At 68.8% G+C, this 55711-nt stretch carries 56 protein-coding genes and 1 riboswitch (2 of these 57 cut by a window edge); of the genes, 22 read left to right on the forward strand and 34 right to left on the reverse strand.

Annotated elements, in window-relative coordinates; all coding sequences use genetic code 11:
- The 3 genes in view from sdhA to sdhC are tightly spaced (at most 55 nt apart) and all read right to left on the reverse strand, a layout consistent with a single transcriptional unit that may run on beyond the window.
- Window positions 1-1445, reverse strand: the 5' portion of a protein-coding gene (sdhA, locus tag HUN08_RS05590) for a succinate dehydrogenase flavoprotein subunit (protein WP_124248150.1). It extends 310 nt beyond the left edge of the window; the window shows 1445 of its 1755 coding nt (coding positions 1-1445); its start codon is at window positions 1443-1445; its stop codon lies beyond the left edge, outside the window.
- Window positions 1446-1500: 55 nt separating this feature from the next.
- Complete coding sequence (locus HUN08_RS05595; protein WP_124248149.1) at window positions 1501-1941, reverse strand: succinate dehydrogenase hydrophobic membrane anchor subunit; 441 nt, start codon at window positions 1939-1941, stop codon at window positions 1501-1503.
- Between the two features lie 11 nt (window positions 1942-1952).
- On the reverse strand, window positions 1953-2357 hold the full coding sequence (gene sdhC, locus HUN08_RS05600; protein ID WP_124248148.1) for a succinate dehydrogenase, cytochrome b556 subunit: 405 nt from the start codon (window positions 2355-2357) through the stop codon (window positions 1953-1955).
- A gap of 258 nt (window positions 2358-2615) precedes the next feature.
- Here sdhC and HUN08_RS05605 point away from each other — a divergent pair, with 258 nt between their 5' ends.
- Window positions 2616-3767, forward strand: a complete 1152-nt coding sequence (locus HUN08_RS05605; protein ID WP_124248147.1) for an adenosine deaminase — start codon at window positions 2616-2618, stop codon at window positions 3765-3767.
- A 275-nt stretch (window positions 3768-4042) separates the two neighbouring features.
- On the opposite strand, the gene HUN08_RS05610 is transcribed toward HUN08_RS05605, so the two are convergent.
- Entirely contained in the window at window positions 4043-5344 is a 1302-nt protein-coding gene (locus tag HUN08_RS05610) for a primosomal protein (protein WP_124248146.1), read from the reverse strand.
- A gap of 115 nt (window positions 5345-5459) precedes the next feature.
- Between HUN08_RS05610 and HUN08_RS05615 the strand changes: the two genes are divergently transcribed.
- Window positions 5460-6674: an AI-2E family transporter gene (locus HUN08_RS05615; RefSeq protein ID WP_124248145.1), complete on the forward strand. Its 1215-nt coding sequence runs from the start codon at window positions 5460-5462 to the stop codon at window positions 6672-6674.
- 73 nt (window positions 6675-6747) lie between these two features.
- The gene (locus HUN08_RS05620; RefSeq protein ID WP_124248144.1) at window positions 6748-7233 is read left to right on the forward strand and encodes a DUF2613 family protein; all 486 of its coding nucleotides are present in this window, start codon (window positions 6748-6750) and stop codon (window positions 7231-7233) included.
- Window positions 7234-7252: 19 nt separating this feature from the next.
- Here HUN08_RS05620 and HUN08_RS05625 read toward each other — a convergent pair whose 3' ends face one another.
- The 5 genes from HUN08_RS05625 to HUN08_RS05645 form a co-directional block, all read right to left on the reverse strand.
- Window positions 7253-8227 carry a C40 family peptidase gene (locus HUN08_RS05625; RefSeq protein WP_124248143.1) on the reverse strand — a complete coding sequence of 325 codons (975 nt, stop codon included), beginning with the start codon at window positions 8225-8227 and terminating at the stop codon, window positions 7253-7255.
- A 1-nt stretch (window position 8228) separates the two neighbouring features.
- On the reverse strand, window positions 8229-8525 hold the full coding sequence (locus tag HUN08_RS05630; RefSeq protein ID WP_124248142.1) for a type VII secretion target: 297 nt from the start codon (window positions 8523-8525) through the stop codon (window positions 8229-8231).
- Between the two features lie 80 nt (window positions 8526-8605).
- Window positions 8606-9265 (reverse strand): hypothetical protein, encoded by a 660-nt coding sequence (locus HUN08_RS05635; RefSeq protein WP_124248141.1) that lies wholly within the window; start codon window positions 9263-9265, stop codon window positions 8606-8608.
- Between the two features lie 29 nt (window positions 9266-9294).
- On the reverse strand, window positions 9295-10830 hold the full coding sequence (locus HUN08_RS05640) for a phospho-sugar mutase (RefSeq protein ID WP_124248140.1): 1536 nt from the start codon (window positions 10828-10830) through the stop codon (window positions 9295-9297).
- A complete protein-coding gene (locus tag HUN08_RS05645) occupies window positions 10820-11656 on the reverse strand; it encodes a purine-nucleoside phosphorylase (protein ID WP_124248139.1) in 837 nt (278 codons plus the stop codon). The genes HUN08_RS05640 and HUN08_RS05645 overlap by 11 nt, the downstream gene beginning before the upstream one ends.
- 73 nt (window positions 11657-11729) lie before the next feature.
- Here HUN08_RS05645 and HUN08_RS05650 point away from each other — a divergent pair, with 73 nt between their 5' ends.
- The gene (locus HUN08_RS05650) at window positions 11730-12437 is read left to right on the forward strand and encodes an enoyl-CoA hydratase/isomerase family protein (RefSeq protein ID WP_124248138.1); all 708 of its coding nucleotides are present in this window, start codon (window positions 11730-11732) and stop codon (window positions 12435-12437) included.
- A 78-nt stretch (window positions 12438-12515) separates the two neighbouring features.
- On the opposite strand, the gene HUN08_RS05655 is transcribed toward HUN08_RS05650, so the two are convergent.
- Window positions 12516-13007: a gamma-glutamylcyclotransferase gene (locus tag HUN08_RS05655; protein ID WP_124248137.1), complete on the reverse strand. Its 492-nt coding sequence runs from the start codon at window positions 13005-13007 to the stop codon at window positions 12516-12518.
- A gap of 189 nt (window positions 13008-13196) precedes the next feature.
- Here HUN08_RS05655 and HUN08_RS05660 point away from each other — a divergent pair, with 189 nt between their 5' ends.
- Window positions 13197-14594: an NAD(P)H-quinone dehydrogenase gene (locus HUN08_RS05660; RefSeq protein WP_124248136.1), complete on the forward strand. Its 1398-nt coding sequence runs from the start codon at window positions 13197-13199 to the stop codon at window positions 14592-14594.
- Window positions 14595-14679: 85 nt separating this feature from the next.
- On the opposite strand, the gene HUN08_RS05665 is transcribed toward HUN08_RS05660, so the two are convergent.
- Window positions 14680-15153 (reverse strand): anthrone oxygenase family protein, encoded by a 474-nt coding sequence (locus HUN08_RS05665; RefSeq protein ID WP_124248135.1) that lies wholly within the window; start codon window positions 15151-15153, stop codon window positions 14680-14682.
- 55 nt (window positions 15154-15208) lie between these two features.
- Between HUN08_RS05665 and HUN08_RS05670 the strand changes: the two genes are divergently transcribed.
- Window positions 15209-15778 carry a TetR/AcrR family transcriptional regulator gene (locus HUN08_RS05670; RefSeq protein ID WP_124248134.1) on the forward strand — a complete coding sequence of 190 codons (570 nt, stop codon included), beginning with the start codon at window positions 15209-15211 and terminating at the stop codon, window positions 15776-15778.
- Window positions 15779-15792: 14 nt separating this feature from the next.
- Here HUN08_RS05670 and HUN08_RS05675 read toward each other — a convergent pair whose 3' ends face one another.
- From HUN08_RS05675 to HUN08_RS05685, 3 genes are read right to left on the reverse strand one after another with little or no spacing between them, the layout of a single operon-like run.
- Entirely contained in the window at window positions 15793-16311 is a 519-nt protein-coding gene (locus tag HUN08_RS05675) for a glycine cleavage system protein R (protein ID WP_124248133.1), read from the reverse strand.
- A 22-nt stretch (window positions 16312-16333) separates the two neighbouring features.
- Window positions 16334-16828 carry an SRPBCC domain-containing protein gene (locus HUN08_RS05680; RefSeq protein ID WP_124248132.1) on the reverse strand — a complete coding sequence of 165 codons (495 nt, stop codon included), beginning with the start codon at window positions 16826-16828 and terminating at the stop codon, window positions 16334-16336.
- Between the two features lie 5 nt (window positions 16829-16833).
- A complete protein-coding gene (locus tag HUN08_RS05685) occupies window positions 16834-17205 on the reverse strand; it encodes a helix-turn-helix transcriptional regulator (RefSeq protein WP_124248131.1) in 372 nt (123 codons plus the stop codon).
- A 154-nt stretch (window positions 17206-17359) separates the two neighbouring features.
- On the opposite strand from HUN08_RS05685, the gene HUN08_RS18355 reads away from it, so the two are divergent.
- The gene (locus HUN08_RS18355) at window positions 17360-17494 is read left to right on the forward strand and encodes a hypothetical protein (protein WP_301546909.1); all 135 of its coding nucleotides are present in this window, start codon (window positions 17360-17362) and stop codon (window positions 17492-17494) included.
- 106 nt (window positions 17495-17600) lie between these two features.
- On the opposite strand, the gene HUN08_RS18510 is transcribed toward HUN08_RS18355, so the two are convergent.
- Window positions 17601-18212 carry a DUF3558 family protein gene (locus HUN08_RS18510; protein WP_124248130.1) on the reverse strand — a complete coding sequence of 204 codons (612 nt, stop codon included), beginning with the start codon at window positions 18210-18212 and terminating at the stop codon, window positions 17601-17603.
- Between the two features lie 476 nt (window positions 18213-18688).
- Here HUN08_RS18510 and HUN08_RS05695 point away from each other — a divergent pair, with 476 nt between their 5' ends.
- Complete coding sequence (locus HUN08_RS05695; RefSeq protein ID WP_124248129.1) at window positions 18689-19891, forward strand: hypothetical protein; 1203 nt, start codon at window positions 18689-18691, stop codon at window positions 19889-19891.
- A gap of 14 nt (window positions 19892-19905) precedes the next feature.
- Here HUN08_RS05695 and glpK read toward each other — a convergent pair whose 3' ends face one another.
- Entirely contained in the window at window positions 19906-21414 is a 1509-nt protein-coding gene (gene glpK / locus HUN08_RS05700; RefSeq protein ID WP_301546910.1) for a glycerol kinase GlpK, read from the reverse strand.
- A 35-nt stretch (window positions 21415-21449) separates the two neighbouring features.
- Between glpK and glpD the strand changes: the two genes are divergently transcribed.
- The gene (glpD, locus tag HUN08_RS05705) at window positions 21450-23192 is read left to right on the forward strand and encodes a glycerol-3-phosphate dehydrogenase (protein WP_124248127.1); all 1743 of its coding nucleotides are present in this window, start codon (window positions 21450-21452) and stop codon (window positions 23190-23192) included.
- Window positions 23193-23270: 78 nt separating this feature from the next.
- Window positions 23271-23705 carry a pyridoxamine 5'-phosphate oxidase family protein gene (locus HUN08_RS05710; protein WP_124248126.1) on the forward strand — a complete coding sequence of 145 codons (435 nt, stop codon included), beginning with the start codon at window positions 23271-23273 and terminating at the stop codon, window positions 23703-23705.
- On the opposite strand, the gene HUN08_RS05715 is transcribed toward HUN08_RS05710, so the two are convergent.
- The 4 genes from HUN08_RS05715 to HUN08_RS05730 are packed head-to-tail and all read right to left on the reverse strand — an operon-like array spanning window position 23684 to window position 29906.
- A complete protein-coding gene (locus HUN08_RS05715; RefSeq protein ID WP_124248125.1) occupies window positions 23684-24490 on the reverse strand; it encodes a DNA-formamidopyrimidine glycosylase family protein in 807 nt (268 codons plus the stop codon). The genes HUN08_RS05710 and HUN08_RS05715 overlap by 22 nt on opposite strands.
- Before the next feature lie 18 nt (window positions 24491-24508).
- Window positions 24509-24901, reverse strand: coding sequence for a type II toxin-antitoxin system VapC family toxin (locus tag HUN08_RS05720; protein ID WP_124248124.1), 393 nt, complete (start codon window positions 24899-24901; stop codon window positions 24509-24511).
- Entirely contained in the window at window positions 24898-25143 is a 246-nt protein-coding gene (locus HUN08_RS05725) for a hypothetical protein (protein ID WP_124248123.1), read from the reverse strand. The genes HUN08_RS05720 and HUN08_RS05725 overlap by 4 nt, the downstream gene beginning before the upstream one ends.
- 38 nt (window positions 25144-25181) lie before the next feature.
- Entirely contained in the window at window positions 25182-29906 is a 4725-nt protein-coding gene (locus tag HUN08_RS05730) for an ATP-dependent helicase (protein WP_129624363.1), read from the reverse strand.
- Between the two features lie 45 nt (window positions 29907-29951).
- Window positions 29952-30094: riboswitch (cobalamin riboswitch) on the forward strand.
- 30 nt (window positions 30095-30124) lie between these two features.
- Between HUN08_RS05730 and HUN08_RS05735 the strand changes: the two genes are divergently transcribed.
- The 3 genes from HUN08_RS05735 to HUN08_RS05745 are packed head-to-tail and all read left to right on the forward strand — an operon-like array spanning window position 30125 to window position 31671.
- Complete coding sequence (locus tag HUN08_RS05735; RefSeq protein ID WP_124248121.1) at window positions 30125-30340, forward strand: CbtB-domain containing protein; 216 nt, start codon at window positions 30125-30127, stop codon at window positions 30338-30340.
- Window positions 30341-30359: 19 nt separating this feature from the next.
- Window positions 30360-31187, forward strand: coding sequence for a CbtA family protein (locus HUN08_RS05740; protein ID WP_124248120.1), 828 nt, complete (start codon window positions 30360-30362; stop codon window positions 31185-31187).
- Complete coding sequence (locus HUN08_RS05745; RefSeq protein ID WP_124248119.1) at window positions 31168-31671, forward strand: histidine phosphatase family protein; 504 nt, start codon at window positions 31168-31170, stop codon at window positions 31669-31671. Before HUN08_RS05740 ends, HUN08_RS05745 begins: the two co-directional genes overlap by 20 nt.
- A gap of 3 nt (window positions 31672-31674) precedes the next feature.
- Here the strand turns inward: HUN08_RS05745 and HUN08_RS05750 are convergent, their stop codons facing one another.
- From HUN08_RS05750 to HUN08_RS05770, 5 genes are all read right to left on the reverse strand, one after another.
- The gene (locus tag HUN08_RS05750; protein ID WP_124248118.1) at window positions 31675-32262 is read right to left on the reverse strand and encodes a zeta toxin family protein; all 588 of its coding nucleotides are present in this window, start codon (window positions 32260-32262) and stop codon (window positions 31675-31677) included.
- Window positions 32259-32642 carry a hypothetical protein gene (locus HUN08_RS05755; RefSeq protein ID WP_124248117.1) on the reverse strand — a complete coding sequence of 128 codons (384 nt, stop codon included), beginning with the start codon at window positions 32640-32642 and terminating at the stop codon, window positions 32259-32261. Before HUN08_RS05755 ends, HUN08_RS05750 begins: the two co-directional genes overlap by 4 nt.
- 53 nt (window positions 32643-32695) lie before the next feature.
- Entirely contained in the window at window positions 32696-33112 is a 417-nt protein-coding gene (locus HUN08_RS05760; RefSeq protein ID WP_124248116.1) for a globin, read from the reverse strand.
- Window positions 33113-33191: 79 nt separating this feature from the next.
- A complete protein-coding gene (locus tag HUN08_RS05765; protein ID WP_301546968.1) occupies window positions 33192-33665 on the reverse strand; it encodes a hypothetical protein in 474 nt (157 codons plus the stop codon).
- Between the two features lie 36 nt (window positions 33666-33701).
- Complete coding sequence (locus tag HUN08_RS05770; RefSeq protein ID WP_124248114.1) at window positions 33702-34907, reverse strand: serine hydrolase; 1206 nt, start codon at window positions 34905-34907, stop codon at window positions 33702-33704.
- Window positions 34908-35003: 96 nt separating this feature from the next.
- On the opposite strand from HUN08_RS05770, the gene HUN08_RS05775 reads away from it, so the two are divergent.
- Window positions 35004-36230 (forward strand): acyl-CoA dehydrogenase family protein, encoded by a 1227-nt coding sequence (locus HUN08_RS05775; protein WP_124248113.1) that lies wholly within the window; start codon window positions 35004-35006, stop codon window positions 36228-36230.
- A gap of 30 nt (window positions 36231-36260) precedes the next feature.
- On the opposite strand, the gene HUN08_RS05780 is transcribed toward HUN08_RS05775, so the two are convergent.
- Window positions 36261-37808 carry an NAD(P)/FAD-dependent oxidoreductase gene (locus HUN08_RS05780; RefSeq protein ID WP_124248112.1) on the reverse strand — a complete coding sequence of 516 codons (1548 nt, stop codon included), beginning with the start codon at window positions 37806-37808 and terminating at the stop codon, window positions 36261-36263.
- Window positions 37809-37917: 109 nt separating this feature from the next.
- Here HUN08_RS05780 and HUN08_RS05785 point away from each other — a divergent pair, with 109 nt between their 5' ends.
- A complete protein-coding gene (locus HUN08_RS05785) occupies window positions 37918-39123 on the forward strand; it encodes a CdaR family transcriptional regulator (RefSeq protein WP_124248111.1) in 1206 nt (401 codons plus the stop codon).
- A 92-nt stretch (window positions 39124-39215) separates the two neighbouring features.
- Here the strand turns inward: HUN08_RS05785 and HUN08_RS05790 are convergent, their stop codons facing one another.
- From HUN08_RS05790 to HUN08_RS05800, 3 genes are all read right to left on the reverse strand, one after another.
- Window positions 39216-40451, reverse strand: coding sequence for a type II toxin-antitoxin system HipA family toxin (locus HUN08_RS05790; RefSeq protein ID WP_124248110.1), 1236 nt, complete (start codon window positions 40449-40451; stop codon window positions 39216-39218).
- Window positions 40448-40663: a helix-turn-helix domain-containing protein gene (locus HUN08_RS05795; protein ID WP_124248109.1), complete on the reverse strand. Its 216-nt coding sequence runs from the start codon at window positions 40661-40663 to the stop codon at window positions 40448-40450. Before HUN08_RS05795 ends, HUN08_RS05790 begins: the two co-directional genes overlap by 4 nt.
- A 150-nt stretch (window positions 40664-40813) precedes the next feature.
- Complete coding sequence (locus tag HUN08_RS05800; protein WP_124248108.1) at window positions 40814-42229, reverse strand: short-chain fatty acyl-CoA regulator family protein; 1416 nt, start codon at window positions 42227-42229, stop codon at window positions 40814-40816.
- Between the two features lie 121 nt (window positions 42230-42350).
- Between HUN08_RS05800 and prpD the strand changes: the two genes are divergently transcribed.
- Genes prpD through HUN08_RS05825 form a run of 5 tightly spaced genes read left to right on the forward strand, consistent with a single transcriptional unit; the run spans window position 42351 to window position 49869 of the window.
- Complete coding sequence (prpD, locus tag HUN08_RS05805; RefSeq protein WP_124248107.1) at window positions 42351-43853, forward strand: 2-methylcitrate dehydratase PrpD; 1503 nt, start codon at window positions 42351-42353, stop codon at window positions 43851-43853.
- The gene (gene prpB, locus HUN08_RS05810; RefSeq protein WP_124248106.1) at window positions 43853-44761 is read left to right on the forward strand and encodes a methylisocitrate lyase; all 909 of its coding nucleotides are present in this window, start codon (window positions 43853-43855) and stop codon (window positions 44759-44761) included. Before prpD ends, prpB begins: the two co-directional genes overlap by 1 nt.
- 5 nt (window positions 44762-44766) lie before the next feature.
- Complete coding sequence (locus HUN08_RS05815; RefSeq protein ID WP_124248105.1) at window positions 44767-45924, forward strand: bifunctional 2-methylcitrate synthase/citrate synthase; 1158 nt, start codon at window positions 44767-44769, stop codon at window positions 45922-45924.
- 5 nt (window positions 45925-45929) lie between these two features.
- On the forward strand, window positions 45930-49307 hold the full coding sequence (locus HUN08_RS05820; protein ID WP_124248104.1) for a pyruvate carboxylase: 3378 nt from the start codon (window positions 45930-45932) through the stop codon (window positions 49305-49307).
- A 58-nt stretch (window positions 49308-49365) separates the two neighbouring features.
- A complete protein-coding gene (locus HUN08_RS05825; RefSeq protein ID WP_124248103.1) occupies window positions 49366-49869 on the forward strand; it encodes a hypothetical protein in 504 nt (167 codons plus the stop codon).
- Window positions 49870-49907: 38 nt separating this feature from the next.
- Here the strand turns inward: HUN08_RS05825 and HUN08_RS05830 are convergent, their stop codons facing one another.
- Together HUN08_RS05830 and HUN08_RS05835 are read right to left on the reverse strand one after the other, a co-directional pair.
- Entirely contained in the window at window positions 49908-51389 is a 1482-nt protein-coding gene (locus HUN08_RS05830) for an MFS transporter (RefSeq protein ID WP_301546911.1), read from the reverse strand.
- An 83-nt stretch (window positions 51390-51472) separates the two neighbouring features.
- The gene (locus tag HUN08_RS05835; protein WP_124248102.1) at window positions 51473-51895 is read right to left on the reverse strand and encodes a hypothetical protein; all 423 of its coding nucleotides are present in this window, start codon (window positions 51893-51895) and stop codon (window positions 51473-51475) included.
- 220 nt (window positions 51896-52115) lie between these two features.
- On the opposite strand from HUN08_RS05835, the gene HUN08_RS05840 reads away from it, so the two are divergent.
- Window positions 52116-53150, forward strand: coding sequence for a DUF222 domain-containing protein (locus HUN08_RS05840; RefSeq protein WP_174900880.1), 1035 nt, complete (start codon window positions 52116-52118; stop codon window positions 53148-53150).
- Window positions 53108-53794 (forward strand): DUF222 domain-containing protein, encoded by a 687-nt coding sequence (locus HUN08_RS05845; RefSeq protein ID WP_174900881.1) that lies wholly within the window; start codon window positions 53108-53110, stop codon window positions 53792-53794. Before HUN08_RS05840 ends, HUN08_RS05845 begins: the two co-directional genes overlap by 43 nt.
- Window positions 53795-53828: 34 nt before the next feature.
- On the opposite strand, the gene HUN08_RS05850 is transcribed toward HUN08_RS05845, so the two are convergent.
- From HUN08_RS05850 to metE, 3 genes are all read right to left on the reverse strand, one after another.
- A complete protein-coding gene (locus tag HUN08_RS05850; protein ID WP_124248008.1) occupies window positions 53829-54227 on the reverse strand; it encodes a hypothetical protein in 399 nt (132 codons plus the stop codon).
- A gap of 38 nt (window positions 54228-54265) precedes the next feature.
- Window positions 54266-54697: a hypothetical protein gene (locus HUN08_RS05855; RefSeq protein ID WP_124248007.1), complete on the reverse strand. Its 432-nt coding sequence runs from the start codon at window positions 54695-54697 to the stop codon at window positions 54266-54268.
- A 175-nt stretch (window positions 54698-54872) separates the two neighbouring features.
- Window positions 54873-55711 carry the 3' end of a 5-methyltetrahydropteroyltriglutamate--homocysteine S-methyltransferase gene (gene metE, locus HUN08_RS05860; protein ID WP_124248006.1) on the reverse strand. 1483 nt of this gene lie beyond the right edge of the window, so the window shows 839 of its 2322 coding nt (coding positions 1484-2322); its start codon lies beyond the right edge, outside the window; its stop codon occupies window positions 54873-54875.

Here is a 55711-nt window from a genome sequence, read left to right on the forward strand (position 1 = left end):
ACGCCGTCGAGCGCGGTGGTCAGCGTCTCCTCGGTGCGGAACACGGAGGCGTTGTTGTCCATCAGCTGCTGCAACTCGGTGCGGATGTCGGCGACGCGCTCGTTGCCGTGCTCGGACAGCACGGTCTCGAGCCACTCGTCGACCATCTCGGTCGGGTGCTCCGGCATGTCGACGAAGTCGTGCGTGTTGGCGTACTCGGCGGCCGCGATGCCGGCGCGTCGGCCGAAGACGTTGATGTCGAGCAGCGAGTTGGTGCCCAGGCGGTTCGCGCCGTGGACCGACACGCAGGCGCACTCGCCGGCCGCGTACAGGCCGTGGACGACTTCCTCGTTGTTCGCCAGGACCTGGCCCTCGACGTTGGTCGGGATGCCGCCCATGACGTAGTGGCAGGTCGGATAGACCGGCACGTACTCGGTGACCGGGTCGACGCCGAGGTAGGTGCGGGCGAACTCGGTGATGTCGGGGAGCTTCTCGTTGAGGACGTCCTCGCCGAGGTGGGTCACGTCGATGTAGACGTAGTCCTTGTTCGGCCCGGCGCCGCGGCCCTCGAGGACTTCGAGCACCATCGAGCGGGCGACGATGTCGCGCGGGGCGAGGTCCTTGATCGTCGGGGCGTAGCGCTCCATGAAGCGCTCGCCGTCGACGTTGCGCAGGATGCCGCCCTCGCCGCGGACCGCCTCGGAGATGAGGATGCCCAGGCCGGCGAGCCCGGTCGGGTGGAACTGGTGGAACTCCATGTCCTCCAGCGGCAGTCCCTTGCGGAAGATGATGCCCATGCCGTCACCGGTCAGGGTGTGGGCGTTGGAGGTGGTCTTGTACATGCGGCCGGAGCCGCCGGTGGCGAAGATGATCGACTTCGCGTGGAAGACGTGGATCTCGCCGGTGGCCAGCTCGTAGGCGACGACGCCGGTGGCGACCTTCTCGCCGTCCTCGTTCTCCGAGAGGGTGATGTCGAGGGCGTAGAACTCGTTGAAGAACTCGACGTCGTGCTTGACGCAGTTCTGGTACAGGGTCTGCAGGATCATGTGGCCGGTGCGGTCCGCGGCGTAACAGGCGCGGCGGACCGGGCTCTTGCCGTGGTCGCGCGTGTGCCCGCCGAAGCGGCGCTGGTCGATCTTGCCCTCGGGGGTGCGGTTGAACGGAAGACCCATCTTCTCCAGGTCGATCACCGCGTCGATGGCCTCCTTGGCCATGATCTCGACGGCGTCCTGGTCGGCGAGGTAGTCGCCGCCCTTGACGGTGTCGAAGGTGTGCCACTCCCAGTTGTCCTCCTCGACGTTGGCCAGGGCGGCGCACATGCCGCCCTGTGCCGCGCCGGTGTGGCTGCGAGTCGGGTAGAGCTTGGTGAGGACCGCGGTGCGGGCGCGGGGGGCGGATTCGATGGCCGCCCGCATCCCGGCGCCGCCAGCGCCGACGATGACCACGTCGTAACGGTGTTCCTGCATGGCTGGTGGGTCTCCTTGTGACAGGGTCGCGGTTGGGCTGAGGGGTTGGCTACGGCTACTTGCCGAAGGTCAGCAGGGCGTAGGTGCCCAGGACGAGGACCAGGACCATCGACACGCCGAGCAGCAGGTTCAGCCAGAAGCGGGTGGAGTCCTTGCGGGTGTAGTCGGCGATGACGGTGCGCACACCGTTGCCGCCGTGCAGCTCGGCGAGCCACAGCATCGTCAGATCCCAGATCTGCCAGCCGGGGCTGGCCCAGCGCTGCTTGACGAAGTCGGCGCTGATGCGGTGCACGCCGCTGTCCCAGGTCAGCATGATCGCCATGTGCCCGATGACGAGGAAGATGAGCAGGATTCCGGAGAAGCGCATGAACAGCCAGGCGTACTTCTCGAAGTTCCCGCCCTTGGGCTTGCGCGGGGAGCGCGGGTTGTCCAGTGACGGCGGGCGGTCGTGGTCGGTGAGGAGCGTCTTGGCGGGCTGCGGAGCGGCGGTGGTCATCAGCTATTCCTTCAGAGCGCGTGGGTGATGAGGATTTGCAGCAGGCGCGCCGCGGCGAGGCCGAACACGACGACGAAGATGGCTACGACCACCCACAGCATCTGGCGCTGGTAGCGGGGACCCTTCGACCAGAAGTCGATGAGGATGACCCGGACGCCGTTGAAGGCGTGGAAGAGCACGCAGAACACCAGGCCGATCTCCATGAGGCCGATGATCGGAGACTTGTAGGTGTGGATGATCGCGTTGTAGTCGTCCTCGTTGATCCGGATGACCGCCGTGTCGAGCACGTGCACGAAGAGGAAGAAGAAGATCGAGACGCCCGTGATCCGCTGCAGGACCCACGCCCACATTCCCGGATCACCGCGGTACAGCGAAACTTTGCGCACCGGAGCGGGTGCCTGGGTGGGTGTGCTCATGGCGAATATGGCCTCCGACGTGGATCTGCAATGGACCAGATATCCATGACTCTAAACCCAGAAAAGAAGCGGCTGAAACCGACCCGAGGAATCTGACCGTCTAACACTCCGGAACTAAGGTTTGCCTTACCAATGCAGGTTCTGGTATTGGGTCGGAAAGTGCGCGGTCAGACTGGGTTACCAGCTGTTAACGCAATATTGCGGCCGGGATCGCAGTGTGCACAATGTCTCACCCTCGGGATGTGTCACGCTCGATAGATGACGACTCCATCCCCGCCGGTCACATCGCCACCGGCCGTGACGATCGAGGCACTGCGGCGCGCCCCCAAGGTCCTGCTTCACGATCACCTCGACGGGGGACTGCGGCCGTCGACGATCATCGACCTCGCCAGGGAATCGGGGTACGACGAGCTGCCCACCGACGACCCCGAACGGCTGCGCCGGTGGTTCGTCGACAACGCCAACGCCGGTTCGCTGGTCCGGTACCTGCGCACCTTCGGCCATACCGTTGCGGTGATGCAGACGGAGGCGGCCCTGCGCCGCGTGGCTTACGAATGCGTCGAGGATCTCGCCGCCGACGGCGTCGTCTACGCCGAGGTGCGCTTCGCGCCCGAGTTGCACTTGGAGCAGGGGCTGAGCCTCGACGACGTCGTCGCAGCGGTGCTCGCCGGATTCGCCGACGGTCAGCGTGCCGCGGCGGCCGCGGGACGTCCGATCGTCGTCGGGTGCCTGGTCACCGCGATGCGCCACGCCGCGCGCTCGACCGAGATCGCCGAACTCGCCGTCCGTTTCCGCCGCGACGGGGTGGTCGGCTTCGACATCGCCGGTGCGGAGGCGGGCAATCCGCCGACGCGGCACCTCGACGCCTTCGACTACCTGCGCGCCCAGTGCATGCGCTACACGATCCACGCGGGGGAGGCCTTCGGACTGCCGTCGATCAAGGAGGCCATCGGGTACTGCGGGGCGGACCGCCTCGGCCACGGCGTCCGGGTCATCGACGACGTCGCGCTCCCGTCCGGGGCCGATCCGGCCGACGCCTCGTTCGCCGGCGCGACGCTGGGCGACGTCGCCAACTACGTGCGCGACAAGCGGATTCCGTTGGAACTGTGCCCGTCGTCGAACGTGCAGACCGGCGCGGTGCCGGACCTGGCGTCGCATCCCTTCAACATCCTCGCCCGCCTGCGGTTCCGGGTGACGGTGAACACCGACAACCGACTCATGGGCGATACGACGATGAGCTGCGAATGCGCATTGCTGGCCGATCGATTCGGGTACGACTGGGCCGATTTCGAGCGGTTCGCCGTCAATGCGATGAAATCTGCTTTCATCCCGTTCGACGAGCGCATGACGCTGATCGACGAGGTGATCAAACCGGGCTATGCCGAATTGGTCGCCGGTTTGATCGACTAGGACTGTAAGAAGATGGGGTCTCGATACACCTTGGTCTCGATACACCTTGGTCTCGATACACCTTCTCGGCTAGCGCCTCGAAGGCACTCGACCAACGCGTCTAGCGCGGTCTCGATACACCGACTCGGCTAGCGCCTCGTCGGCACTCGACCACCGTCTACGGCACTCGACCAACGCGTCTAGCGCCTCGTCGGCACTCGACCACCGTCTACGGCACTCGACCACTGTCTCACGGCCACCTGGCTACCAGGCGAGCCTGATCGGCGTATCGCGACCTAGGACTTGCGCTCGATGCGGTCTTCGAATTCGTGGACCAAAGCGCGGAACACCTCGGACTCGTTGTCGAAGGGCGGACTCGGCGCCAGCCGCTTGGGGTCGGGGTTCGTCGCATAGTCGACGAACCAGCCCAGCGGGGTGGTCGAGCTGAGGGCCTCACCCGCGGAGTCGTCGCCGGCGTAGTCGGCGGCGTCGAGGAGCAGTTCGACGGCGAGGTCGAGCTGCTCGCCGTCGATGCGGCGCGGACCGTCGGCGATGTCCTCGGCCAAACCGGGCAGCACGTAGACGTTGTCCTCGAAGACCTCGAACTCCAGCGATCCGTCGGTGGCCGCCGCGCGGACGTCGTCGAAGGTCGACACCTTCGCCAGGTCGTGGTCGTCCTCCTCGGCGAGGAACCGGGTGATCGCCCGCACCGAGGTGAACACGTAGATCGTGCCGTTCTTGCCGAGGAAGACCGGCTCGTCGTCGAGGTAGCAGCGCAGCGACAGGTATTCGCCGTCGCCGGTGGTGATCTGGATCGGGTCGATGCCGACGTTGACCCAGAAGTCGTCCTCGTCGATATCCCCGTCGAGCAGTTCGGCCGCCTCGGTGTCGCGGTCGTCGTCGGAATCCGAGTCGACGAGGGCCGATGCCCCGTCGGCGTCCTCGCCGACCAGGTCGAGATCGTCGTCGTCGGGCTCGTCGGAGTCTTCGGCCGATGCCGCCGCGGCCAACTCGGCCTCGGCGGCCGCGACCGCCGCCTCGTCGACGTCGGGGGTGGTGACCAGTTCGTCGAGCGAGTCGATCACGTCGTCCCAGTGCTTGGCGATGAGCCGCCCGATGCGGACCCAGAGGTCCTGGCCGTCGCGGCCCACGAAGTTGCGGGTACCCGCGGTGACGGCGCCGAGGATCGGATTGCCGTTGAAGAACTTGGTGATCGGGGCGATCTCGCAGACCTCGCCCAGGATGCGGACGATTTCCAGCGCGTCCTCGAGGTCGGCGATGTTCTGCGGCGTCGGGTCCTCGGCGGCCAACTCCGGGACGCCGATCAGGTCGTAGGTGTGCCGCTTGTCCGGGACGAGTTCGTCGCCCTGCAGCTCGACGACCGTCGGCCACTCGGGATGATCGACGAGGTCGTGCTCCTCGTCGGTGCTGCGGATGTATCCGACGAGGTGGGCGACGTCGTCGAACCCGTACAGGTTCTCGCCCAGCCCGAGGAAGGCCTCCCACTCCTCGTCGTCCTCCCGCCAGCGCGGGGCCCAGAGGGTGTAGGCGTTTCCTTCGGTGAGACCCAGCTCAATGGGGACGATGTCTCCGGCCATGGGGAAAGCGTAACGAAGGCATCCCCCGGGTGCCCCACCCGGGCCGCAATCGACGTGCGACGCACATCTGCGGCGTTGCCCGGTCTGCCGCGACCCTTCTGTCTACGATTGGACGATGCTGGCGACGTTCACCCCCAACGAGCGTCGGTCGCTCGCGATCATGACGATCGTCGCGTTGGGCTTCGGCGCCTACTTCCTGCGCCACTATCTGGTCTTGATCGCGTTCGCGGCGGTGTTGGCCTACCTGTTCCAGCCGATCTACCGGTGGCTCGTCAAGCGGATGAGTTCGGGACTGGCGTCGTTTCTCACCTTGCTCAGCGCGATCCTCATCGTCGGGGTGCCGCTCGCGGGGATCTTCACGATGGCCGGCATCCAGATCGCCCAGATGGTCTCGAGCGTGCGGCAGTGGCTGGACAAGACGGACCTGACGAAAGTCGGCCAGCATCTGCTCGACTCCGTGAACGGGCTGATCGCCAAGGTGCCCTTCGTCCACGTCAAGCCGGTCTCGCTGGACACGGTCCGCGACTGGGTGTCCAACATCGCCGAGGCCGCCGGGAAGTTCGCGCTCGGCCTGGCCCGGGATTCGGCGGGCGGCCTCGCGACGACGGTGACGATGGCCATCATCTTCCTCTACGTCTTCCTGGCGCTGATGACCAACGCGTCGAAGGTCGTCGAGTTGTTCAAGGATCTCAACCCGCTCGGGCCCGAGGTATCCGACATCTACCTCGAGAAGATCGGGTCGATGGTGACCGCGACGGTTCGCGGCCAATTCGTCATCGCCTTCGTGCAGGGGCTCCTCGGCGCCATCTCGATCTATGTCGGCGGGATCCACCAAGCGTTCTTCATGTTCGTCATCTTCTTGACCGTGCTCTCGATCATTCCGCTCGGCAGCGGCATCGTCACCATGCCGCTCGGTATCGGGATGGCGTTGACCGGCAACATCGTCGGCGGCCTGTTCGTCTTCTTCTTCCACCTGATCGTCATTACCAACGTCGACAACTTCCTGCGGCCGATGCTGGTGCCCCGCAACGCACATCTGCACCCGGCGCTGATGTTGCTGGCGGTGTTCGCCGGTATGCAGATGTTCGGGTTCGCCGGCATCGTGTTCGGCCCGGTGCTGATGATCATCATCGTGACGACCGTCAACATGTACCGCTCGGTCTACAAGGGCGCCACATGGGTCGACGACTTCGAGTCGACCGGCGACGACGACGAGTCGCGCAAACCCTCGCTGTGGCAGCGCATACGTCACCGCGGCGTGGAGAAACGGGCAGATCGGACCAGTTCAGACCCTATTTCGGACATAGCGGGCGCAAGTGGTGACGGCTAGGCCAAAGCCGTTTACCCTCCGTTGCGGGGGCGGTCGGACGACCGTTGCCCCCGTCGATCCGGAGGAGAGTCCGATGATGTTCCGTTCAATCACCACCGCCGTTGCCGGTGTCGCGGTCGCCGGTGGCCTCGTCTTCGGTGTGGGGGCCGCCGCCCAGGCCGCGCCGGCGCCTTCGACGTCCAAGCAGCAGCCCGCGCCGTCGAAGCCGAAGCCGGCGCCGAAGAAGAAGGCCCCGGAGTCGAAGAAGAAGTCCCCGGAGTCCAAGGCCGCGCCGAAGCCGGAGTCCAAGACCCCGAAGAGCAAGACGAGCCCGGCGCCCAAGAGCCCGGAGTCGAAGGCCGCGCCGAAGCCGGAATCGAAGACCCCGAAGAGCAAGTCCGCTCCGGCGCCCAAGTCGTCGCCGGCCCCCAAGTCGTCGCCGAAGCCGAACGCCAAGCCGGACAACAAGACCAAGCCGAACGGCGCGACCGCCCAGTGCAAGGACGGCAGCTGGTCGACCAGTCAGCATCACTCGGGCACCTGCGCCGACCACGGCGGCGTCGCCACCTGGCTGAAGTAGTCAGCCCGGCGAACTCCGTTCACCGCGGCCGGTAGAACCCCTGGAAGCCCATTCCGAGGTTGCCGGTGCGGACCGGGTTGACCTGGACGGGATCGCCCGCCTCCACCATCAGCCCATCTCCGATGACCATCGCGACGTGTCCGTCCCACACGGCCAGGTCGCCGGGTTGGAGATGGGCTTGGTCGACCCGGACCCCGGCGTCGTCCTGGTCCTGTGCCAGCCGGGGGATCTCCAATCCGGCGCGACGATAGGCCCATTGCGTCAGCCCGCTGCAGTCGAAGCCGTTCGGAGTCGTCCCGCCCCACCGGTAGGGCACGCCGCGCTGGCTCAGCGCGGCCCGAACCGCGGTGGCCGCGCGGGCGTTGGGCGCGTACACCGTCTTCCCGTTGGGGAGGGTGACCGCGAGTGAATGGTCGGTCGGCTGCTTGCCGTCCCTGCCGTGGTCGACGAGCATGGCCGGTGGTCGAGAGTGGCGCGGAACCGGTTGGGGTGTCAGGTGTTTCGCCGTGGCGAGGAGCCTGGCCGCATCCCCGGACAACTCGTGCTGGGTCTTCGCGACGATGGCGGCACCCCGTCCTACATGGTCGAGCGCGACCGGCAGCAGCGCCATCAGCCCTTCGATGCTGTAGACGGTCGGACCGAGGGAGTTCGCCACTCGGGCAAAGGAATCCAGGAGGCGCGAGAGCTCGGTGGCAGCGTGCTTGACTCGCGCACTCGCCGTCTCGACGATCGCCGTCGCCGACGTGCCCGTCGCCGCCGACCGACGGTGTCGCCGTCCGGCCGAGCGGGCGGCAGCGGCTGCCGCGGTACCACCGTTCCCCGACCAGCCGCCCGGCAGCGACCGTGCCGTGCGCTCGGCGTCGTCGGCCGCCCGGCGGGAAGCCGTCGCGGTGCGCTCCAACGCCGATACCGGACTGTTCGGCGGGAGATCACCGGTCCCGAGCGTGGTGAGCAATGCGCGCAGCGGGGCGATCAGGGCGTCGACTCCGGTCATGTCACACCCCCAGCGCGCGGGTGGCCGCGGCGTCGGTGCCCTGGTAGGCCTCGACGCCGCTTCTCGTCGACTCGGCGATGTCGACGTGCCGGGCCGCGGTTCGGTCGAGGTGGTGTGCGCAACGGTCCAGCACCTCGGCCGTCGCGGCGAGGAATTCGGCGCCGATCAGTCCGAAGGTGGGGACGAGAGCGCCGGCGTCGCCCCGGATCGACGCGGCTCCGGCGGCCGTGCGCGCGCCGACGTCGGCGTGGTCCGAGGCGAAACGGTGTGCGGTGGGTGCGTGCAATGAGACGGTCATGTCGAATTGGACGCACCGCGACGCCCGGCGGTTCCCCAACACCGCTTCGCGTCGGCGACCGCGACGCGCCTAGCGTCTCGTCAGCGCCGCCACACGTCGATCCACGCCTCGGTGACGTCGCCGCCCGGCGTACGGATCGTCAGCGCAGATGGACCCACCTCGTAGGTGGTGTTTCCGCTGGTGAACACATAGGTCGACCCGATCATCCGCGGCCAACTCACGTCGGGCGAGGCGGAACCGTCCGCGTACCCCTTGTAGTAGAGGCCACCGGAACTCGACGCGGCCCGGCACACCACCACCTCGGAGCGATTCGTCCGGCCGATGAACACAGCCGGGTCGTCGACGTTGCACCGGGCGGTGCCGCTCAGGAAGCCCTGGCCGTCGGTCCCGGTGAAGGGCGCGGAGCCCCCGGGCGCGGGTGCGGGAGTTTGCGCGGTGACGGTCGTGGTCGTCGTCGTGGTCACGACATCCGGGCTGACTGGCGCGGCCACACTCGGCGCGGGAGTGGTGGCCTTGTCGTTCTTGCCGATCAGGACCACTCCGAGGGCGACGCCGACGACCGCCAGTGCGCCGACGAGCAGAACCGCCAGGACGATCGGCAGGGACGAGCGTGCTGCCCGCGGCGCGGGGTAGGCGTCAGCGGGCGCGCCCTGATACACCGGGCCGGTCGTGGCGCCCGGCCACTGGTCGCCGGGCATGCGCTCGGTGGGCCACTCGCTCGGCGGGTACTGGTTGGTCATGGACTGATAGTAGGGAGCAGACGCGGCGTCTAACGCACAAGTGCGTCAGCGGCCCGTCGGGCCAGGGCGTCCGCCTCCCGTCTGGTCTGTCGCCTCGTCGCCGGGTCCGGTGGGAACGGCATCACGACCTCGACGTAAACCTTCAGTTTCGGTTCGGTTCCCGAGGGGCGGACCAGCGCGCGCAGACCGGTGTCGCCGTCGGAGCCGGTGAATTCGACGGCATCGGTGCGCAGGTCGTCGTCGCGGCCGGCGTAGTCGGACAGCGCGCACTCGATGCCGGCCACGGTGCGGGTCGTCGCCCCGCGCAGCGCCGTCATCGTCTGCGCTGCGGCCGCCGGTGTCGTCAGCGGCACCGATCTTCCGACGGTGACGTGCAGCCCGTGGCGCGTCGACAGGTCGTCGAGCAGACTGCTCAGCGACCTTCCGTCGCGGCGCACCCCGGCGGCGATCTGCGCGAGAAGCACCGCGGTGCCGATGCCGTCCTTGTCGCGGATCGCGTCGGGATCGACGCAGTGACCGATCGCCTCCTCGTAGGCGTAGACCAGCGGCTCACCGGCGCGGACCAGCCACTTGAAGCCGGTCAACGTCCGCGCCGGGCGGGCGCCGGCGGCCGCCGCGACCGCGGCGGCGAGTGTGCCCGACACGATGCTGCTGGCCACCACTCCGTCGGGGACGGCGAGCCGGTGCGCGAGGATCGCACCGGTCTCGTCGCCGGTGAGCAGCCGCCATCGGCCATCCTCCGGAATGGCGATCGCACAGCGATCCGCGTCCGGGTCGAGTGCGACGGCCAGGTCGGCGTCGATCTCGGCGGCGAGCCGCAGCAGGCGGTCGGTCGCGCCCGGCTCCTCGGGATTCGGAAAGGCGACGGTGGGGAAGTCGGGATCGGGCGCGAACTGCTCGTCGACGACGTGGACATCGTCGAAACCGGCGTTGCGCAAGGCGCCGAGCGCGATCTGTCCGCCCACCCCGTGCATCGGGGTGAGGGCGATGCGCAGTGGATCGGGGGATCGTCCGAACCGCGTCAGAAGTCGGTCCAGGTAACGCGCGCGGTTGTGCCGTGCACGGGCATCGGGTGCGACCGGGCGACGGGGGATCGTCGTCGGCGCGCGGTACATCAGCTCCTCGATCTGCTGATCGGCCGGGCCGACGATCTGTGCGCCCGCGACGTCGGATCCGATTCCCGCGTACAGCTTGTACCCGTTGTCACCGGCGGGATTGTGCGACGCCGTGATCTGGACGGCGGCCGCGGCGGCCAGGTCGCGGCAGGCGAAGGCGACCAGCGGGGTGGGGGAGGTGCCGGGTAGGGCGACCACGTCGAATCCGGCGGCGGCCAGGACCTGCGTCGTCGTCGCGAAGAAGTCCTCCGAGCCGTGTCTGGCGTCGTGCCCGACGACCACCGTCGCGCTGCCGTGCCCGGCCGCGCGCAGCCATTCGCCGACCGCCCACGTGGCCCGGGCGACGAGTTCGTCGTTCATCCCACCCGGACCGGGACGAACCGGGCCGCGCAGCCCGGCGGTGCCGAAGCGCAGTTGCCCCGGTTGGCCCGGTGCGGGGTCAGGCGGCATCGAGGTGCCCGACGATCCCGGCCAGCAGATCGCCGATCCGACCGGCGGCGTCTTGTCCGGCGGCCAGCACCTCCGCATGGCTCAGCGGCTCACCGGTGATGCCGGCGGCGAGGTTGGTGACCAGGGAGATGCCGAGTACGTCCATGTCGGCGGCGCGCGCGGCGATCGTCTCGTGGACGGTGGACATACCCACCAGATCGGCGCCCATCGTCGCGAGCATCCCGATCTCCGCCGGTGTCTCGTACTGCGGTCCCCGCAACCCTGCGTACACCCCTTCGGCCAGCGGCTCGTCGTCGACGACGGCGTGGACCTCCCGCGCCAGCGCGCGCAGCCGCGGTGAATAGGCGTCGACCATGTTGACGAAGTCGGCGCCCCGCAGCGGGGACTGGCCGGTGAGGTTGATCTGGTCGCCGATGAGGACCGGGCGTCCGACGCGATAGGTGCGGTTCACCCCACCTGCGGCGTTGGTCAGGATGACGCGGCGGCATCCGGTGGCGGCCGCGGTGCGGACCGGGTGGACGACGCGGGCGAGGTCGTGGTCCTCGTAGGCGTGGATCCGACCGGCCAGCAGCAGCACCCGGTGCGCGCCGACGCGCGTCGAGAGGATCGAGCCGTCATGTCCGGCGGCACCCGGTGCGGTGAAGCCGGGGACATCGGCCATCGGGATGCGGGCATCGGGTTCGCCGAACGCGTCCACTGCCGCCGACCAACCCGACCCGAGGACGATGGCGGTGTCATGCGTCGGGCACCCGGTGGTCGTCGCGATGAATTCCGCGGCCGCGGTGGCCGCGGCCGCCGGATCGGTGGTCGGGTCGGTCAGCGTCATGCCCATCACGGTATCGGCCCCGCCCCACCCCGGTGCGCGACGGACGCAATCGGCGGGCACTAGAGTGCCTACCATGCCGTTTCTGCGTGAATCCGACGATGTGTACGAGCTCTACCTGGGCACCGAAGGCGTTGAACTCGACGAGGCCAACCCCGAGAACCGGTTCGCCCTCGGGTGGATCGACGCCGTGAACGCGGCGCTCGACGAGGTTGCCGAGGCCGGCGCGGCGTCGAAGAAGGGGCTGGTGATCACGGCGACCGGCAAGTTCTTCACCAACGGCCTCGACACCGACTACGTGTTCGCCAACGCCGACAAGCTGCCCGAATATCTCGACGCCGTCCATGCCGTCTACACCAAGGTCCTGACCCTGCCGGTGGCCACCGTGGCCGCGATCAACGGGCATGCCTTCGGTGCCGGGGCCATGCTCGCCCTGTGCGCGGACTATCGCGTGATGCGCACCGAGCGCGGCTTCTGGTCGCTGCCCGAGGCGGCGCTGAACATGCCGTTCACCGCGGGGATGGCTGCGCTGGTGCGTACGCGGCTGACCGATGCGACGGCGACCGAGGCCATGCTGACGTCGCGGCGCTACGGGGCCGACGACGCCGTCGCCACCGGGATCGTCGAGGAGGCGGTGCCGGAACAGGATCTTCTCGCCCGTGCGCGGGCCGTGGCCGCCGAGCGCTCCGCGTCAGGTGGTGCGAATCTCGCGGTCATCAAGCGCGGCCTGCGCGCCCCGCTGCTGGAGAACCTCGCCCGCAAGACGCCGGCGTCGCTGCTCTAGTCACCACAAACGTCTCGAATAAGGGGTGCCGAGGGCGATATGCCCTCGGCACCCCATATTTCGGATGAAAGTGGGAACTCAGAGCTCCGGCTCGACGTCGCCGCCCGGGCCGGGCCCGACGTTGCGCGCCTCGTGTAGGCGCAGGGCCTGGACGTAATCGGTGGGGGCGCCGGCCTTCTCGGCCGCATCGGCCATGACGCCCAGGTAGCGCGCCGACGGCAGGCCGCCCTCGAAGGCGTCGACCACGTACATCCAGGCCAGCGCGGCGCCGTCGGTGGTCTCGATGCGCGCCCGCAGCTTGCGGTGGACGCCCAGCTCGGAGCCCTCCCAGCGGTCGAGGGTGTGCACATCCTCGTCGGGGACGTCGTAGAGGACGACGAAGACGCGGGCGTCGGGGTTGACCCGGTCCTCGACGACGGTCGCCAGTGATCCCTCCCAGCCGATGTCCTCGCCGGCGAAGGTGAGCCGCCAGCCGACGAGCCACCCGGTCGCCGACATGGGGGAGTGCGGTGCCCGCATCGCCATCTGCTCGGGATCCATATTCGAGCCGTATGCGGCGTACAGCGCCACGGATTCTCCTCGGGGCGAAGTGACAACGGACTGCGCGGACGCGCGAGGTCAAGAGTAGCGCCCGGGTGCCCGGACGAGTGTCACCGCCGGTGCTTCCCGAGGTCGTCACGCGAACCGCCGGGGTCTGCGCAAGAATGATCTCAGACACCGGGCAGCCGGTGCGGCGTGCCGACAGTCAGGAGACTCGCAGTGACCAGGATCGTGATCATCGGCGGAGGACCCGCGGGATACGAGGCGGCGTTGGCCGCGGCCGCCTACGGGTCGGACACGACGATCGTCGACGCGGACGGCATCGGCGGAGCCTGCGTGCTGTACGACTGCGTCCCGTCGAAGACCTTCATCGCCTCCTCGGGCATCCGCACCGACATGCGCCGCGCCGGCGATCTCGGCGTCGACATCAGCTTCAAAGACGTCGATCTCCCGGAGATCAACCGCCGCGTCAAGGAATTGGCGTACGCCCAGTCGGCCGACATCAAGGCGAGGTTGCTCAGCGAGGGCGTGAAGATCATCCAGGGCGTCGGCGAGTTGGCCGACCCGGAGCTGGGCTCGGCGCAGCACAAGGTGCTCGCGCGCGGCGTCGACGGTTCCGAGACCGTGCTCGACGCCGAGGTCGTGCTGATCGCGACCGGTGCGCGTCCGCGGATCCTGCCCGACGCCCAGCCCGACGGCGAACGCATACTCACCTGGCGCGAACTCTACGACCTGCAGGAACTCCCGACGCACCTCATCGTCGTCGGATCGGGTGTCACCGGTGCCGAGTTCGTGCACGCCTACACCGAACTCGGCGTGAAGGTGACGCTGGTGTCGAGCCGCGACCGGGTTCTCCCCGGTTTCGACGAGGACGCCGCGCTGGTACTCGAGGACGTGCTGGCCGAGCGCGGGGTCGAGTTGATCAAGAACGCGCGTGCCGACCGCGTCACCCGCTCGGGCGACGAGGTGACCGTGGAGATGGCCGACGGGAAGACGATCACCGGGTCGCACGTGCTGATGACGGTCGGCTCGATTCCCAACACCTCCAAGTGCGGTCTGGACCGCGCCGGGGTGGCCACCGACAAGGGCGGCTACATCACCGTGGACCGCGTCTCGCGCACCTCGGTGCCCGGTGTCTATGCCGCAGGCGACTGCACCGGTCTGCTGCCGTTGGCCTCGGTCGCGGCGATGCAGGGCCGGATCGCGATGTACCACGCGCTGGGCGAGGGGGTGGCGCCGCTGCGGTTGAAGACCGTCGCGTCGGCGATCTTCACCCGGCCCGAGATCGCGAGCGTCGGCGCCTCCCAGGCCGCGATCGATTCCGGTGAGTATCCGGCGCGCACCATCATGCTGCCGCTGGCGACCAACGCCCGGGCGAAGATGACCGGGCTGCGACGCGGATTCGTGAAGATCTTCTGCCGCCCGCAGACCGGCGTGGTGATCGGCGGCGTGATCGTCGCGCCGCGCGCGTCGGAGCTGATCTTGCCGATCGCGGTGGCCGTGCAGAACAAGCTGACGGTCAGCGATATCGCCGCGACGCTCTCGGTGTACCCGTCGATGTCGGGGTCGATCACCGAGGCGGCCCGCCAACTGGTCCGTCACGACGACCTCGACTAGGACCGCACACAACGGCTACCGGTTTTCACGGTTTCTACCGTTGCTTCGGTAGAAACCGTGAAAACCGGCAGCTGCTGTGCCGACGTCAGATCAGCGCGAGCGCTACGCACAGGAGCAGGATCGCGAGGCCCTGCAGAACCGAGCGGATGGTGATGATCGACTCCCAGCGCTGTTGGAGGGCGCGGGCGTCGGCGGGAACCGTGCCGGACAGGGCCGCGTCGGTCAGCGCCTTGTTGATGGGCTTCGAGATGCGGGTGAAGAGCACGAGCCAGATCAGCAGCATCGCGAGCGCGACGGCGGCGAGGGAGCCGGCCGCCGTCGAGCCGTGCAGAAAGCCGACGGCGGCGGTCGCGGCTGACATGACGACGCCGAGTACGCCGACGACGGGCAGGCGCCGGTCGCCGTAGTAGTGGCCGCGACCGACGGCCTGGACGAGTGTGCGGTCATCGACGTCGGCGTACACGCTGCGCAGTACGACGGCGGCGAGGACGTCGGTTCCGAAGATCACCGCGATGGCCAGGATTCCGGCGGTGGCGGTGAGGGCGAAGACGAGTTCCATGATGGGTTCCTTCCGAGTTAGCAACGCTAATGGTTAGCAGTGCTAACGTATACCCATGACACCGCGAACGCAAGGCTCCGACTTCGAGGCGCGTGAGGAGCGCATCGTCGACGCGGTGCGCGACATCGCCGAGGAGGAGGGGTGGAGTGCCGTCACGGTCCGCCGCCTCGCCGACGAGATCGGGTTCAGTCAGCCGATCCTCTACAAGCACTTTCCCCGGGGGCGCGAGGAGATGGTCGAGCGCGTCGTCGTGGACGGATTCACGCGGTTGCTGGCCGAACTCAAGGTCGCGGCATCGGCGGCTCCCGATAGCCGGCTGCGACCGGTCATCGTCGCGTACCTGCGATTCGCGCGACAGAACCCGGCCGTGTACGCGGCGATGTCGACGGCCCTGACCAGCATCGAATTCGCCACCGACGAGACGCCGCGCGTGCTGCGCGACGGGTTCGAGGTGTTACGTCTCAGCGTGGGGGACGGGCCCGATTCGGTGGTGCGGGCCGAACTGCTCTGGGCGATGCTGCACGGCGTGGGCGAACTCGCCCGCCACGGGCGCCTCGACCCGGAACTCGAGGAGGCCAGGATCGACGCGATGGTGGGATTGTTCGGCCCCGCCCGGTCGCGCTGACGCGTCGGCCTGCGTCAGCCCTCGTCGATACCGAGGTCGACGAGGAGTTCGGCGGCCAGGCGCTCCAACTCCGTGCGGACGTCGACGAGATCGGTTCCGGCGGGAACCCGGACGTCGAAGTGGGCCTCGAACAACAGTCCGCCGGCCATCGGCGCCTCGCGCGTGCCGGTCGTCATGTTCTCGATGGACAGGCCGTGCGAGCCGAGGACCGTCGACAATTCGCGGACGATGCCGGGCCGGTCGTTGCCGAGCACGCCGATCGTCAGGTGGGTGACCGTCTCGTCGTCGACGACGGGGATGCCGGAGGCGGCGTGCACGGCGACGTCGAGGTCGTCGATCGCGCGGGTGGCGGCGAGCAGACCGTCGGCATCGTCTTCGGTGACGCCGACGACGACGATGCCGGCGAACTTGCCCTCGAGCTGCGCGAGCTGACTGCGCTCCCAGTTCCCGCCGTTGGCGGCGACGACATCGGCGAGCGCCGAGACGAGTCCGGGGCGATCGTCGCCGATGACGGTCAAGACCAGATGCTGCATACGGCGGATGCTACCGGCCCGATCAGCTGGACTTGAGCAACTCGTCGATCTGGTTGATGGCGGCCGTCGCGCCCTCGACCATCCCCATTTCGAGGACCTTGGCCAGCGCCTCCTCGGTGGGGTAGACGCCGACGTACTCCGCGCGCGTCCCGCCGCCGTCGACGGTGAAGCGGTAGGTGTTGGCCGAAACGGGGAGGTCCGGGTTGGGGGTGAAGTCGTCGGCGTCGAGCGCGAACCCGTCCTCGAAGGCGAAGGAATTCTTGGCGTCGACGTCGGTGATGACCCAGAAGCCGGCGAACTTCTCGCCCTCGGGGCTGGTCATGAAGTAGTGCATGCGGCCACCCGGCGTCAGCTCGTGGCGGACGAAGGTGGCGGGATAGGTCGGCGGACCCCAGACGCGTTCGAGCTGCCGGGGGTCGGCGTAGATCTCCCAGACGCGGTCGACGGGGGCGTCGAATCGGGCAGTCATGCGCAGGGTTCGGTTGTCGGGGTCCTTGGTGACGTCGATGACGGGCATGGGTCTCACTCCTCGGGGGTTGCGGACTTGATGGGGTGGTGGAGCTTCTCGGCGGCGAGCAGGTCGTCGATGCGCGACACGCGGCCGCGCCAGACCTGTTCGAGTTCGTCCAGCAGGGTGCCGACCGAACGGATCGTGGTGACGTCTCCGGATGCGAGGGCTTCGCGCCCGGAGCGCCGCTTGGTGACCAGGCCGGCCCGTTCGAGTACGGCGACGTGCTTCTGCACGGCGGCGAAACTCATGTCGTAATGCGACGCGAGTGCGCTCACCGAGTACTCGCCGGCCAGCGATCGCCGCAGGATGTCGCGGCGGGTGCGGTCGGCCAGTGCGTGGAACAGGGCGTCGACCTCGTCGTCGGAAAGGGTGGTCGTGGTCACGAGGCCAATATACAACTAAATGGTTGTAGGTTGTCAAGGGTGTGCATCCATAGCCGACGCATAGTTTGCTGCTGGCTGGTCCAAATATTGAGTTCGTAACTTTGCGAGTAACAGGTCATCCGGCCTGAGACCAACATCCGATCAGGAGGCAACCATGCCGTTCCAGCACCTCGTTCACCACCACCGTCGCCGTCACAACCAGTTCCCGCAGCCCCCGCAGCGTCGCGGCCTGGTGCGCCCGGGTCCGCAGCGTCCCGGCCCGCAGCGCCCGGGTCCGCAGCACCGCTGAGCTTGCCTCCCCGCAACAGTCGCCCCCGACGATCACTCGTCGGGGGCGACTGCTGTCTGTGGTGCTTGTGGCGATATGGGTAGCCGGGGCTACGAGGGCCGCGCGGCTAGATGGGCATCTGGGAGATCGTGGCTCGGGTAAACGCGATCGCCCGGTCGCAGATCTGCGATGTGGGCGGGGCGGGCACACGGTTGTAACTGACGATTGTGCTGACACCGGCGCGCTGACTCTGGACAGAGGTTGCGCAGGTCGAAGGGCCCATGAGATGGACTCCGATGGTGCGGCCATTGATCGTCACGTCAGGTAGCCAGGTGAAGTGAGGATGACTCGTCCGATACGCATCCAGGCTCGGGCTGTTGCCGACGATCTGAGAGACGCTCCACACAGATCCGAGTTGAGCATCGTGCCATATGCACCCCCTCGCCGTTTGCTTGTCGACTGTGGCGGCGTCACGCTTGGAAGTCGGACTCCAGCCTAGGGAAATCACTTCATTGGCTGAGACTGAGCAGGGCTCATACGAGGTGCCGTCGTTGCCAGGGTTGAGTCGGTTCGGAAAGGGAACTGAGCCAACTGGTGGTGTTGGTGCCAGGTCTTCAGGCCCTCGCGGCAGGGGGTGATCTCGCGAGCAACTTACGGTCGAGAGCGTCACGACAAGGAGGGGCACGGTCGCGATCCAGCCTGCGGCTCTATTTGCTAAGTGGCTTCGCATTGATCTCATCCTGCCCGACTATCGCTTGCCCACCAGCGCGGGATGCCTGGGCCAACTCCGCAAAGGAGGTTGCCTGGGCGTTTAGGGTGTCTCGCCAGCTTGACGGTCCCAGGAATAGTGCATTGGCGAAATCGGTGAAGACCGGAGGCGCTTCGGAACATCCATCACCCATGTAGTTCCGCGCTAGAACCCCGGAGACTGTCTCGCTACATGCCGTCAACTCGTCAGCAGCCCATTGGGCGACTCGGGCTCGTTCGGCCCAGGCATCGTCCTCGCAGCGGATCGTCGTGCAGGGCGGTGGGCTCATCGGCACCTCGTTTCTGGCTCTTGCGTCTCCGGCTCACGCGACATCTCGCCGTGGACATCTTCGTCGTGAACATCTTCTACATACTTGGACGCAGCGCAGGGCGCAACGGTTCCACCAAGCGGCGAAATAGTTTGCGGCCGGACGGAACCGATCGTCGTCCGGGTGCGTCTAAGTAGACATGGCGCGTGCGGGACGGACGCCGTGGTCGACGCTCGACGTCGGTGCGGTGGCAGACATGGTGGACTCGATGGGGGCCGAACAGGCGTCGGCCGATGTCGCCGCGCTCGAGGCCGCGGTCAAACGCGCACGGGCCGCTGCGCTGCACGTCGAGACGGTATTCGCCGTGACGGCCGACAAGTTGACCGGCATCGCGGCGACCAACAGTCAGCGCCGCGCGGCGACCCTGTCCGGTGAGATCACCGCGGCCAGCACCATCGCCGAGTCGGCGGTCATCAACCTTCGCGGCGTGGCGACTGCCCTGGCGGACGCCAAGTCGAAAGGGCCGTTGTTGCGCGAGATCGCCCGCGCGATGGCCGATCCCGACGCGGATGCCGACGATCAGGCCCGTATGCGTACGACGGTCGCGACCGCGATGAACGCTGCCTACAGCGATCCGATGCTGGCCACCGCGGCGATCCCCGACGGGCCGACCACCGTCGGCATGTCGATGATCAATCCGGCAGTGTCGCCGACCGATCCCGGGGACGGACTCGCCGGCACCCTCGGTACCGCTGGAAAGCAGGACGGGGGAGCATCCGATCCCGGCTCGCTCGGTCTGGGCGGTGGCGGACCGAGCGGGACGACGGCGAATCAGCCGTCGACCTCGGGGACCGTGCGGCCCCCGACCACGACGCCGAATCCATCCGCGGCGACTCCGGCGACGACCACCACCGCGAATCAGGCGGGCCGTCCGACAGCACCGTCGGACGACAACCGGTCCGGTCCGCCGTCCGGGGCACCCGGCACCCCGTCACCGCTTCCCGTTGGCGCGCAACCGAATCCGCGCCCAGGTGGGGAAACCCCCGGCACGGCCCCGACCGGCGCGGCTCCGACCGGATCGGGCCGGGGAATGGGCGTGCGGACGCCGGGCACCGGGGTCCGGCTGGGAACACCGTTAGCGGCACCACGACTGGCGGCCACGACGGCCACCGCGACTCCCACGACCGCGCCGATCCGACCCGGCGGTCCATCGGGGTCCCGCGGCGGCATGCCGTTCGTCCCGCGGGCGCGGCGGTCCGAGGACAAGGAGGAGCGCAAGGCCGCGGACTATCTGCGGGTGCGGGAGAACGCCGACGAACTCGTCGGCGAATGGCCGTTGGTCGGGCCGTCGGTGCTCGGCGAACCCGAGCCGGAAGGAGGCAAACCTCAGCGGACGACCTAGCGCCGAACCCGGCGTCAAGCCAGATCGAGGCTGTGTTCCACCGCTCGGTTCCACTCGGCATACAACCGGTTGCGCTCGTCGGCGGGCATCTGCGGATCCCACTGCTTGTCCATCGCCCAGTTTGCGTGGATATCGTCGGCGCTCTTCCAATAGCCGACGGCCAGCCCGGCGGCGTAGGCGGCGCCTAGTGCGGTCGTCTCGTTGACCACCGGCCGGATCACGGGCACGCCGAGCTGGTCGGCCTGGAACTGCATGAGCAGGTCGTTGACGACCATCCCGCCGTCGACCTTCAACGCGGTGAGGGTGACACCGGAATCGGCGGTCATCGCCTCGATGACCTCGCGCGTCTGATACGCGCTGGCCTCCAGCGCGGCGCGTGCGAGGTGGCCCCGGTTGACGAACCGGGTCAGTCCGACGATGACCCCCCGTGCGTCGGGGCGCCAGCGCGGGGCGAACAGCCCGGAGAAGGCCGGCACGATGTAGGCGCCGCCGTTGTCGTCGACCGACTGTGCCAGCGCTTCGACCTCGGCCGCCTCGGAGATGATCCCCAGGTTGTCGCGCAGCCACTGGATGAGCGATCCGGTGACCGCGATCGACCCCTCCAACGCGTAGCAGGCGGGGGCCCCGGCGATCTGGTAGCAGACCGTGGTGAGTAGGCCGTGGTCGGAGAAGACCGGCTCGGTGCCGGTGTTGAGCAGGAGGAAGTTGCCGGTGCCGTAGGTGTTCTTCGCCTGCCCGGGCGCCAGGCAGGCCTGACCGAACGTCGCCGCCTGCTGGTCGCCGAGGATGCCGGCCAGCGGGACACCGGCGGGCGCGCCGGGCGCCGACAGCGTGCCGTAGGCCTCGGAACTGCTGCGGATCTCGGGGAGCATCGCCATCGGGATGCCGAAGTCTGCGCAGATCTCGGCATCCCATTCCAGCGTCCGCAGGTCCATCAGCATGGTGCGCGACGCGTTCGTGACGTCGGTGATGTGCAATCCGCCGTTGACGCCACCGGTCAGGTTCCAGGCGACCCAGGAGTCCATCGTGCCGAAGCACAGCTCGCCGGCCTCGGCGCGCTCGCGCAGCCCGTCGACGTTCTCCAACAGCCACACCAACTTGGGCCCGGCGAAGTAGGTGGACAGCGGCAGGCCGGTCCGCTCGCGGTAGCGGTCGGGTCCCGCGTCGCCGGCGAGGCGCTCGCACAGGGCCGCGGTGCGGGTGTCCTGCCAGACGATCGCGTTGTGCAACGGCTCGCCGGTGGCCCGGTCCCACACGACGGTCGTCTCGCGCTGGTTGGTGATGCCGCACGCCATGATCTCGCGGGGTTTGATTTCCGCCGACGCCATGGCCGCCGCCATCGCGCGCCGGATGTTGCGCCAGATCTCCCGGGCGTCGTGCTCCACCCAGCCGGGCCGCGGGAAGATCTGCTCGTGCTCGATCTGCTCGGATCCCACGGGGCGTCCGCGATGGTCGAAAATGATCGCCCGCGACGATGTTGTTCCCTGATCGATGGACACGACATACCCGCTGCTTCTCGCCACGCCAGTCATCTTTGCACGCGGTAGGCTCGGCAACTGTGAATACCGACCCGACCGACGAGCGGCCCGAGGATCTGAGTCCCGAGTACCACGCGAAAGCGTGGGAACGGCTGGGTTCCGAGCAGTTCGACGTCGTCGTCGTCGGCGGGGGAGTCGTCGGCGTCGGGGCGGCACTCGACGCGGCGACGAGGGGTCTGCGGGTGGCCCTCGTCGAGGCCCGCGACATCGCGTCGGGGACGTCGAGCCGATCGTCGAAGATGTTCCACGGTGGTCTGCGCTACCTGGAGCAGTTGGAGTTCGGCCTGGTGCGCGAAGCCCTGCGCGAACGCGAACTCTCGCTGCGCCTGCTCGCTCCGCACCTGGTCAAGCCGCTGCCGTTCCTCTACCCGTTGACCAAGCGGGTCTGGGAGCGGCCGTACGTCACCGCGGGCCTGTTCCTCTACGACCGCATGGGCGGGGCGAAGTCGGTGCCCGGACAGAAGCAGGTGACCCGTTCCGGGGCGCTGCGGGCGGCACCGGCGCTCAAACGAAACTCCCTCGTCGGCGGGATCCGCTACTACGACACCGTCGTCGACGACGCGCGGCACAGTCTCACCGTGGCGCGCACCGCGGCCCACTACGGGGCCGTCATCCGCACGTCGACGCAGGTCGTCGACTTCCTGCGCGAGGCAGACCGGGTGAAGGGCGTGCGCGTGCGCGACTCCGACACCGGCGAGGTCACCGAGGTGCGCGCCCACTGCGTCATCAACGCCGCGGGCGTGTGGACCGACGAGGTGCAGGCCCTCTCCAAGGAGCGCGGCCACTTCCGGGTGCGCGCGTCGAAGGGCGTGCACATCGTCGTCCCGCGCGACCGGATCGTCAGCGAGACGGCCATCATCCTGCGCACCGCGAACTCGGTGCTGTTCGTCATCCCGTGGGAGACGCACTGGATCATCGGTACCACCGACACCGACTGGAACCTCGATCTCGCGCACCCGGCGGCGACGCGCAAGGACATCGACTACATCCTGGACCGGGTCAACGAGGTGCTGGTCTCGTCGCTGACGCATGAGGACATCGAAGGCGTCTACGCCGGGCTGCGGCCGCTGCTGGCCGGCGAGGACGACCAAACGTCGAGCCTCTCGCGCGAACACGCCGTCGCCACCGTCGCGCCCGGCCTCGTCTCGATCGCCGGCGGCAAGTACACGACCTATCGCGTCATGGCCGCCGACGCCGTGGACGCCTGCAACGACTTCATCCCGACGCGGGTGGCGCCGTCGATCACCGAGCGGGTCCCGCTCCTGGGCGCCGACGGGTACTACGCGCTGGTCAACCAGTGCGAGGGCCTCGGGCAGCGCTACGGGCTGCATCCGTATCGCGTGCGCCGGCTGCTCAACCGTTACGGCTCGCTCATCGACGACGTGCTGCGGTACGCCCAGGACGACCCGTCGCTGCTGGAGCCGCTCGCCGCCGCGCCGCAGTATCTGCGGGTCGAGATCGTGTACGCGGCGCGCAACGAGGGTGCCCTGCACATGGAGGACCTGCTCGCGCGGCGCACCAGGATCTCGATCGAGTACGCCCACCGCGGCGTGGACTGCGCCGCCGAGGTCGCCGCGCTCGTGGCCCCGATCCTGCGATGGGACGAGGATGCGACGGCGTTCGAGGTCGCCAACTACGTCGCCCGCGTGGAGGCGGAGATCGCCTCGCAGCAGCAACCCGACGATGCCTCGGCGGACGCGCTGCGTGTCGCGGCACCCGAGTCGCGCAAGGAGATCCTCGAGCCGGTTCCGGTGCCGCAGTAGCGGGACTTTGGACCCACTGGCCGGGCCGGTCGCGCGGGAGTAGCGTCGGCCTTCTGAAGTCCTATTCGGGAGGTCGTCATGGTCGCCGGCAGCGCAATCGAGCAACTCAGTTCCGAAGAGGCCTGGGACCTTCTGTCCACCCGCCAACTCGGCCGGATCGCCACCAGCGTCGGCGATCAACCGGAGATCTTCCCGATCAACTACTACGCGGCCGACGGCAAGATCTACTTCCGCACGGCAGCCGGCGCCAAGCTCAGCGAGATCGCCGTCAACAACCGGCTCGCCTTCGAGGCCGACGAGACACATGCCGACGGCGGTTGGAGCGTCATCGTCAAAGGGCATGCGCAGATCCTCGTCTCCACCCATGACATCGAGGAGGCCGACAAGCTGCCGCTGCGCAGCTGGGTGCCGACGCTCAAGTACGACTACGTCGTGATCACCGCCGACGACATCTCCGCGCGCCGCTTCACCTTCGGTCCAGAACCGGACCGCTACTCCGAGACGGTGAGCTGACAGGTCGGGCAGTAGAAGGTGATGCGGTCGCGATCGGCGCCGTCGACCCGCTCGATCGACGTGCCGCAGCGACGACAGGGCCGCGCGGCCCGGCCGTAGACCCAGAGGTCTTCGTGGCGACGGCCCCGGGCAGGAATCCCGGTGGTGTTGCGGACCGTGCGCAACCGGTTGTCCCACAACAACTTTCGGGCGATTGAAACCGCCTGCTCCGCGTCGACCTCGCTCATCGACGTCGACGGGTGGACCCCGAGCAGGAAGCAGATCTCGTTGCGGTAGACGTTCCCGATTCCGGCGAGATTGCGCTGGTCGAGCAGTGCTCGCGAGACGGTGAGGCCCGGGTCCCGGGCGCCGGCGTCGGCGAGGTTCGCCGCCGCGGCCGACGGATCCCACGCGGGTCCGAGCAGATCGGGGCCGAGGTGCGCCAGGGCGCGGTCGGGATCGGCGTCGACGTGCAGTTCGCGCAGCGAGAACCCGACGACGGCACCATCGTCGACGGTGAGTACCGCCCGGGCCGTATGGGCGGGCTTCGTCCACCGCTGCCCCGGAGCGAAGACCCGCCACGACCCGTCCATGCCCAGATGCGACCGGATCGCGCAGTGCCGTTCACCCGACGTGAGATCGACGACGAGGTGCTTGCCGATCGACCGCACGCCGTCGACCGACCAACCCGAGAGGTCGACGGTGGCTAACCGCGGCACGCGAAAGTCGGTGCGCGTCAACGTCTTTCCGGCCAGCACCGGTCGCAGCCGCGTGGCCAGGGCGAAGACGGTGTCACCCTCGGGCATGACTCTCCGGGTGCCGGGTCATGGGAGGAGCACCACCGTCACACCCAGCCGCGGTGCACGGGAGAGTCGTGCGTCCCGGGTGATCAGCGCGGCGTCCAGGAGGCGTGCCGTCGCTACGTAGAACGCGTCGGCGACCTGAATCGACTTGCGCAGCTGCCACGCTTCTGCGGCGATCGCCGGATCGTCGACGCGTCGGATGGGTGTGCTCCTCAGCAGGTCGACGGCATAGCCGGCCTCGTGGTCGGTGATCTGGCCGGTGCGTTCCAGTCGCCACAAGGTCGAGGTGACTTCCAGGTCGAGAATCGTCGGTGCCCACAACTCGGCGTCCTGCAACGCGGTGAGGGCGGCCGACTGGCGTTCGGTCGGCAGGACGGCGTCGACGAGCACACTCGCGTCGACGACATACCTCATGACGACGACGGTCCGGCGTCGTATTCCTCGCGCACCGCGTCCAACGCCGCGAGGGTGTCGATCGAGCGCGGCGCCCCGGCGCGGCGCGCGGCGGTCGCCCAGTCGTCGAAGAGCGGGCGGTCGAGATCGGCGCGCAAGACCCGCGTGACGTACTCGGACATGGACAGGTCGAGGCGGCGTGCACGCTCGCTGAGACGGGCGTGCAACTCGTCAGGCAGATTGCGGACCTGGAGGTTGCTCATATCATGACAATAGCATGAAGTATGCATGATTCGAGGGGCTACATCTGGCCGTAGCGCATCCGGATGCCGCGCGGGGTGGTGGAGAATCCGGCGGCCACCAGCTGTTTTCCGAATCCGGTCGTCAGGACCGGCTCCCCGTCGACGGTGTCGATGGCCAGGCGCTCGACCCGCCCGGAGCGGACCAGATCGGCGAGCGCGGCGGCGGCGCCGTCGAATGGCGCGCCGTCGGAGGCGAAGGTCAGCACGGTCTTGCCGCCGCGCTCGACGAAGCAGACCAACTCCCCGTCGACGAGCACCACGAGTGCGCCGGCCTTCCGCCCGGGGCGGTGCGCCCCGGCCTCGGTCGTCGGCCAATCCAGCGCCGCGCCATAGGGATTGGCCGGATCGGTCGCCGCCAGGACTACCGCCCGCCCGGCGCGCTCACGGGGGATCGTCGTGTGGTCGCGCAGACCGTCGACGGTGGTCGGCACGGCGAACTGGGCGCCGCCCAGGCCGTCGACGTAATAGCCGCGCCGCACCTTGCCGCTGTCCTCGAACACCGTCAGCGCACGATAGACACGCGAGAACCCGCCGGGCACCCCCTCGACGTGGACCGCCCCCTTGGTCACGACGCCGTAGCGTTCCAACAGGACCTCGCACAGGGCCGATGTCGCCGCGGTCGGATCCACCTCCACCCGGTTCAGCAGCAACCAGCGCCCGCCCAGGACCGGCGGAACGCTGGGCGCCGCAACGGGATGGGCGGACCCGGCCAGATAGGCGCCGGACAATCGGGCGCCGCGCAGCCTGGGCGGGCGCCGGGAGCGATGGCTCGGCGCGGACTTTTTCGCGGTGCCGTGCCCGGCGAGCAATGCCCGCACCGGGGAGAAACTGTCGTTGGCCACCCGCCCCGACCAGACCAGCGCCCACATCCCGTCGGTGACATCGCCAGGTGCGTCTAGTCCGTTGATCAGCTCGGGAAGGCGCAGCGCTCCGCCGCTTTCCAGCGCCCCGACGATCCCGACCATCGTCGCGGTCATCTCCACGTCGTCCGGCGGCGGGAGGGTCGCGGGCGTGAGGTCGGCGGGGTGGAAGGCCACCCAGCCGTCGGCGCTGCCGATCGCGCCGTGTCCCGACCACACGACCTCGCCGGACGACAGCAGCTCGTCGAGCATCGACGGCGAATAGTCGGGCACCCGCGCGGGCAGGATCAGCGTCTCCCATGCCGACGCCGGGATGGGGACGCCCGCGAGTTGGTCGATGACCGTCGCGACGGCCCCGGTGCCGCGGGTCTGCGGGCCCTGCCGCCGCGTGTCCCCGGCGACGACGATGTGCTGCCAGTCGAGCAGGAAACGGGCGAAGCTCGCGTGGTCGACCGGCGCGATCGCCGAGCGGGTGGCCGCCAACGATCCGCGTCGGATCTGCCCGAGGACGTCGGGATGACACCACTGGCTGCCGCTCTCGCCGGGCGCCGCGGGCACGAACTCGCCCTCGACGACCCGCCGCGACGACGCCAGGCGGGTCAGCGTATCGGTGACGACGGCCGGCGGCAGGCCGATGTTCTCGGCGGCCTGCGCGGCCGAGAACGGTCCGTGGGTCCGCGCGAACCGGGAGACCAGGTCGCCCACCGGATCGGCCACCGGCTCGGTGAACGCGACCGGCACCCCCGTCGGTAGCGCGACGCCGAGTCCGTCGCGCAGGCGTCCGGCATCCTCGACGGCGGCCCACAGCGACCGCCCGCGATGGGTGATCTCGATGACCTGGCCGCGCAGGGAGTCTAGCACGGCGGGCACCGGCTCGTCGCCGCGGTAGCGCAGTGCGATCTCCTCGGTAGTCAGCGGCCCCAGCCAGCGCAGCAGGTCCCCGATGTCCTGCGCGTCGCGCGCCTGGCGAGTCGGATCGAGGCGCTGCAATCGCGCGACGACCTCGGCGATGACCTCGTCGTCGAGCAATTCGCGCAGGTCGAGGCGGCCCAGCAATTGCGCGAGCAGGGCGGTGTCCAGCGAGAGCGCCGCCGCCCGCCGCTCCGCGACGGGCACGTCGTCGGCGTACATGAAGGCACCGACGTAGTCGAAGAGGAGCGCGGCGGCGAAGGGGGAGGCGCTGGGCGTCTCGACGGCCGTCAGCCGGATCTGCCTGCGGGCGATGCGGGTCAGCAGATCCTGCAGCGCGGGCAGGTCGTACACGTCCTGCAGGCATTCGCGCACCGCCTCGAGGATGATCGGGAAATCCGGGTAGCGCGAGGCGACGCCGAGCAGTTGCACGCTGCGCTGACGCTGCTGCCACAGCGGGGACCGTCGGCCCGGGTCGCGCCGCGGGAGCAGCAGCGCCCGCGCCGCGCATTCGCGGAACCGGGAGGCGAACAGCGGCGAATCGGCCAGCGCGTCGGTCACCATCGCCTCGATCTCGTCGGGGTCGACGAGGAAGACCTCGGGGCCGGGCGGCTCGTCGTCGGTGTCGGGCAGGCGCACGACGATCCCGTCGTCGGCGGCGCTGACCGCGCCTTCGAGCCCGAGCGTCGCCTTGAGTCGATTCGAGATCGCGCTGGCCCACGGCGCGTGCACCCGCAGCCCGTACGGCGAATGCAGGATGACCCGCCAATCGCCCAGTTCGTCACGGAACCGCTCGACGACGAGGGTGCGATCGGTGGGCACCGTCCCCGTCGCGTCGCGCTGCTCGTCGATCAGGGTGGTGAGGTTGCCGCGGGCGAACTCGGTGAGGCCGAGGTCGGCGACCTCGTCGTCGACGGATTTCGCGTTGGCGACGGCGCCGGTGAACTCGCCGATCGCCGCGCCCAACTCGGCGGGACGGCCGACGGCGTCGCCGATCCAGAACGGCAGGCGGCCGGGCATCCCGGGGGCGGGGGTGACCAGCACCCGGTCGGGGGTGATCTCGGCGATCCGCCAACTTGAGGCGCCGAGGGCGAACACGTCGCCGACGCGCGACTCGTAGACCATCTCCTCGTCGAGTTCGCCGACGCGCCGCGGTCCGTCCTCGTCGCCGGCGAGGAACACCCCGAACAGACCGCGGTCGGGGATCGTGCCGCCGGAGGTGACGGCCAGGCGCAGTGCCCCGCGCCGCCCGACGAGGGTGCCCGCGACGCGGTCCCACGTCACGCGCGGGCGCAGCTCGGCGAATTCCTCCGACGGGAAGCGGCCGCTGATCAGGTCGAGTGTCGCCTCGTAGACGTCGCGGCCCAGATTCCGGTAGGGCGCGGCGCGGCGCACGGTCTCGTACCACTCGTCGACGTCGAGATCGGCCACCGCGGCCGCGGCGATCGTCTGCTGTGCCAGCACGTCGAGCGGATTCGACGGGATGGTGAGCCGTTCGATCAGGCCGTCGCGCATCCGTGCCGCGGCGACCGTGGTGTGGATGAGGTCGGTGCGGTGCTTCGGGTAGAGGATGCCGCGACTGATCTCGCCCACCTGGTGCCCGGCCCGCCCGACGCGTTGCAGGCCGCTGGCGACCGACGGCGGCGATTCGACCTGGATCACCAGGTCGACGGCACCCATGTCGATACCGAGTTCCAGCGAACTGGTCGCGACGACGCACCGCAGGCGGCCGGACTTCAGGTCGTCCTCGATCTGGGCGCGCTGCTCCTTGCTGACCGAGCCGTGGTGGGCGCGGGCCAGCACGGGTGCGTCTAGCGGGACGGGCGGGGTGTCGAAGGTGCTGATCGCCGACGGCTTCCCGCCGGGGTTTCGGTGGTTGCGCACCTCGTCGGCGTCTTCGGTGCCGAAGCCGAGGTCGCGGGCGTGGATCTCGTTGAGCGCCGCGGTGAGTCGTTCGGCCAGGCGGCGCGAGTTCGCGAAGACGATGGTGGCCCGGTTCGCCAGGATCTCGTCGGCGATGGAGCGCTCGATGGCCGGCCAGATGGATCCGGCGGTGGGGGAGAAGGCGTCGTCGCCGGGCAGCGGGTCGTCGGCCGGGGGGATGTTGGCCATGTCCTCTACCGGGACGTCGATGCGCAGCTCGAAGGTCTTCGCGGCGGGTGGATCGACGATGTGGCAGGGCTGCGCGCCGCCGAGGAACTCGGCGACGGCCTCGGGCGGGCGGACCGTCGCGGACAGGCCGATGCGCTGGGCGGGACTGGCGAGTTGGGCGTCGAGGCGTTCCAGCGACAGCGCGAGGTGGGTGCCGCGCTTGGTACCGGCGACGGCGTGCACCTCGTCGACGATGACGGTGTCCACGTCGGCGAGGGTTTCGCGCGCCGAGCTGGTCAGCATCAGGTACAGCGACTCCGGCGTCGTGATCAGGATGTCGGGGGGAGTGCGCACGAGTTGGCGCCGGGCGGCGGCGGGGGTGTCGCCGGAGCGGATCCCGACGGTGATCTCCGGCGGGTCCGCGCCGGCCGACCTGGCCGCAGCGGAGATCCCGGCCAACGGGGACCGCAGGTTGCGCTCCACGTCGACCGCGAGCGCCTTGAGCGGCGAGATGTAGAGGACTTTGGTGCGACGCGGGGTGCGGGCCGCGGCATCGATTCGGCCCGCTCGCTTCGCTCCCGGCGCCGCGGTCTCGATTCGGCCCGCTCGCTTCGCTCCCGGCGCCGCGGTCTCGATTCGGCCCGCTCGCTTCGCTCCCGGCGCCGCGGTCGCCAGCCGGTCGATCGCCCAGAGGAAGGCGGAGAGGGTCTTGCCCGATCCGGTCGGGGCGATGACCAACGTGTGCCGGCCCGCGGCGATCGACTCCCAGGCGCCGACCTGTGCTGGCGTCGGCGCGGCGAAGGCGCCGGCGAACCAGTCGCGGGTGGGCGCCGAGAACCGGGCGAGCGGGTCGGTGGCGGGCACAGACCCATTGTTCCGCACCGGTCGGACACCCGAAGTGGGAGAGGTGTCACGGATGTCGGCACGGCGGACTATCGTGGGGAGGCCAGCAGATGCGGAGAACCCGGTGCGATTCCGGGACGGTCGCGCCACTGTGAGTCGCCGGATGCCGGCGGCGAGTCAGAACGCCGCGCTGGCCGACGAACCAATGCGGACGCGTATCCGCTGACGAAAGGACTGCCATGACCCAGGTAGCTGCCGCCCCGCGCGCGCTTCCGGTGCCCGATGTATCGGCACTCAGCTCCGCGCTGGTGCTGACCCTGACCGTGTTGCTGGCCGCGCTGGCCATCTACTTCCTCGGCTACGACCAGGGAGCGGTTTCGGTGTTCGGCAACGACACCCACGTCCACGAATTCGTCCACGACGCCCGGCATTTCCTGGGCTTCCCCTGCCACTGAGAGCGGGGAAGACACACTCATGGAGCGCAGAATCATCGGCGCCGGCCTTTTCGCTGGCCTGATTGCCGGAATTGTCTCTTATGTCTTTGCCCGGATCTTCATCGAACCGCAGGTCGGGAAGGCGATTGCCTACGAAGAGGGCCACGGAGCCGCCGAAGAGGCGATGAATGCCGCGATGGGCCACGGCGGCCACGATCACGGTGACGTGGAAGTGTTCACCCGCTCGGTCCAGGAGAACATCGGCGCCGGCGTCGGCACCGTGGTGTTCGGGCTGGCGATGGGCGCCTTCTTCGCCGTCGCCTTCGTCGTGCTCTGGGCCTACATCGGGCGGCGTTGGCCGTCGACGGACCCCCGTGCCGTTGCCGGCGTGCTCGGACTGCTCGGCTTCGTGGCCGCGTTCGGCGTGCCCTTCTTCGTGTACCCGGCGAACCCGCCGGCGGTCGGCGACCCCGACACCATCGGTGCGCGGTCGGGCTCCTTCCTGACGATCACCCTGGTGTCGGTCATCGCGATGATCATCGCCGTCGTGGTGGCGCTGCACTTGCGGGAGCGGCTGTCCGGGCTCGGCGCGGCCGTCGTGTCCGGGATCGGCTACCTCGTCGTGATCGGGATCGCGAAGGCATTGTTGCCCCAGTTCCACGAGATCCCCGAGCCCCTCAAGAACGATCAGGGGACGATCGTCTATCCCGGATTCCCGGCCGAGGTCGTCGGTCTGTTCCGGGTCTACGTGGTCGCCAACCAGGTCGTCCTGTGGACCGTGTTGACCCTCGTCTTCGCGGTTGCGATCTCGGCGATCGCCCGACGGGGAGCACGTTCCGCCGACGATCTTGTCGCCGCGTCGAGCTGATCTCGACATCGTCGTCGCCGGGCGCACCGGGCCCAACCACCTGGTGCGCTTCGGCGAGACGGATTCCCCCCTCGACGAGCGCGGTCGCGCCGATGTCGAGGAATCCGTGCGCGGGTGGTCGATCACCGCGCCGGTGATCTGCGGACCCGAACGCGCGACCCGGGAGACGGCGGCACTGCTCTCGCCTGCGGTGATCGTCGACGCCGGGTTGGCAGGGATCAATGTCGGGAAGTGGGCCGGGCGCCTGCCCGAGGAGATCCCGGGCGCCGAGCTCCGCGCCTGGTTCGCCGACCCGACTGCCCGCCCGCACGGCGGGGAGACCGTCGTCGAATTCGTCGATCGAATCGTCGAATGGATCCGCGGCGCCCCCGATGTGGCGGTACTCGTGGTCTCCGGTCCCGTCGCGCAAGCGCTGCGCTGCGACGATGCGTCGTCGTTCTTCACGGCCGACGTCGTGCCCGGGCGGCGGTACCGGCTCGGATAGCGCCTAGTGTCTGTCCACGTCGGTGAGCGAGAGCAGGGTCTCCGGTGTCCACCCGGGCCACTGCGCGGTGGTAGCGATTCCCGCGGTGAATTTCGCCACGACGCGCATCGAGCGTCCACTGTTGTCGTAGACCCGAGCGGTGTCGGCACGCCGGATCGCCGTGGCAGCGAGTGGCCAGACGCGCTGATAGCGATCGCGGATCTTCTCTTCGGGGACGTTGTGACCACCGGATTCGACGCGGGTCTGAACTCGGGCGACGGCCTCGTTCTCGGGAACCATCACCACGTGCATCACGACGCGGAACCCCCGGAGGTGTGCGCGGTCGACGAGTTCGAGTTTGGACGGATGGGAGAAGACGGTTTCGGCGATCAACGATCGTCCCGAATCGATGAGCGAGTTTCGAGTCTTGGCTGCGATGCTGGCGGCTTCGTACGACATTTCCTCCGCCGAGTCCGGCCACTGCCGGGTCGCGATGTCGTCGGCGTTCACGTAGGCCGACGCCGGAAGTCTTGGTAGGAGAAAGGCGTGGATCAGCGAGGACTTCCCAGCCCCGTTGCATCCGGCGACCAGGTCGAGTCGGGGTGCGGTCATCGCGGCGGCAGGATGCGCGTGCCACCGTCGGGCAGGTGCTCGACCAAGTTGCCGTCGTCGTCCATGGTGACGGAGCGGTATCCCAGGGCGGCGCGCTCAGCGACGAAGTCGACGGTCGGCAACGCCTCGTCGATGGCAATGTCGATCTCCGCGTCGAAGGCCACTGCCTCCTCGGCGGTCAACTGCTCGCTGGGGAGGCGTCCCGCGAGCGCTGCCTCGACGCGGCTGCGGAAGGCACCGGTCTGATTGGCCATGGACTGACCCAGCCGCGCCCAATGCTCGAGCTGCTGGCGTGCCGATCGGTTTTCTCGACGGCCGGCCTCGACCGCCTCCTCGAACAAGTCGCCGGAAAAACGGGTGACACGATCGGCGCCAGCCATGAGAACCTCCTGTAGCAGAGTGCTACCGCCGAGTGTAGCACTCTGCTACGACATCAGGACTGCTCGTCGAAGGCGGTCAAGGCCGCTGCTGACCAGCGCGACATGACGTCGGTCCACTCCGACTCCGTCGTGCGGTCCCACGCGTCGCCGAGCCCCTCGCGCATGACGTCGACGATGATGGCGAACATCGTCGTCAGCATCGGACGGGTCACCTCGTAGGCGATGTGATCGGCGATCCAGGTGGTCGCGTGGGCCGCGTCGAGTGTGCCGTCGGCGATGTCGATGATGGTCGCGAAAATCTCCGACATCATCCGACGCGGCATCAACGTGTCCCCGCCGAAGAGTTCTTCGGCGTCGGGGTGGGCGGCGTAGAACCGGGCGTAGATGGCCGGCGTCGGATCGCCGTGTTCCTCCTCGTAGCGCGTCAGGGACTCGGCGACCGCGGCGCCGGTGGTTGTCTGGTCCGGCATGGCGTCATGGTGCCACCGCGACGGGGCGGACCGAAGGGCACGGGACTTTGGGCCCGCCGCCATCGCCCGTGCGTGACGCTCAGGCCTTGGCAGCGGCGATCGCCTGGCGGACCGCCTCGTAGCAGCCGGCGTCGTCGGGGCCCAGCCCGACGAAGAAGGTGCCCGGGGCGTTGTTGTCGCCCGGGAAGCCGGTGATGGCGAACCCGTTGTCGTTGGCGGGTGCGATGTGCGGACCGGGGGACACCGAGGCCTCGAGCAGGGGCAGGGAGAGTGCCGCGGTACCGCGCTCGTCCCCGGCGATGACGATCACCAGATACTTGGCGAGCAGGGCCACCAGCACGTCGTGCTCGGCGTCGGGATCTGCCGGATTGGCGCGGCGGCCCAGTGCGCGACCGAAGGTCGACTTCGCGGGGAGGTTGACCGAGTGCGTGAGCCACAGGCGGGCGTCGTCCGCGATGGTGAGCTGCTTGCGCTGCGCCTCGGCCGCCAGCTCGGCGCGCATCCGATCGGGGACCTCGTCGAGGGTCACGGTGCGGGTGGATCGCGCGTACATCGGTTTCACCCGGACAACAGTAGTAAACCGGACACCTCAGCGGCGCAGTGCCGCGTTGATCGTCGACGCGAGGGCGGCGTAGCGCGCGGGGTCGTCGCCGCTCACCGGTTTGCCGCTGCTGACGATCCCGACGGCGAGGCCACGCGACGGGTCTGCCCACATCGCGATCTGGGTCAATCCGGTGTTGCCGAAGGCGTGCTGGCCGTCGGCGCCGAACGGGCCGAAGCGCTTGGAACCCAACATGAACCCGGTGCCCCAGCGCAGTGGCGTGCCACCGGTCGCGACATCGGGCCGCAGTCGTCGGCGCTGCTCCACCGCCGCGGGGATCGTCGCCGGGGCGAGCACGCGATGACCGTCGAGCTCGCCGCCGAGGCGCAGGAATTCCGCGAAACGGGACAGTTCGAAGGCGGTGGAGACGAGGTTCGACGACGGGATGACGTCGGTCAGGTATTCGGGCCGGTTGGAGATCGGGATGATGTCGGCCATCGTGCCGCCGACGGCTCGGCGAAAGATCGCGTCCCCGGCCCCGCCCGACGGGGTGCCGGTCACGTGACTCGGCGCGACGAGCGGTACATCCTCGTCGCGGACCCCGAAGTTGTTCCAGCGGAAGCCGAACGGGTCGAGGAACTCGCTCGCGGCGATGTCGCGGATGCTGCGGCCGGTGGCGGCTGCGACTAGCTCGCGGATCAGCGGACCCCACGTCAACCCGTGGTACATGTGCAGCGTGCCGGGCGGATAGATCGGGCGCAGTTCGCGCAGCACGGTGCGCGCGTAGTCGCTCTCGCGCATCCGACGCGGATCGGGCGTCGGCCCGGTGAAGAGCGGGACCCCCGCGCGGTGGGTGAGCACGTGGTCGATGGTGGTGCGGCCCTTGCCGTGCGCGCCGTACTCGGGCAGGTAATCGGTGACGCGGTCGTCGAGCCGCCAGACGCCCTGCTCGACGAGGTGCAGGACGATCGCGGCGGCCAGCCCCTTGCCGGCCGAGTAGCAGCAGTACGGCGTGTCGACCGTGACCGGGACCTGCCGCGCGTCGGGCGGATCGGCCGGCCCGGCTCCCCAGGCGTGGCCGACGGCGCGATTGAGCACGACGCGCCCGTCGCGGCGCACGCACACCTGCACGGCGGGCTGCTGACCAGCGCGATACCAGTCGAGCGCCGCGGACCATATCGCCTCCGCCGCACCGTGTTCCTGCGCGGTGGACTGCTCGTCGCCGACATCGGTGATCACCGAAAGGTCGTCCATGGTTCCCCACGGTAGTGAGTCCTGGCATGATGGCGGACAACTAGAACACGTTCTACCTCCCGTCCGTCGGGAGCGACATCGAGCTGGAGGCGGCAAATGTTTGAGTGGTCCGACGAAGACCTGATGGTGCGCGACGCGTTGCGCGCATTCATCGAGAAGGAGATCCGCCCGCATATCGACGAGTTGGAGACCGGGACCCTCCCGCCGTACGACATCACGCGCAAGCTGCTGGCGACCTTCGGCGTCGATGCGATGAACCGGGACCAGCTGGAACGGGAGCTGGCCGCCGAGGAATCCGGCGAGAAGAAGAAGTCGGGCGGCTCCACCACCTTGGCGTCGTCGATGATGATGATCCTGAACATGGAACTCGCGGGCGTGTGCCTGGGCCTGATCGGGTCGATGGGCGTGAGCATGGGGCTCACCGTGTCGACGATCCGCTCGCGCGGGACCCTCGCGCAGAAGAAGCGCTGGCTGCCCGAACTGGTCACGATGGAGAAGGTCGGTGCATGGGCGATCACCGAGCCGGACAGCGGATCCGACGCGCTCGGCGGCATGAAGACGACGGTCCGCCGCGACGGCGACGGTGGGTACATCCTCAAGGGGCAGAAGACCTTCATAACCAACGGCCCCTACGCCGACACCATCGTCGTGTTCGCCAAGCTCGACGAGGGCGACGGGACGCCGATCCGCGACCGCAAGGTGCTGACCTTCGTCCTGGACACCGGCATGGAGGGCCTCACCCAGGGGAAGCCGTTCAAGAAGATGGGCATGATGAGCTCCCCGACGGGCGAGCTGTTCTTCGACGACGTGAAGCTCTCGGCGGATCGGCTGCTCGGCGAGACCGAGGACACCGGCTCGGACAAGCGGGGCGGCGACAGCGCCAAGGCCGGGTTCACCGTCGAGCGCGTCGGCATCGCGGCCCTGTCGCTGGGCATCATCAACGAGTGTCTGCGGCTGTCGATCGATTACGCCAAGAACCGCAAGCTGTGGGGCCAGGAGATCGCGCAGTTCCAGCTGATCCAGCTGAAGCTGGCCGAGATGGAGGTCGCCCGCCTCAACGTGCAGAACATGCTGTTCGTCGCGATGGAGGCCATGAAGGCGGGTAAGCCCCCGACGCTGGCCCAGGCGTCGGCGATGAAGCTGTACTCCTCGCGCGCGGCCACCGACGTGGCGATGGAGGCGGTGCAGTTGTTCGGCGGCAACGGGTACATGGCCGAGTACCGCGTCGAACAGCTCGCGCGCGATGCGAAGTCGTTGATGATCTACGCCGGTTCCAACGAGATCCAGGTGACCCACGTCGCCAAGGGACTGCTGCGCGGCTGACCGGACGGCCAGCCGCGCAACGGTCACCGGTCAGACGGCGGCGGGTTGCTTCGCCTTCTCGTAGCGGAGGAACCCGTCGTCGACGGCCCCCTTGCGCAGGTTCTTGACGTCGTGTGAGACGGCCATCGTCGTCTTCCACGGGTCCTTGGTGCCCTGCTTGGGCAGCAGGTGCAGGGCGCGCTTGACGTAGCCGGCGTCGAAATCGAGCATCGGGCGGGTGTCCATGTTCTTCGGCGCGACGGCGCGCACCGACGTGTAGCCGTCGGCGTCCATATGCGACAGCACCCGGCAGAACCACTCGCACAGCAGGCCGATCTTCAACGTCCACGACGAGTTGGTGTAGCCGATCGCCATGATGAGGTTGGGCACCCCCGAGATCATCGCGCCGCGGTAGGTGACCCGCGACGCGGCGTCGACGACGGTGCCGTTCACCGAGACTTCCATCCCGCCCAGGAGCTGCAGGTTCAGACCGGTCGCGGTGATGATGATGTCGGCATCGAGGTGGGTGCCGTCCTCGAGTTGGATGCCGGTGGCGTCGAAGGTCTTGATCTTGCCGGTGACGATCGAGGCGTCGCCGTTGCGGATCTCCCGGTACATGTCGCCGTCGGGAACGACGCACAGGCGCTGGTCCCACGGGTTGTACGGCGGGTTGAAGTGCTTGTCGACGTCGAAGTCCTCGGGGACCAGCCGTGCGTTGACCCCGCGGATGACCTTGCGCGCGGCCGTCGGGAAGCGCTGACAGAACTGGTAGAGGGCCTTCTGCTGCAGGATCGCGCGCTGCCTGTTCAGTTGAAAGCCGCGCTCGGTGCCGAGTACCCGCATGGCGGTCTTGGCCAGCGGGTCCTCCCGCGGCACCGGGATGATGTAGGTCGGGGTCCGCTGGAGCATCGTGATGTGCTCGGTGTCCGGCGCCATCGACGGCATGAGGGTGACGGCGGTGGCACCGCTGCCGATGATGACGACCTTCTTGCCCTTGTAGTCGAGGTCCTCGGGCCAATGCTGCGGGTGGATGATCTGGCCCTGGAAGGTGTCCTCGCCGGGGAACTGCGGGGTGAAGCCCTCGTCGTAGTTGTAGTAGCCGGTGCCGGAGAAGATCCAGCGGGCGGTGACCGTCTCCGGCTTCGCGCCGGAGTCGTCGGTGGGGGTCACCGTCAGGTGCCACATCTGGTCGGCGTCGGACCAATCGATGGCGGTCACGCGGCGGTTGAACGTGATGGTCTCTTCGAGGTTGTCGTCGGCGACGGCCTCGCGCAGGTAGTCCAGGATCCGGGAGGCGTCGGCGATCGACTGCGGGTCGGTCCACGGCTTGAACTCGTAGCCGAAGGTGTACAGGTCGCTGTCGGAGCGGATCCCGGGGTAGCGGAACAGGTCCCACGTGCCGCCGATCGTGTGGCGCGACTCGATGATGGCGAAGGACTTCTCCGGGTGCTCGGTGCGCAGATAGTGGCCGGCCCCGATACCGGAGATGCCCGCGCCGATGATCACGACGTCGTGGTCGGGGGCGCCGGGGGCAGGCTTGGGCTTTGCCGCCTTGGCCGTCGAGGTGCGCTTGCTGGTGGTGGGCGTGGGCTGCGCCATGGGGTCCTCCTGGATCCGTGGTTCTCGCTTTCCATACTCCCGCTGACGCGCCTGGGTCACAAGGGCGTTCTGCACCAATTGGCGGCTACTCAGTGTGCATAATGTAACCATGAGAGAAGGGTGGCCGGCGCCGTCGGAGGAGGCCGCCGCGGTGATCACCGCCGGTGTCTCCCTGGTCGGGGAGGTGCCGCCGGAGTGGTTCGACGAGTTCAACGACGCCGCGCTCAGTGCCGTGCGGCTCGACGAGATCGCCGGCGACGCGGTGCTCGTCGACGCGGTCCGCCGCACCAACGAGGCCAATCTCGCGCAGTGGGCGTCCTACAACGTCGAGCACCCGGGTGCCCGCGTGCCGGTCCGCGACGACTCCGGCGTGGGCGCCGACATGGTCCGCGAGATGGTGCGACGCGGATTGGACGCCGGGATACTCGACGCCTTCCGCACCGCCCAGTCGGTGGCCTGGCGCAGGTGGATGGAGATCTGTTTCACGCTGACCGATGACGTCGCAGTGCTGCGCGAGGTGCTGGACGTGACGTTGCTGTCGATCGCGGCCTTCATCGACGACACCGTGACCGCCCTGGCCGAGCAGATCGCTGTCGCGCGGGCGCAACTCGCCGGTGACACCCACGCCGAGCGCCGGGCGGCGGTCGCGCTCCTGCTGGAGGGTGCGCCGATCGACGACGCGCGGGCCGAGTCCCAGCTGCACTACCGGATCACCGGACCGCAGACCGCCGTCGTGCTGAGCGGCGCCGGGATGTCGATGAGCCGCCTGGAGGCGGTCTGCGATTCGATCATGGCGGCGAATCATCTCGGCCGACGCCTCACCGTGCTCACCGGCAACGACCGGATGTGGGTCTGGTTCCCCGCCGCCGGTCTGATCGTCGACGAGAAGCAGGTGCCCGCCGGGATGAGGGTCGCGGTCGGAATGTCGGGCGACGGGCGAGAAGGCTTCCGGCGCAGTCATTTTCAGGCGCTGACCGCCGAGCAGACCCTGGTTCGCCTGGGGTCGGCGCGCCGCGTGGTGCGCTACGGGGACCTGGCACTGATCGGCGCGATCAGCGAGGACCGTCGAGTCGTCGACGACTTCGTCGCGCAGACCCTCGGCGACCTCGCCGGTGCCGATCCGGAGCTGAGGGAGTGCCTGCGGGTCTGGTTCGCCGAGCAGTGCAATTCGACGTCCACCGCGGCCCGGCTGTTCACCCACCGCAACACCGTGGTGCGCCGACTGGCACGTGCCGAGGAACTCCTGCCCGCCGGACTGTCCGGGAACGCTATCTCCGTCGCCGCCGCGCTCGAAGTCGCGCGGTGGATGGAGTAGCAAGCTACGCCACATTCGCTACCGAACCTCACGATTCCTACCGTCGCAACGGTAGAAACCGCGAGATTCGGTAGCTTTTGCTAGCCGCCGGGTCAGCGCAACGAGTCGCGGCGGCTGTCGAGCAGGGTCCGCAGGCGGGCGGTGGTCTTCTCGTCGTAGCCGATCTCGTCGCACCGATCGACCCACGGTTCGGAAGCGGCGACGAGCCGGTCGAGCATTCGGGTCGTCGCCTTGGGGCGCAATCCGAGATGTTCGCCGGATTCGACGAAGTGTTGACGGGTCAGGCGGTTGTTGCGCCCGTAGAGATTCATCGCCATCGGGTCACGCCACTGCAGGTAGGGCTGAGTGCTGATCAAGTCGTAGGACGGCGTCGGCTGCCAGAAGTCGTCGGGGCAGTAGACCGACAGGTTTTTCCCGTGCAGGTCCCCGTTGCCGACGAGCCAGGAGAAGGCGACGGTTTGCATCAGTTCCAGCGTGGCGGCCGGTGCCGACCCGCCGCCGTCCGCGCAGGCCGCGGCGAGAACGCTGATCGCGGTCTCGGTCTTCATGCGGTACTTGCCCGCCGGGTACACGCCGGCCACCTGGCACGCATCCTCCTGCGCGATCCGTCGGCCACTCGCGTCGCGGTCGAAGCGCTGGACGAGCAGTGCGGTCCGATCGGAGTCGTCGACGACGAGTTCGTGGCGCGGTGTGCGCAGTCCGCAGGCCTTGGCCATCCGCAGAAAGAAGTTCTCGTTCTCGGCCAGCCGCGGGAACCGTGGGGGAGAGAACTTGAGGATGGCCGGACCGTCGGGCGCCCGCACCGCGGCGGTCAGCCGACTCGCCGACACTTTCGGCTGCACGCCGGACAGGGCGATGGGATCGGCGTCGAGTGACTCGCCGACCGCGGCGGCGACGGCGGCGAAATCGGTCGGTCGACGCGGGTCTATCGCGGGGTCGGCGGCGCCGGGCGCCACATCGGCGGGAGTGACGCGGACGTTGCCGATGGTGTCCGACCCGACGGCGACGAGAAGGGTGAAGTGATCGTCGATGGACGTCTTCGTCGACGCGACTGCGGCGTCGAGCCGCACGCCCTCGGGCAGCAACCCGGCGAAGAACGGCGGGACCGAACCGCCGGCGGTCTCGACCGCGGTGAAGGTGGGGGTGGCCAGCAGTGTCCAGGCGATTGACCGCGCACGGAGCGGGGCGAGGGCGTGTTCGGCGAGAAAGTCGTTGCGGTAGCGGAACGTGATGTGGTCGCGCGCATCCCGTTCCAGCATCGCCGCGCGTGCGTCGCCGAGGTAGACATCGGCACGGTCCACCTCGCGCAGGAGTTCGGGCGCCGTCATGCGTCCCGCTCGGTGCGAGTCAACGAGAGGGGGATGCCGAGGCTGTCGGTGACGGCGACCACCGCCTCGAGCCGGACCGAGCCGCTTCCGTATTCCAATGCCTGCACGCTCGATCGGGAGACCCCGCTCAGGTCCGCGAGAGCCTGTTGGGTGAGGTTCAGCTCTCGGCGGCGCTGGGCGATCGCCTCACCAATGCTTGCCAATTCAGGCATAGGGGAGCGGCGGCGTGGATTGGTGTGTCGTGGCTGTGCCATCGGGTCTCCTTATGCTTAATATAACAAGCATAGGTCGCCAAGACGCGGCACACCAGAGACTAACTGCGGTCTATGCCTCCAATATAAAGCACAAGGGATGTCTGGGGGCTATTCCGGCGAGCGGTACGGAGAAGACTCCGCCACATTGTCGTCGACGAGAATGGGTCGGCCCAGCTGGGGGAAGGCGCGCTGGGCGCAATCGGGGCGGTCGCAGACCTTGCATCCGGCGCCGATCGGCACGATGCGGCGCGGATCGTCGAGGTCGATGCCGGTGGAGTAGACCAGCCGGTCGGCGTAGGCCAGGTCGCAGCCGAGGCCGACCGCGAATCCGCTGCGCGTCCTCAAGTAGCCCTGCATCGGCTCGTCGGTGGTGCGGGCCAGCCAGAAGTAGGAGCGGCCGTCGGGCATCGACGAGACCTGGGTCGCGATCCGACCGGGGGAGGTGAAGGCGTCGTGCACCACCCACAACGGGCAGCTGCCGCCGACGCGGGAGAAGTGAAAGGCCGTCGCCGACTGGCGTTTGGAGATGTTCCCGGCGCGATCGGTCCGCACGAAGATGAACGGGACGCCGCGCTGCTTGGGGCGCTGCAGGGTCGACAGGCGGTGGCAGGCCGTCTCGAAGCCCACCTCGAAACGCAGGCCAAGCAGTTCGACGTCGTAGCGCAGTGCCTCGGCGGCGTCGTGGAACCGCGTGTACGGCAGGACCAGCGCGCCCGCGAAGTAGTTGGCCAGGCCGACGCGGGCGACCGGTACGGATTCGGGCCGCAGGTTCTCGGCGCGGCCGAGCAGGGAGTCGATCGTGGCGCCCTGCGTCAGGAAGGCGAGTTGGGTGGCGAGTTGGAAGGCGCGCTGCCCGGGCCGCAGGTGACGGGCCAGGGTGATCACGCGGGTGTGCGGGTCGTAGACCCGTTTGCGGCTCGACCGGGCACCGGGCTCGGCGAGCACCACGCGGATCCCGTGATCGCGTTCGAGGACGGTGGCGAGCTGTTCGTCGAGCCCGCCGATGCGCAGCCCCAACTCCGCGAACATCTCCTCGGCGGCGACGTCGAGAGGATGGATGTAGTTCTTGTGGTCGTAGAAGAAGTCGCGCACCTCCTCGAAGGCGGTGGCCGCCCGCGGCAGCTCCTCCTCGTCGCGGTTGACCGTCGCCCGGTACGTCTCCAACTCGGTGGTCGCGGCGACCAGTCGCCGGTGCATGCCGACCATCGCGCGCCCGACCGCGGGCATCCGGGCGACGAGTTCCTCGATCTCCGCCTGGCCGATGCCGTCGAACTCGGTGTGCTGCGCGGCCTCCGAGAGGTCCCCGACGAGGCGCGCGTCGGCGTCGGAATCGAAATAGTCGGTGGCGAGGTCGAACTCGCGGCCCAGCGCCAACAGGACCGGGACGGTCAGCGGGCGGTGATCGTTCTCCAACTGGTTGACGTAGCTCGTGGACAGGTCGAGGCGCCGGGCGAGGGCGGCCTGGGAGATGCCGTGCTCCTCGCGCAGGCGCCGCAACCGCGCACCGGCAAACGCTTTCGCCATGTACGCAGACTTTACGCCCCCAAGCGTCCACAACATTCGCAAACTACCCGATGTGTGTACACATAAATACGCATTTGCAAGCTCTTTCCCTGCGTGGCATGGGGTGCGTACGGTGCGAAACATGATCAATCACAAGGTTCGCACCCACCGCAGCGCAGAGGACTTCCCGATCGAGGAGCACCTCGCCTACAAGATCGCCCAGATCGCCGTCGACCCCGTCGAGGTGCCGGCCGACACCGCCGAGATGATCATCAACCGCGTCATCGACAACGCCTCGGTCAGCGCCGCCTCGGTGACGCGCCGCCCGGTCACGACCGCCCGCGCGCAGGCCGTCAGCCACCCCAGCAAGCCCGGTGCGCAGGTCTTCGGCGTCAACGGCAACTACTCGCCGGAGTGGGCCGCCTGGGCCAACGGCGTGGCCGTCCGCGAACTCGACTTCCACGACACCTTCCTGGCGGCCGAGTACAGCCACCCCGGTGACAACATCCCGCCGCTGGTCGCCGTCGCGCAGCACAAGGGTGTCTCCGGCCACGACCTGATCCGCGGCCTCGCCACCGCCTACGAGGTGCAGATCGACCTCGTGCGCGGCATCTCGCTGCACAAGCACAAGATCGACCACGTCGCCCACCTCGGCCCGTCGGCCGCCGCCGGAATCGGCACGATGCTCGGGCTCGACATCGACACCATCTACCAGGCGGTCGGGCAGGCGCTGCACCTGACGACCGCGACGCGGCAGTCGCGCAAGGGGCAGATCTCCAGTTGGAAGGCCTACGCCCCGGCGCTGGCAGGCAAGGTCGCCATCGAAGCCGTCGATCGCGCGATGCGGGGCGAGGGCGCCCCGTCGCCGATCTGGGAGGGCGAGGACGGCGTGATCGCGTGGCTGCTCGATGGCCCCGACGCCAGCTACACCGTGCCGCTGCCCGGTCCCGGCGAGGCCAAGCGCGCCATCCTGGACAGCTACACCAAGGAGCACTCGGCCGAGTACCAGAGCCAGGCCCCGATCGACCTCGCGCGCCGGATGCGTTCGCGCATCGACAACCTCGACGACATCGAGTCGATCGTGCTGCACACGTCCAACCACACCCACGTGGTCATCGGCACCGGCTCGGGCGACCCGCAGAAGTTCGACCCGACGGCCAGCCGCGAGACCCTGGACCACTCGGTCATGTACATCTTCGCCGTCGCCCTGCAGGACGGGACCTGGGACCACGTGAAGTCCTACGCCCCCGAGCGGGCCGGCCGCCCCGACACCGTCGCGCTGTGGAAGAAGATCTCCACCGTCGAGGACCCGGAGTGGACGCGCCGCTACCACAGCGAGGACCCGGATGAGAAGGCCTTCGGCGCCCGCGCGGTCATCACGCTCAAGGACGGCACGGTCATCGAGGACGAACTCGCCGTCGCCGACGCCCACCCGTTGGGCGCGCGCCCGTTCGCCCGCGAGCAGTACAAGGAGAAGTTCAACAAGCTGGCCAGCGGCGTCATCGCCCCGGCCGAGCAGGCGCGTTTCCTCCAGGTGGCCGAGGGCCTCGACGGTGTCGCCGCGGGTGACCTCGCCGCGCTCAACGTCGTCGTGGAGCAATCCGTCCTGGACACCGCGCCGGCGATCGGCGAGGGGATCTTCTGATGGATCTGTTCTCCTCCGCGGCGACCGCCACCGACAAGCGGAAGGCCCTGCGCGCCGCACTCGCCTCCGGTGAGTTGCAGCGCTGGCCCGGCGCCTTCTCCCCGCTGGTGGCCAAGCTCATCGAGGACATCGGATTCGAGGGCGTATACGTCTCGGGTGCGGTGCTGGCCGCCGACCTCGGCTTGCCCGACATCGGCCTGACCACCCTCACCGAGGTGGCCGGGCGCGGCGGTCAGATCGCCCGCGCGACCAACCTGCCGTCGCTCATCGACGCCGACACCGGCTTCGGCGAGCCGATGAGTGCGGCCCGCACCATCGCCACCCTCGAGGACGCCGGACTCTCCGGCTGCCACCTCGAGGACCAGGTCAACCCCAAGCGCTGCGGGCACCTCGACGGCAAGGCCGTCGTCGAGACCGGCGAAATGGTCAAGCGGCTGCGCGCCGCGGTGGCGGCCCGGCGCGACGAGGAGTTCGTCATCTGCGCCCGGACCGACGCGCGGGCCATCGAAGGACTCGACGCCGCCATCGACCGGGCGAAGGCCTACGCCGACGCCGGGGCCGACCTGATCTTCACCGAGGCGCTCGCCGACGCGGGGGAGTTCGAGAGGTTCCGCGCCGCGGTCGACGTCCCGCTGTTGGCGAACATGACCGAGTTCGGGAAATCCGAACTCCTGACGGCACAGCAGCTGGGCGACCTCGGCTACAACGCCGTCATCTACCCGGTGACCACGCTGCGCATCGCGATGGGCGCGGTCGAGGCGGGATTGAGGGAGATCTCCCAGAAGGGCACCCAGGCCGACCTTCTGGATGGCATGCAGCACCGCTCACGGCTCTACGAGCTGCTGCGCTACGCCGAGTACAACGAGTTCGACACGGCCACTTTCAATTTTGCGATTCCAGGGGCGTGAAGGCCATGACCAGCGCAGCAACATCCACCAGCGCAGCAACGTCCACCAGCGAGACCCCCGAGATCCGCAAGGGTCTGGCCGGCGTCGTCGTCGATACGACGGCGATCTCCAAGGTCGTGCCGGAGACCAACTCGTTGACCTACCGCGGCTACGCGGTGCAGGACCTGGCGGCGCGGTGCAGCTTCGAGGAGGTGGCCTACCTCCTCTGGTACGGGGAGCTCCCCACCCCCGCGCAGCTGCAGCAGTTCACCCAGCGCGAGCGGGGCAGCCGTCGCCTCGACCGCACGGCCGAGGCCGTGCTGGACCGCATCCCGGACAACTGCCACCCGATGGACGTCTGCCGGACGATGATCAGCTTCCTCGGCACGCAGGACCCCGACGAGGACGACGCCAGCCCGACGGCGAATCTGGCGAAGGCGCAGCGCATGTTCGCCGTGCTGCCGACGATCGTCGCCGCCGACATGCGCCGGCGCCGCGGCCTCAAGCCGATCGCGCCGCACCACGGCTACGGCTACGCCGAGAACTTCCTGCACATGTGCTTCGGCAAGGTGCCCGACCCCGAGATCGTGAAGGCCTTCGAGCAGTCGCTGATCCTCTACGCGGAGCACTCCTTCAACGCCTCGACCTTCGCCGCGCGCGTCGTCACGTCGACGACGTCGGATATCTACAGCGCGGTCACCGCGGCCATCGGCGCCCTCAAGGGGTCGCTGCACGGCGGTGCGAACGAGGCCGTCATGCACGACATGATCGACATCGACCGCCCCGAGCGGGTCACCGAGTGGCTCGACGGCAAGCGGGAGCGCAAAGAGAAGATCATGGGCTTCGGCCACCGGGTCTACAAGAACGGTGATTCCCGCGTCCCGACGATGCACGAGGCGCTGGTCCGGGTGTCGCAGCATCTGGGGCAGACCAAGTGGCTGGGGATCTACGACGAGCTGGCCGCGCAGATGGACGAGCGGACCGGGATCAAGCCGAACCTGGATTTCCCGACCGGCCCCGCCTACTACCTGATGGGCTTCGACATCGCGTCCTTCACACCCATTTTCGTGATGGCTCGAGTTACCGGGTGGACTGCCCATATCATCGAGCAAATCGAACATAATGCGTTGATTCGTCCTCTGAGTGCCTACAACGGCGAGGCGCAACGCCCGGTGAAAGCCTGAGGCCCGTGCAAAAAGTCCTGATCGCCAACCGCTCCGAGATCGCGGTGCGCGCCATCCGCGCATGCCGTGAACTGGGGCTGCAGACCGTTGCCGTCTATCCCTTCGAGGATCGCAACGCGCTGCACCGCAACGCCGCCGACGAGTCGTATCAGATCGGCGAGCCGGGCCACCCGGTCCGCGCCTACCTCGATATCGACGGGATCATCGAGGTGGCGCGCGAATGCGGGGCAGACGCGGTCTACCCGGGCTACGGGTTCCTCTCGGAGAACCCGGGGCTGGCGCGGGCGTGCGACGAGGCGGGGCTGACGTTCGTCGGGCCGCCGGCCGACGTCCTGGACTGGACGGGCAACAAGGCGACGGCGGTGGCCGCCGCGCGTAAGGCCGGCGTGCCGGTGCTGGAGTCGATCGACCCGAGCACCGACCTCGACGCCTTGGCCGCGGCCGGCGAGAAGATGGCATTCCCGCTGTTCGTCAAGGCGGTCGCCGGGGGTGGCGGGCGCGGTATGCGCCACGTCGCGGAGCCCGGCGACCTGCGCGACGCGCTGGCGGCGGCCTCCCGCGAGGCGGAGGCGGCCTTCGGCGACGGCACCGTCTTCATCGAGCAGGCCGTGACCGATCCGCGCCACATCGAGGTGCAGATCCTCGGCGACGCGCAGGGCAACGTCGTGCACCTCTACGAGCGGGACTGCAGCGTGCAGCGCCGCCATCAGAAGGTCGTCGAGCAGGCGCCGGCGCCGGACCTGTCGCCGGAGCTGCGCGAGTCGATCTGCGGCGACGCGGTGGCGTTCGCGAAGGCGATCGACTACCGGGGCGCGGGAACCGTCGAATTCCTCCTCGCCCCCGACGGCCACTACGTCTTCATCGAGATGAACCCGCGGATCCAGGTCGAGCACACGGTGACCGAGGAGGTCACCGACATCGACCTGGTCGCCGCCCAGCTGCAGGTCGCCGCCGGCGCCTCGTTGCCGGACCTGGGGATCACCCAGGACACGATCGAGACCCACGGGTTCGCGGTGCAGTGCCGCGTCACCACCGAGGACCCGGCCAACGACTTCCGGCCGGACACCGGCACGATCTCCGCCTACCGCTCGCCGGGCGGGGCGGGCGTGCGCATCGACGGCGGCACCTTCCTCGGCGCGGAGATCTCCGGCTACTTCGACTCCATGCTGGTGAAGGTCACCTGTCGCGGCAAGACGCGCGCGGCGGCCCTCACCCGGGCGCGCCGCGCACTGGCGGAGTTCCGCATCGGCGGGGTGACCACCAACATCGAATTCCTCCTCTCCCTGCTGTCCGACCCGCAGTTCGTCGCGGGCGCGGTGACGACCGGATTCATCGCCGAACACCCGGAGTTGCTGGTCAGCCACCCGTCGGACCCGACGTGGGCGCGGCTGCTGGACTTCCTGGCCGACGTCACCATCAACCGTGAGTACGACCGCCCGGCGACGGTCATCCGCCCGCGCCACAAGCTCGCCGACCTGCCGCTCGTCGAGCCGGAGCCGGGATCGAAGGACCGCCTGCGCGACCTCGGGCCGACCGGCTTCGCGTCGGTGCTGCGCAACCAGGACGCGGTCGCCGTCACCGACACGACCTTCCGCGACGCCCACCAGTCGCTCCTGGCCACACGCCTGCGGACCAGCGGCCTCGTCCGCGTCGCGCCCTATGTCGCGTCGCTGACCCCGCAGCTGTTCTCCGTCGAGTGCTGGGGCGGCGCGACCTATGACACCGCGCTGCGCTTCTGCAAGGAAGATCCCTGGGAGCGCCTGGAGAAGCTGCGCGCGGCCATCCCCAACATCTGTCTGCAGATGCTGCTGCGCGGGAAGAACACCGTCGGCTACACCCCGTATCCGACGGTGGTCACCACCTCCTTCGTCGACGAGGCCGCCCGCACCGGCATCGACATCTTCCGCATCTTCGACGCCCTCAACAGCGTCGACGCGATGCGCCCGGCGATCGATGCGGTCCGCGAGGAGGGGAGCACCGTCGCGGAGGTCGCGCTCTGCTACACCGGCGACCTCAGCAACCCGGCCGAGGATCTGTACACCCTCGACTACTACCTGCGCCTCGCCGAGCAGATCGTCGACGCTGGCGCGCACATCCTCGCGATCAAGGACATGGCGGGGCTGCTGCGACCGCCGGCCGCGTCGAAGCTGGTCGGCGCGCTGCGCAGCAACTTCGACCTGCCGGTCCACGTGCACACCCACGACACCGCCGGCGGTCAGCTCGCGACCTATCTCGCCGCGGCACAGGCCGGTGCGGATGCCATCGACGGGGCGAGCGCGCCGCTGTCCGGCTCGACGAGCCAGCCGTCGCTCTCGGCGATCGTCGCGGCCTTCGACGGCACCGACCGTGCGACCGGGCTCGACCTGGACGCGGTGTGCTCGCTGGAGCCGTACTGGGAATCGCTGCGGAAGGTGTACGCGCCGTTCGACGTCGGGCAGCACCCGCCGACCGGGCGCGTCTACCGTCACGAGATCCCCGGCGGCCAGTTGTCCAACCTGTACCAGCAGGCCTCCGCACTGGGTCTGGCCGACCGCTTCGAGCTCATCGAGGACGCCTATGCCGGTGCCGACCGCATGCTGGGCCGACTCGTGAAGGTCACGCCGTCGTCGAAGGTCGTCGGCGACTTGGCGCTGACGCTCGTCGCCAAGGGGATCAGCGCCGACGAGTTCGCCGCCAACCCCGGCGCATTCGACATCCCCGAGTCCGTCATCGGCTTCTTCCGCGGCGAGTTGGGCGAGCCGGCCGCCGGATGGGTGGAGCCGCTGCGCAGCAATGTGCTCGACGGCCGCGGCGAGGCGGCACCGGTCGAAGAGGTGTCCGACGAGGACCGGGCGGTGCTCGCCGAGCCGGGTACCGACCGCCGCGCCGCGCTCAACCGCCTGCTGTTCCCCGGGCCGACCGCGGAGTTGGCCGAGCACCGCGAGAAGTACGGCGACACCTCCGGGCTGTCGGCCAACGCCTTCCTCTACGGGCTGCGCGCCGGCGTCGAAGAGCATGTCGAGGTGGAGCCCGGCGTGGAGCGGACCATCGGGTTGGCCGCGGTCAGCGACGTCGACGAGAACGGCGAGCGCACGGTCCTGTGCACGGTCAACGGCCAGATGCGCTCGGTCGTCGTGCGCGACGCGTCGGCCGGGGTGGCCGTGGCCGCCGCCGCGAAGGCCGATCCGCAGAACCCCCGCCACGTCGGCGCGCCATTCGACGGCGTGGTCGTGCTGCGCGTCGGCGTCGGCGAGCACGTCGCCGCGGGTGATCCGCTGGGGACCATCGAGGCGATGAAGATGGAGTCGACGATCACCGCGCCGCGGGCCGGCACCGTCGCCGCACTGCCGCTCGGCGCGCATGTCGACGCGCACGGCGGCGACCTGCTCGTCGAATTGGGGTAAATTCGCCGACGACCCCACGTTGACCCGCGTGGTCGGCCGACAACGAGAAGGACCCACGATGACCGTTTCGCCGAATCTCCGACGACTTCGCGTAGGGATCGCCGCCGGCGGTGTCGCGGCGACGGTTCTCGCCTCCCTGGTCGCCACACCCATCGCCTCGGCGAAACCGCTGGGCGCGCCCATCCTCGGCTCCGGGTCGACGGTGGTCGGCAACGGGTGCACCTACGCGCTGGGCGTCAAAGTCGCGCCCGCGAAGAGGTTGCCGCCGACGCTGGGCTTCACCGTCCTCGACGACAAGCCCAATGCGCAGAAGCGCAAGGACGACGGCAAGGGATGGGTCACCTTCTGGGAGACGAAGGGCGTGGCCAAGCCGGGTTCGCGGGGCAGCAAGCGGATCGGCCGGGCGAAGCCCGATGCCAAGGGCCTGGCGGTGATCGCCTGGACGCCGGGGCGGATCGGCGCGTCGAGCGTGTGGGCCTACCAGGGTTCTTGGTCTGCTCCGCTTCCGGTGACCGTCGTCGCCGCGCTGCCGGTGTGGCGGATCTGCCTGATGTCTCAGTAGGCCGGACTACCCGGTGGGCCGGCGTCGCGTGATCGCGGCTAGGCCGGGACCGGCGCGTCCTTCTCGTCGTCGATCTTCAGCAGCAGCGCACAGGTCACCGACGCCGCGCACGCGACCAGCGAGATGATCGTCGCGATCAGATAGCCGGTGTCCGACGGGAACGAGTGGTGGGCGACTCCGTGGGGCGTCGGGATGTCGATGCCGACCACGAAGTGGGCCAGCACCATGCCGATCATCGCAGAGGCGACCGACATCCCCAGTGAGCGCATCAGCGCGTTGACGCCGTTGGCCTCACCCGTCTGGCGCAGCGGCACCGCGCCCATGATCAGGGCGGGCATCGCGGCGTAGGCGATGCCGATCCCGGCGGAGATGCAGCAGGTGATGAGCACGAGGTGCCACGGGCCGATATGCGCGTGGGCCAGCAGCAGGCCCAGCTGGATCAGGTAGCCCAGGCCCATCACGGTGACGCCGACGGCCAGTGACGTCCGCGGGCCGAACGTCCGCGACACCCGTGCGCCGATATTGGAGGACGCGAACATGACCAGACCGCCCGGCGCCAGGTAGAGCCCTGCGGCGACCATGGAGAGCCCGTTCCCGTTCCCCGTCGCGGCCGGTGCCATCAACAGCTGGACCGGGATGAGCGACATCGCGAAGAAGCCGAGACCGGCGGCGGCCGACGCGGCATTCGTCAACGCGACCGTGCGGGTGGCGGTGGTGCGCAGGTCGACGAGAGGGTGATCGCGACGCAACTCGTAGGCGATCCAGGGGACGAACACCAGAATCGACGCGGCGAATAGGCCGAGCGTCGGGGCCGAAGCCCAGCCCCAGGTCGCCCCCTTGCTCAGCGGCAGCAGGAGCAGGGTCAGCGCGGCGGCCAGGCCGAGGGCGCCGAGGTAGTCGAAGCCGGCGGTGCGGTGTATCGGCGACGGCGGGACGACGATCAGCACGGCGATCAGGCACAGCAGCGAGACTCCGGCGGCGCCCCAGAACAGCAGGTGCCAGTTGTGCTGCGCGATGAGGGCGGCGATCGGCAGGCCCAGCGCGCCGCCGACGCCGAGGGAGGCACTCATCGCCGCTACCGCCGAGCCGAGGCGCTCCGGTGGCAGGCAGTCGCGCAGGATGCTGATGCCCAGCGCGATGGCGCCCATGCCGACACCCTGCAATCCGCGCCCGACGAGGAAGGGGAGCAGTTGGTCGGACAGGGCGCAGACCGCCGAACCGAGGACCACGGCGGCCAGGGTCAGGACGAGGATCAGCCGCTTGCCGTACATGTCGCCGAGGCGTCCGGCGATGGGGGTCGAGACGGCGCCGGTCAACAGGGTGGCCGTCAGCGCCCAGGCGGCGTTGTCGTTGGACGTGTGCAGATAGTCGGGTAGCCGTGGGATCAGCGGGACGATGATCGTCTGCATCAGCGACACCGAGATCCCGGCGGCGCACAGGGTCGCGATGATCGCCGTCGGATGCGACGGCGGCCCGTCCTGGTGCGCGGGCTCGCCGGTGGGGATGGATTTCGTCGACACGCAGAGTCCGATCAGGCCAGGGATCGCCCGGATCTCGGGCCGTCTCTGAGTCTACGGAGACGCCGATCCGCGTCCGGCGCGGGTCAGAGGGCCAGGCACATCGAACCGGTACCCAGGCCTTGCTTGACGCTGACCTTGAGGTCCTTCTTCGATGCCGTGTTGACTTCGCTGACGTGCAGCAACCGGGCTCCGACATGTTTGGGCGTCCAGCTCATGACCACCGTCTGGTTGTAGGGGACCGGAGAGGCACCGAGATAGGTCTTTGGTCCGCCGTACGGATTTCCGGCGTCGAGATCGTCGACGGCAATGGTGGAGTTCTGTGTCGCGTTGATCGTGATCTTGTAGGTACAGCCGGTGCCGTAGGCGCCGAGCACTGGTGCCTCGACACTGATGTTGTCCACGTTGGCGGTCGCGATCGGCGAATGGGCGAAGGTTGCCGTCGTCGCCGAGACCGCCGCCCCGGCGGCGATAACTGCGACGATACGGCTGCGTTGGGTGGGGGACATGGTGAACTCCTTCGGGTTTGGGGACGGTGCACTCTCGACGCTATTGGCGGAGGAGGGGACCGCTTAGAGTAGTGCGCTACCCGAACTCGTTGGTCACGACCGCTCGATGAGATTGAAAGTTTGTACGGATTTCTGGCGGGCGGCGGTTGTCAGACGTCGCGGGTAGTGTGAACATTAGTTCGAATGAACGGGTGTTCATGCAGTTGAGGGGGTGAATCGGGTGAGTACGACGGGTCGTGTCGGATTGGTCGACGGGTTGCCGGATTCGCCGGTGGAGTTGGTGGCGTTGGCTGATGCGGTGGCGGTGAAGCTGGGGTCGGCGGTGTGGGCTGGGTTGACTGAGGACGAGTTGGTGTCGACGGCGCGGTTGTTGCAGCGGTCGCGGTGGCGTATCGAGGGTGTCGACGCGCAGTTGTTCACCGAGATCAACGATCGGTGTGCGTTTACCCGCGAGGGGTTCACCCATCCTTTGCGGTGGTTGTCGACGGGGTTGCGGCTGGGCCGGTTCGAGGCGCGCCGCCGTTATCGTCGCGCAGCCAAGATCGCGCGGTTGACCTCACCGACGGGGCAGACGATGGAACCGGAGTTCCCGGCGACCGCCGCGGCGGTGGCCGCGGGCCTGATCGGCGGGGCACACGTCGACGAGATCGGCATCATCATGGGCAAGATTCCGTGGCGGCTGCCGCCGGAAGTCCGTGCCCGGGCCGAAGCCGATTTGGCGGAGATGGCCACCGAGTTGACGCCGTTCCAGTTGCGTGCGGCGGGCAGCGCGTTGCTGGCCTATCTCGACCCGGATGGCACCCTGTCCGACGAGCGCGACCGCACCCGGCGGCGCCGGTTGTCGCTGGGCCCACAAGGCCCCGATCTGATGTCGAAGCTGACCGGGGATCTGCCGCCGATCGTGCGGGCCAAGCTCGAATTGTTTCTGACCAATTGGGCCGCGCCGGGGATGAACAATCCCGCCGACGGCCCCGATTGCCGCGTCGAAGGGGCGTTGGCGGATCGGGACCTGTCCGACGACGCGGTCAAGGACACCGTGGCCCAGGCGCGGGCCCGGGACGACCGCAACCCCGAGCAACGCAACCTCGACGCCTTCGAAGCCCTCCTCGACTACGTCCTGGCCGACGACCCCACCGCGAAGACCACCCGTACCGGCGACGACACCGCGCAGAACCCGGCGGCGGATCGGGCGGCAGCGGGCCGGGGCGCACGGTGCGCGGCCAATTCATCGTCACCGCGTCGATCGCGGATTTGAAGGCCGGTTGCGGGTTCGGGTTGACCACCACGGGCACGTTGATCCCGATCGGCGAGTTGATCGACGTCGCCGCCCAGTTGGATCCGTCGCTGGTGGTATTCGCCGACCACACCCGCGAAGTCCTGTACTACGGGCGGGCCCGCCGCGGCGCGACGCTGGCGCAACGGTGCGCCCTGTTCGCCCGCGACCGCGGCGACAGCAACCCCGACTCGGAAACACCGTTCATCACCACCGAAGCCCACCACCTACCCGACTGGGCATTGGGCGGACTCACCGACATCGACAAACTCACCGCCACCAGCGGACCCAACAACCGCCGCGTGGGACCGGGCCCACGGCAATGGGAAACGGTCTACCAACGCACCGGACCATTCGCCGGACGAGTCGCCTGGCGACTGCGATGCCACAACGGCACCGCCGGTCAACCACGCGTCAACCTCGGCCACCACCCCGACGACCTCGCCCGCGTCGCAATCAACAACATCCGCGCCATCGGCGGCAAAGGCACCACCCGCTACCTCCACACCGCATCCCGAGGCGACACCAACAGCGCGAACACACACGGCGACCACAACGACCCAGACCCACCCCGATCACCCACCGAACACCGACTCCGCAACAGACTCGGCTACACCGAGATCTGATGATTGAGTAGGCCGGTCCGCCGTGGAATGCCGGTCACAGGGCGAAGCAGGACGAGCCGGTGTTGATTCCCTTCTTGACCGCCACCGTCTTCAGCTTGTAGTTCCCGTCCTGGCGGATACCGATGAGTCGGACCCCCTCGGCCTTGGGTGTCCACTTGAAGGTGATCAACGCACCCTTGGTGTTCTGGACATCCAGGACCACCAGGTCGTTGGTAGCACCGCCCTCGACCAGGACGGGGTGGTTGCCGCTGGCGTCGACGGCGGCGCTGACGTCGTAGGTGCAGCCGGTGCCGTAGGCACTCCCGGTGGACGGCTTGGCGACGACCAGGTTGGTGACCGTGGCCGTCGCGCTGCCGGGCGAGGCGATAACGGAGGCCGCGCCGACGAACAGCGCCGGAAGGACGAGTCGGGCCGCGGTATGGGTGGTTCGCATGATGTTTCCTCTCGAGTGGGCGGGCGATTTGCGACGAGTCACGCCGCGGGAAGGCACAGGGAGCCGGTGTTCACGCCGCGGTTGACGGTTACCGACAGCGAGAGTTTCGAGTTGGTGCCGGCCTGACTGGCGACGAGCTTCCGTGCTCCGTCGACCTTCGGGGTCCAGTTGAAGACGATGGTCTGGTTGACCGGCGCGACCTCCTCGCCGACGTGTTTGTGCGTCCCGTCGGGCGAGTAGTCGTCGAGGTTGACGTGGGCGTTCATCGTCGCCTGAACGGTGACCTTGTAGGCGCATTCGGTGAGGTATCCGCCGGCCGGCGGATTCTCGATGTCGACGGTGAGGATGCTCGCCGACGCCGTCGGCGATGTCGCCACCGCGGCAGCGATGGCGCAGAGGGACGCGCCGAGCGCGACGGAGCCGACGAACGTGCGTGGGCGCGCGGTGGCGGTCGGTTGGAGGACGGGCATCGGGTACTCCTGAAAGTGTCGGGGAAGGGCTGCACGGCAGACGCTATTGCCCGACGAGGAGGCGCCGTAGAGTAGTCCGCTACCTGTTTCGCCTACCGGCGTGTGAATCGGCAGCGGGAGACGAGAACGCCCCGCACAGCGTGTGCTGTGCAGGGCGTTCTACTTCGTTGTGCGGTTACGCGTTGGCGGCCGGGCGCACCGCCTTCGCGGCGTCGACCATGTTGCGCAGCGACGCGGTGACCTCCTCGTTGCCGCGGGTCTTCAGACCGCAGTCCGGGTTGACCCACAGCCGCTGGGCCGGCACGGCCTTCAACGCGGCCTGCAGCGACGCCGTGATCTCGTCGGTCGACGGGACGCGCGGGCTGTGGATGTCGTAGACACCCGGGCCCACACCGTTGGCGAAGCCGACGGCGTTGAGGTCGTCGAGGACCTCCATCGCCGAGCGGGCCGCCTCGATCGAGGTGACGTCGGCGTCCAGATCCGCGATCGCGCCGATGACCTCGCCGAACTCCGAGTAGCACAGGTGCGTGTGGATCTGGGTCGTGTCCTCGACGCCGGCCGTCGACAGGCGGAAGGCGTCGACCGCCCAGCGCAGGTACTCCGGCTTGTCGGCGTCGCGCAGCGGCAGCAACTCGCGCAGCGCGGGCTCGTCGACCTGGATGACGCCGATACCGGCCTTCTCCAGGTCCACGGTCTCGTCGCGGATCGCCAGGGCGATCTGGTTGGCCGAGTCCTTCTCCGGCTGGTCGTCGCGGACGAACGACCACGCGAGGATCGTCACCGGGCCGGTGAGCATGCCCTTGACCGGCTTCTCGGTCTTGGACTGCGCGTAGGTGATCCAGTCGACGGTCATCGGCGTCTGACGCACGACGTCGCCGAAGAGGATCGGCGGGCGCACGCAGCGGGTGCCGTAGGACTGCACCCAGCCGTTCTGGGTGGCGAAGAAGCCGTCGAGTTGCTCGGCGAAGTACTGCACCATGTCGTTTCGCTCGGGCTCGCCGTGCACCAGCACGT

The sequence above is a fragment of the Gordonia sp. X0973 genome (assembly GCF_013348785.1).
Taxonomy (GTDB): Bacteria; Actinomycetota; Actinomycetes; order Mycobacteriales; family Mycobacteriaceae; genus Gordonia.

Coding starts and splice junctions, on each gene's coding strand:
- HUN08_RS05595 (WP_124248149.1), bottom strand. CDS start 1,941: ATGACCACCGCCGCTCCGCAGCCCGCCAAGACGCTCCTCACCGACCAC.
- sdhC (WP_124248148.1), bottom strand. CDS start 2,357: ATGAGCACACCCACCCAGGCACCCGCTCCGGTGCGCAAAGTTTCGCTG.
- HUN08_RS05605 (WP_124248147.1), top strand. CDS start 2,616: ATGACGACTCCATCCCCGCCGGTCACATCGCCACCGGCCGTGACGATC.
- HUN08_RS05610 (WP_124248146.1), bottom strand. CDS start 5,344: ATGGCCGGAGACATCGTCCCCATTGAGCTGGGTCTCACCGAAGGAAAC.
- HUN08_RS05615 (WP_124248145.1), top strand. CDS start 5,460: ATGCTGGCGACGTTCACCCCCAACGAGCGTCGGTCGCTCGCGATCATG.
- HUN08_RS05620 (WP_124248144.1), top strand. CDS start 6,748: ATGATGTTCCGTTCAATCACCACCGCCGTTGCCGGTGTCGCGGTCGCC.
- HUN08_RS05625 (WP_124248143.1), bottom strand. CDS start 8,227: ATGACCGGAGTCGACGCCCTGATCGCCCCGCTGCGCGCATTGCTCACC.
- HUN08_RS05630 (WP_124248142.1), bottom strand. CDS start 8,525: ATGACCGTCTCATTGCACGCACCCACCGCACACCGTTTCGCCTCGGAC.
- HUN08_RS05635 (WP_124248141.1), bottom strand. CDS start 9,265: ATGACCAACCAGTACCCGCCGAGCGAGTGGCCCACCGAGCGCATGCCC.
- HUN08_RS05640 (WP_124248140.1), bottom strand. CDS start 10,830: ATGCCGCCTGACCCCGCACCGGGCCAACCGGGGCAACTGCGCTTCGGC.
- HUN08_RS05645 (WP_124248139.1), bottom strand. CDS start 11,656: ATGACGCTGACCGACCCGACCACCGATCCGGCGGCCGCGGCCACCGCG.
- HUN08_RS05650 (WP_124248138.1), top strand. CDS start 11,730: ATGCCGTTTCTGCGTGAATCCGACGATGTGTACGAGCTCTACCTGGGC.
- HUN08_RS05665 (WP_124248135.1), bottom strand. CDS start 15,153: ATGGAACTCGTCTTCGCCCTCACCGCCACCGCCGGAATCCTGGCCATC.
- HUN08_RS05670 (WP_124248134.1), top strand. CDS start 15,209: ATGACACCGCGAACGCAAGGCTCCGACTTCGAGGCGCGTGAGGAGCGC.
- HUN08_RS05675 (WP_124248133.1), bottom strand. CDS start 16,311: ATGCAGCATCTGGTCTTGACCGTCATCGGCGACGATCGCCCCGGACTC.
- HUN08_RS05680 (WP_124248132.1), bottom strand. CDS start 16,828: ATGCCCGTCATCGACGTCACCAAGGACCCCGACAACCGAACCCTGCGC.
- HUN08_RS18355 (WP_301546909.1), top strand. CDS start 17,360: ATGCCGTTCCAGCACCTCGTTCACCACCACCGTCGCCGTCACAACCAG.
- HUN08_RS18510 (WP_124248130.1), bottom strand. CDS start 18,212: ATGAGATCAATGCGAAGCCACTTAGCAAATAGAGCCGCAGGCTGGATC.
- HUN08_RS05695 (WP_124248129.1), top strand. CDS start 18,689: ATGGCGCGTGCGGGACGGACGCCGTGGTCGACGCTCGACGTCGGTGCG.
- HUN08_RS05710 (WP_124248126.1), top strand. CDS start 23,271: ATGGTCGCCGGCAGCGCAATCGAGCAACTCAGTTCCGAAGAGGCCTGG.
- HUN08_RS05715 (WP_124248125.1), bottom strand. CDS start 24,490: ATGCCCGAGGGTGACACCGTCTTCGCCCTGGCCACGCGGCTGCGACCG.
- HUN08_RS05720 (WP_124248124.1), bottom strand. CDS start 24,901: ATGAGGTATGTCGTCGACGCGAGTGTGCTCGTCGACGCCGTCCTGCCG.
- HUN08_RS05725 (WP_124248123.1), bottom strand. CDS start 25,143: ATGAGCAACCTCCAGGTCCGCAATCTGCCTGACGAGTTGCACGCCCGT.
- HUN08_RS05735 (WP_124248121.1), top strand. CDS start 30,125: ATGACCCAGGTAGCTGCCGCCCCGCGCGCGCTTCCGGTGCCCGATGTA.
- HUN08_RS05740 (WP_124248120.1), top strand. CDS start 30,360: ATGGAGCGCAGAATCATCGGCGCCGGCCTTTTCGCTGGCCTGATTGCC.
- HUN08_RS05750 (WP_124248118.1), bottom strand. CDS start 32,262: ATGACCGCACCCCGACTCGACCTGGTCGCCGGATGCAACGGGGCTGGG.
- HUN08_RS05755 (WP_124248117.1), bottom strand. CDS start 32,642: ATGGCTGGCGCCGATCGTGTCACCCGTTTTTCCGGCGACTTGTTCGAG.
- HUN08_RS05760 (WP_124248116.1), bottom strand. CDS start 33,112: ATGCCGGACCAGACAACCACCGGCGCCGCGGTCGCCGAGTCCCTGACG.
- HUN08_RS05765 (WP_301546968.1), bottom strand. CDS start 33,665: ATGTACGCGCGATCCACCCGCACCGTGACCCTCGACGAGGTCCCCGAT.
- HUN08_RS05770 (WP_124248114.1), bottom strand. CDS start 34,907: ATGGACGACCTTTCGGTGATCACCGATGTCGGCGACGAGCAGTCCACC.
- HUN08_RS05775 (WP_124248113.1), top strand. CDS start 35,004: ATGTTTGAGTGGTCCGACGAAGACCTGATGGTGCGCGACGCGTTGCGC.
- HUN08_RS05780 (WP_124248112.1), bottom strand. CDS start 37,808: ATGGCGCAGCCCACGCCCACCACCAGCAAGCGCACCTCGACGGCCAAG.
- HUN08_RS05785 (WP_124248111.1), top strand. CDS start 37,918: ATGAGAGAAGGGTGGCCGGCGCCGTCGGAGGAGGCCGCCGCGGTGATC.
- HUN08_RS05790 (WP_124248110.1), bottom strand. CDS start 40,451: ATGACGGCGCCCGAACTCCTGCGCGAGGTGGACCGTGCCGATGTCTAC.
- HUN08_RS05795 (WP_124248109.1), bottom strand. CDS start 40,663: ATGCCTGAATTGGCAAGCATTGGTGAGGCGATCGCCCAGCGCCGCCGA.
- HUN08_RS05800 (WP_124248108.1), bottom strand. CDS start 42,229: ATGGCGAAAGCGTTTGCCGGTGCGCGGTTGCGGCGCCTGCGCGAGGAG.
- prpD (WP_124248107.1), top strand. CDS start 42,351: ATGATCAATCACAAGGTTCGCACCCACCGCAGCGCAGAGGACTTCCCG.
- prpB (WP_124248106.1), top strand. CDS start 43,853: ATGGATCTGTTCTCCTCCGCGGCGACCGCCACCGACAAGCGGAAGGCC.
- HUN08_RS05815 (WP_124248105.1), top strand. CDS start 44,767: ATGACCAGCGCAGCAACATCCACCAGCGCAGCAACGTCCACCAGCGAG.
- HUN08_RS05825 (WP_124248103.1), top strand. CDS start 49,366: ATGACCGTTTCGCCGAATCTCCGACGACTTCGCGTAGGGATCGCCGCC.
- HUN08_RS05835 (WP_124248102.1), bottom strand. CDS start 51,895: ATGTCCCCCACCCAACGCAGCCGTATCGTCGCAGTTATCGCCGCCGGG.
- HUN08_RS05850 (WP_124248008.1), bottom strand. CDS start 54,227: ATGCGAACCACCCATACCGCGGCCCGACTCGTCCTTCCGGCGCTGTTC.
- HUN08_RS05855 (WP_124248007.1), bottom strand. CDS start 54,697: ATGCCCGTCCTCCAACCGACCGCCACCGCGCGCCCACGCACGTTCGTC.